Consider the following 57,671-nt stretch of genomic DNA (forward strand, 5'->3'; position numbering starts at 1 on the left):
TAAAGAAGCTTCTTTTTCTTTGGAGGAATGGGAAAAACAAAAAAAAATTCAGGTTAACAAATATCAGACGGATCTATTAGAATTAGGGTTTTCTACTTTTTATTTGAATAGAACAAATCATTCTGGGATTATCAACGCCGGACCAATTGGAGGTAAGCAACAAACAGGAACATACAAGATTGATTGTCGATTTAATAAAGAAACTTTAATAAATAAAATAAACTTAATTGCTTCTTTTAAAACGAAAATAAAATTATATAACCTGGATGCAATAGACTTCATTAAAAATAATATTGTGAAAACGAGAAATTCACTAACTTTTTTTGATCCACCATATTTCGTTAAAGGCAAAGATTTATATACTAATTTTTACGAATTTCCTGATCATTTAGAGCTGAATGATGCAATAGTGAGGTATATGAATAAACAAAAGTGGATTTTAACATATGATGTTCATGATGATATTCATAACATTTACTCTTGCTTTGAGCATTTTACTTATCAATTAAATTATAGTGCAGGTAATTCAAAAAAAGGTTCGGAATATATTTTCCTTTCAAATAAACTTTCTTCTAAAAAAATAAACCAGTATTTACACCTGGTATAAAAATAAGACAGTTTAGATCAAACAAAATATTTTACTACCTGCTAAATCATACATCCCGTTAGTTTGCTTTTTTTACCTCAACTAACGGGATGTAATTAATATTTATTGATTTCTAGAGTGGGGAAATTGAATCTGGATCACTTTCAATTCACCTTAAAAGTTAAATCCATACTCTAGCATGCAATGTTCTATAATATAACTTTGTTTGAAATCCCATTCCCAAGGCTTTATTTCAAGTTCTTCACACTTTTCAAACCAGCCTTTTATCCATGTGTTATTCTTCATTTCTTTCCTCCTATTCTCCTTATCTATCGGACACTTTTTTTTATCCATAATTTTCTCCACAACACCACTGCAAGAACAAGCAAGATGACACATTGAATTGATAGCAAAAGCATTTGCATTGCCATAGGTGTATGCCCACCTGTCATTTGATCCACGATATTATGCACTGCGTGCCATATGATGACCCATTGCAGGCTGTTAGTGAGTGCCACAATTTCAGCTGCAACGAACCCAAATAAAAAGGCGAATAAGATTTGTGCCACTGTTAATGTGATGCTTTTTCCGCTTAGTAGATTCGCAGCATGCCCAAGACTGAATAGTACGGCGGAGCCCCATATGGCAGTGCTTAGATTGATTCGTTTTAAATATTGAAAGAGAATGCCGCGAAAAATACCTTCTTCAAAAATACCGACACAGACCATGAAGAAGCAAAGTGCCGTAAAGGAAGAGAGGGAAAAATCTGTGTTTAATCCAGCAATAAACGGGATGGCCTCAATGAAAAGGATGGGAATGATCCACATACCAAGAGACCCTTTTCGAAAACCTATTTCTTTCAATTGAAAACGGCTTTTCTGAATAATGAATAGAAGTAAAAGACACCCAGCTAGCATGGCACTGCCATTGATGATATAGATGGTCATTGGATCGGTCACTTCTTTGATGGATATATAGACACCTGCACTTGTTGGAATGATTAAAGAAAACAGCAGTAGAAGCACAGCTTTTCGAATGATTGTCATTGGTTTCATTGTTGATTCCTCCTCTAATGTCAGAGTAGTGGAATCGAGCAGGACCCTCAATCAAATCTTCCTAACATGTCAATTTATCGCACTAAGATGCATATTAAGATGTTGTTCGTTTTTTTCGCTGCTGTAAAAGGTCATTGATTTCCGCAGCGGTTGCCTGATCTTTTTTATACAATAGGTACTTAATTAAAAAGAATAATGCCATGACTACAAGGAAATTCACGATGAACGAATGGAGACTGATCTCACCGCTGACTACGATGATGGTTGTCATAATCATACCCATTACAAGAATGATATATAGTATTTGTTGAAAAAGAATCCGTTGATGGCTATATGTTTGTTTTGGGTATAGCAAGAAAGTCAGGGCGCTTGAAAAAAAGGAATTGGAAATGATCGCTTCTAAAATGTAAATCGGCATCGATCCAAATGTGAAACAGTAAATCAACACTAAGGCTGTAAAGATCATACAAAATGTGATCAAAAGATTGATGATGTAACGTTTCATTCTATTCACTTCCTCCGTAATCCAAGCTTCTCTTTTAATGCTTGGATATAAAAACGTGAAATCATTACTTTTTCTTTATTTGTAAGGCTTGCTTCAAAACGGCCACTCGTTTTAGGAGAAATGGCGGCGATAGAATCAATATTCAGAATCATCGATTTCGAAATTCTGATATAATCATGCGCTTCAAGGTGTTCTTCAAGTTCAAATAACTTTTCCTTTATGAGAAACACCCCGTCTGTCGTATACAAGAACGATTTTTTATCGACACTTTCAATATATAAAATGTCGTGATAATAGATTTTTTTCATGCTGTCTTTCTCAGGGTCTTTCGCTAGGAAAAATGGGGCTGATTGCTCCACTTGCTGGACAAGCTTTTCAATCGCCGGATTGAGCTCATAAATGTGAAAAGAAACATATTCTGATTGCGGCTTTTGAATGAAATGAATATCTGTTTTCATCTGTTTTATTTGTAATCCCTCTTTAAAATCGAATACATATACACATCATCAAACCCATTCTGACCAAGGTCATACTCCCTCAATAAACCCTCTCGTACAAAATTAATTTTCTCCAATAATTGAACAGAGGCCGTATTTGCTGGATCAATAATCGCTTCAATCCGATTCAAATTCATCTCCTGAAATCCATATCGCAATACCGCAGCAATCGCTTCGCTCATGATGCCTTTTCTCCAATGATCTAGGTGTAATTCATAGCCAATTTCGGTGCGGAGGTGCTGTTTTTCTAGATTGAGAAAGCCGCAGCTGCCGATGATGGCTGGATTGTCTTTTAGAGAAATGCCCCAGCGGATGCCTGTTTGTTTTTTGAAGATATCGTCATACCACTTGATTTCTCCTTTTGTGTCTTCAATCGTTTCATGAGCATCAATGCCCATGTAGCGGCACACGGTTTCATTGGATAAGTAGATGTGCATATCTTCAGCGTCTTCGATTGTTGCTTGTTTTAAGAGTAGTCTTTCGGTATGTATTGTTGGAAATGATTGCGGGAATATCAGTTCACGTCTAGTCATATTTTTCTCCTTGTGCAATTTTATTTAAATTATACCTGTACTGGTCGATTTTGTGTAATGCTTTGGTGTAATATGAGAATATGATTGTGGGAATATTCACAAACGAATTCGATAAAAGAGGATAATTGAAATGGGCATTTTTCTAATTATGATCGTCATCGTGATGATCGCCGTATCTTTAGTGATCTATTTATTTATAAAGGGAATCATTCAATCTAAAGTGCTAGTGATTGTAGGTTCTGTTTTAGGAGGAACCGCACTATTTGTTTGGGTGGCTATGTTTTTTAATTTTCACTCTGTATCTTTAATAAATGAATCGTTAGGTCATTTTAAGATCGGTGAAAAATTTGAGGGAGATCATACTTTTGCGGAGAATACTCAATTCTCTCATCCTAAACAGAGGGTCTATATGGAAAAAGAAAATCAAGATTTTGTAGTATCAGTTGATCAACATCATCGAGTTACATCTATTTACAATCAGTCAAAACAGAAAAATCTTCAAACATCTAAGGGAGTTAAAATAGGAGAAGATTATTCATCTGTGATACAAACATATGGAGAGCAATTCAAGAAGCTCTGGTTTGTCGAAGGGTATAGCAAAGGTATACAATATCAAGATCAATCAAACGGTATCATTCTAGAGTTCTTTTTCAATGACAATAAACTAGTACTCATTGAACTTCGTAGTAAGCGGAAATAAAAAAGTAGAAAGTAAAAACAAGCATTTTAATTGAAATGCTTGTTTTTATGTTGCTTTTCCATAACATTCCTTACAATAAAAAACCCCTTCATTCCTCAGCCAAGCCTTTACCTCTGTCATTCCGCGTCTCTTTGGATAGACGAGCTTGACGTACACTTCTTCGTTACCTTCTATCTTTTTCTGACAGCTAGCACATACGGGTTCTTCAAATAGAAACAATCGGCATACTCCTTTTTGTAGATATTTCTTCCATTATATCAAATATGCAACATAATCTTTGCGGCCTGTTCTTCACTTTTTCTATTTTTGTCCGACATATGGTAAGGAAAAGAAATTTTTGATTGTTGAAACCGTTTGTGAGAAACCTTGCTCTAACAGGTGTAGGAGGTGTAAGAGAGATGAAGCAAGTGCGTCTAATTAAAAAAGCACAAAAAGGGAATGTACCGGCATTTGAGAATTTAATGCTGATGTATCAGGAGCGTTTATATAAAACGGCTTTTCTCTATACAAGAAATAAAGAGGATTCGTTAGATGCTGTTCAAGAGACGGTCATTAAAGCGTTTAAACATCTATCTGGCTTAAAAGAACCAGCTTATTTTTCTACCTGGCTGACGCGGATTTTGATTCATACAATTTTTGCGATGAAGAAAAAGCAGCAAGATGTTGTTCCGTTTGAACAGCATCATGAGAGCGTGGAGCGTCATGATTTTTTGGAAGACAAGCTCGATTTAAAAAATGCACTTGATGTGTTAGATGAGCAATATCAGCTCGTGATTCAGCTATTTTATTTTCAAGATTATTCGATTTCGATGATTTCTGAACAGATGGGTGTGCCTGAAGGAACGGTCAAAACTCATTTGTATCGAGCAAGAAAGTTATTAAAGCAAACATTGGAGAAGGAGGAGAGTGTCGATGGAACAAAGAGAAATGAAAAAGCTCTATGATGAGATTGATGTACCAAAGATTGAAGTAACCTCTGCGATTCGCCAAGCAATAGGAGATGTAAAAGCGGAACAGAAAAGACATTGGTTCAAATGGAACTGGAGAACGCCAATATACTCAGTCATCGCCCTTGTTGTTCTTTATTTTTCATCTGGTTTCCTTTTCCCGTCTCTTAATACAGCGATGGCACGTGTGCCGATTATTGGACAGTTTTATATGATGTTTCACGATAAAGTAGGAATGTCTCTTTTTCAGAGTGATTTGGTAAAGCATGTCAATGAGGGGGCTGAATCAAGAGGGGTTACTGTGAAAGTAAACAGTGTGTATTATGATGCTGGGCGGCTTGTTTATACGTTTACTGTGGAGAATTTCCATACAAAAGAAGATTTTATACCGATCAACATTGATTCAGATCAGATCAATGAAAATTTTCAACCCAATATAGATAGTCCGGAGTTGAAAAAATTAAAAGATGGTCGATATGCTGGACGAATGGAATTCTATACAAATGGACAGATGATTAAGCAAGGCCAAAAAGCACAACTCGTGATTTCGAAAATTGGAGATATTGTAGGGAATTGGCGCTTTGAGTTGCCTGTAGTTAAGCAAAAAACCACTTTATTTGCAGGTCAAAAAGAAGTATCTATTTTAAATGGACGTTATCAGTTGAAAGATATAAAGGTTGAAAATGGAGTGAATTCCTCTGTAATTCAATATGCGATTGATTACAATGGTGTCGCAAAAGATGATGATATCACTATAGATATAATGAAAGATAATTTGGGAAGTAAGTACAGGCTTAAGAATGCAGCAACATTAAAGGGAAAAAAACTTTCAACTGAAAAAACTAGACAAAATGCTTTGACCATTTTGAATAAGCCAATTTCTCCAAACACTACTGAACTGACATTTTACCTAAATTGGATATATGAACATGAAGAAAGCAAAATCATTTCACTCCAGAATCAGCTGCCTGTTCAGTTCAGAACAAAGCACCATGGAATTGGGATTAAGATCAATAAAATAAAGCAAAAAGGGCGTTCTGTAACAGTTGATTATCAATTTACTGGAGTAGATAAGGAAAAATTAGATGAGGCTGATATGAAGAATGTCGGTGAATCAATTGGATTAGGCGATGTTAAAAAAATGAAATCATGGTCCGATCCTGCAGCAAATTACGAAAACGGATATTACTTGAAGGGAAACAATGCGAAGGTGACCAATTTAAAGACAGCTTCTATGCAATCCACCTTTGACTTTGATGTGAAGGAGTTAGACAAATTATCATTAAACCATTTTTCATTTAAGGATTATGGGCTTTATCTTGATTTGTCAGTTCTGAATCTGTTGGCACCGCAAAAAGAAATAAAGGTAACCATTCCAGTCAAAAAAGAAACATCAAAAGCTAGTCAATAAATAAGAGAGCGAACATGATTATACATGTTCGCTTTTTGTCTGTTGTTCGACCAGTCGATTCCGATTGAACGAATACCTAATCAACATCAACGCCACAAAACTAGCTAACCCGCCAATCCAACTTAAATTTGTTACGTTTGTATATTGTATAATCACGCCGCCCATTGACGATCCAAGCATCATGCCGATGTTCATCAACGCTGTATGAAAGCTCAGCACGGTTTCTGATGCTTGGGGTTTAAGAGAGATCAGATAAAATTGCTTCGATGGTGTTGTTGTCCATGTAGCGATGCCCCATATGGCGAGCGTGATCAAGACTCCGAAAGCAGAGAATTGCGTAAAGAAGAGCGCAAATAAAGATAACATCTGGATCATAATACTGATCGAAATGGATCGGTTTGGTCCCCATTGATCAACGGCGAAACCCCCAAAGCGTGAGCCAATAAAAGCAGAGATGCCTAAAATGAGTAAAGCGATGCTTGTCATTTCAAGTGAAAAGCCGGCAGTCTGTCGTAATAAAGGAGAGATATAAGCAAAGACCATCGTGTAGCCTAAAATCCAAAAGACGGTTGTGGCTAAGGCGCTGATCACTCTGCGGTCTTGAAGGATGTGTAATTGCTGCTTCAATGGCAGGTGAGAATGTCCCTCCATGTGTGGCAGTAATTGATAAAGCAGTAGCAAGAGACAAGCGGTACCTAGTGCAATGATGAGGAAAATATAGTGCCAATCCACATACCCTGATAAAAATGTTCCAATCGGCACACCAAGTACGAGTGAAACGGTAAATCCAGTAATGACCGCTGCCATCGCACTTCCCTTTTTTTCTGGTGGAGCGATCTGCGCTGCATAATTCGTGGCGACGACAATATATAAGCCACCGCTCATGGCCATGATGACCCGAGATAGCAGAAGCAGTACAAAATGATGGCTAAAAAAGGCGAGCATATTGCCTAAAATAAACACAAAAATAGCCAATAACAAAACCTTTTTTCGGTTTAATTTCGAGGTTGCCATGACTAAAAAGAGCGCGCCTATTGCATAAAAGAGAGAGTAGACCGTGATGAGCTGCCCGGCAGCAGGAATGGAAATGTGTAAATCAACCGAAATCATGTCTAGAATCCCTGATACGACGAATTCTGAAGTGCCTGTGACAAATGATCCGGCAGCTAAAAGAAATATCAATAGCTGATGAGATGTGTTTTTCATTTTGAACCCTTCCTTCATGTTGATACGTTGTCTTTAGTTTAAATTCCGTGCTAACATAAGTAAAATTGATGTTTTTCATGAAGGAGATGAGTAAATACTCATGAGCTTTGTTCGCTTTGATATTGTTGCAAAAGTGGTGGAGCTGGGCAGTTTTACTGCAGCAGCTGAAGCATTAAATATGACGCAGTCAGCAGTCAGTCATGCGGTGGCAGGTTTAGAAGCGGAGTGGGGCGTGTCTTTATTCATACGTGATCGAAAAAAGGGGATTATGCTGACGGATATTGGTCAAACCCTTCTCCCGCATATTAGAGAAGTGTTAAATAGAGTGGAGAAGATCCAGCAAGAAATTGCATTAACGAAAAATATTGAAACAGGCTTGATTCGTATTGGCACATTTGCTAGTGCATCAGCTTGTTTATTGCCGAAATTGCTTGTGAGCTATCAAAAAAAGCATCCAAAAATTGAATTTAAGTTCTATGAGGGGACGTATGAAGAAATATTGGAGTGGCTGGATTCTAGCATCATTGATGTTGGATTTGTTGTGAAAGGGCATAAGGATGAAGCCTTTGATTTGCTGCCGCTCATCAAAGATGAGATGGTGGTCGCCTATCATCCAAATCATCGTTTTGAGCAGCAGCCCTTTGTAGACATATCAGATTTGAAGGATGAACCATTTATTATGCCAACTGGTATGTATCAATCACATGTAGAGGATATTTTTTCAGAGGCACAAATGGAGCCGGCTGTTTTATTTGAAGTACATGATTGTACGACCATAGCTCGAATGGTCGGGGAAGGACTTGGCGTCACGATAGGACCCGAGTTATTTTTAAAAACACAACAGCTTGTGCAGATCAGTCATCTGAACGTGTCTCATCACCGTGAGGTTGCGCTTGCCTGTCCTTCACTCCAGCATGCTTCTCCGGCAGTGAAAGAGTTTTTCCATGTAGCCGGCACAGTTTTTGGAAAGTAGAGAGTTTTGGAGAAGGGTGTATAAAGAACTAGATGTGAATTTCCAAATTCGTGTAATAAGACGAATGAAGCGGACATTTATTTGAAAAATGTTCGCTTTTCGTATTGTTTTTTAAAAATGAAGTTGGTACAATAGACACAGAAATCAAATAGATAGAAGTCGTATAATCGCGGGGATATGGCCCGCAAGTTTCTACCAAGCTACCGTAAATGGCTTGACTACGTCAATTCACACTCGTTTGATATAAATCATGCATTGTTCTTGTTTTATGTCACAGTCTGAATTCACACTTGTAGTCAAGCGTCCCAAAATTGTTGGGGCGTTTTTTATTTGACTTGTGAATGGGACAGACTAAAGCAAAAGAACATGAAGGGAGTCAGTTGGCTTTGAAACAGTTTTTTCAGTTTGATGAGTTAGGTACGAATTACCGCAGAGAGATCATCGGTGGTTTAACCACATTTTTGTCGATGGCTTACATTCTGTTTGTTAATCCGATCACACTTGCATTAGTATCTGTGCCGGATTTTCCAGATAAATTACGAATTGATCAGGGCGCTGTCTTTACAGCAACGGCGTTAGCTTCTGCTGCAGGGTGTTTCCTGATGGGATTGATTGCCAGGTATCCGATAGCAATAGCCCCAGGAATGGGTCTGAATGCGTTCTTCGCCTTTTCGGTTGTTCTTGGCATGGGCATTAAATGGGAAGCAGCGCTTTCAGGTGTGTTTGTTTCAGGATTGATTTTCGTTGCCCTTTCTTTAACAGGTTTCCGTGAAAAAATCATCAATGCCATTCCGGCTGAGCTGAAGCTGGCTGTTGGTGCAGGTATTGGTTTGTTCATTACGTTTGTTGGACTTCAAGGCTCTGGCATTATTGCCAATAATGATAATACACTCGTTACGATTGGAAATATTCATAGTGGTCCTGTTCTGTTAACGGTGTTTGGTATCGTAGTGACCGTCATTTTAATGGTTCTTCGTGTGAATGCAGGTGTCTTCATTGGGATGCTTGTGACTGCTATTGCTGGGATGATTTTTGGTCTTGTACCAGTACCGTCTCAAATTGTGGGAAGTATTCCAAGCTTGTCTCCAACCTTTGGTCAAGCCTTGATTCACTTACCAGAAATATTCTCGATTCAAATGCTTGTTGTGATCTTAACGTTCCTATTCGTTGGATTCTTTGATACAGCTGGTACGCTTGTAGCTGTGGCAACACAGGCTGGTTTAATGAAAAATAATGAGCTGCCACGTGCAGGAAGAGCTCTACTGGCTGATTCTTCTTCAATCGTTGTAGGTTCTGTTCTTGGTACTTCAACGACAACGTCTTATGTTGAATCTAGTTCAGGTGTAGCGGCTGGTGCGCGTTCTGGTTTTGCAGCTGTCGTCACAGGTATTTTCTTCTTGCTGGCGATGTTCTTCTCACCGCTTTTATCCATTGTTACAAAAAATGTGACAGCACCTGCTTTAATTATTGTTGGTGCACTGATGGTCGCTCCGCTTGCAAAGATTGCATGGGATCGCTTTGAAATTGCTGTACCAGCGTTCTTAACAATGATTATGATGCCACTGACATACAGTATTGCAACAGGGATTGCGGTTGGCTTTATTTTCTACCCGATTACGATGATCTTTAAAGGCAAAGCCAAAGAAGTGCATCCAATTATGTACGGATTGTTTGTCATCTTTATTCTATATTTCGCTTTCTTAAATCATTAATGCTTCATTCAAAACAGCAGCTCATGGAAGCTGCTGTTTTTTTGATAAAAAAATCAAAACATAGTTGACTTATAGGAATTATGTGTTTATGATAAAAAGACATAATTCGCTGATTGGATCACCAAAGGCGCTTTGATTTCCTTTTTTAAATAGAAGGTTTCAGGGTGCCTTTTTTTCTTGGATACATTCATAAAAAGGGGAGGAGATGTCTTTTGTCACGCTGGCTTAGACAGGTCATTGAACGAAAAAAGCAGGCGCTGATTCAAAAGCTCCTTTTATGGGGGCATGAAGAAAAACAGGAAGCGCTCATGCATTATACGATTCATGAGCTGGAAAATGAGGTTCTCTATTTAAAAGAGCGAAAACAAAAATAGGGGGATGAGCGATGGATGAACAAAAGCTGAATTATATTTTATCTGCCTTAAAAGGGATCGACTATGGATCAGTGGTCATCACCATTCATAACGGACATATTACACAGGTTGATACGACTAAAAAGACTCGGTTCCCCGCTCATCAGGAGAATCTCCGGGTTCAGCAAGCAAAGCGGAGTCACTATCGTTGATGACGGATTGTAAGATGATAAAAAGCTGATTGAGGTCATCAGCTTTTTTGTTTTGTCTCATTTTTTCACCGTTTTAAAACCTCTGCTGCCTTTCTTTCGTCTATTCGTATGAACGTCAAGCAATCTTGACTGAATAGAGAGACTCCGCTACTTTAAGAGGAGTCATCCGAACAGGTCATTTACTTGAGCCTGTAAGGATTGGATAGGAGTTGATATGAGATGTTAGAGAAAGACCAAGAGCAGGGAACATCTGAAATGAAAAATGAAGAGCCGACAATAGATCAAGAAACAAGACAATCCCGCCTCAGCCGAAGTACTGTAAAACGCGGAAGAACCTCAAAATCAGTGGATGATGAGCGTTCGGCCATTCAGCGTATACTGCAAGGTGTAGGAGGCGCGTTTAAGCGTTACGGCTCATATGGACTGGCGATGTTAAAATCACCAAGCCAGGCCATCAATCAAACGAAAACATTGCGTATGAAGTACGCTTGGATTTCAATTGTGTTATTCAGCGTGTTTTTTGCTTTAGGCAACTTTGTTCAATTAAAGGCGTCAAAGACCCGTTTATTAGGCTTTGGCATTCATTATTCTTTTGGTGACGCCTTTTTGAGAGTGGCAGTCTTTACATTTATTCTGCTGACATTGATGATGCTCACCGTCTGGTTACTCGGAAAGTATATGCTAAAAGGAAACATATCACTCAAAGAAGTGATCATGAAATTTGGTGCTGCGCTTGTGCCGGTTTTGGTTTTATCCATCCTTTGGCTTGTATTTGCCATGCTGAATATTCCTTATGTGACCGTTATATTATCTGTGATGATGTTTTTCGGTCTCCAGTTGATTGCGGTCGTGCTCTTTCGCTCGATTCAATCGGAGCATGATGCTGTACGTGGAGATTTGATGTATGCAGGCTGGGTCTTCTTATTGATTGAACTTGTCATCATTGCGCTGCTTTGGGGCATAGTCGGGGAGTATTTGATCCCATCACTTGTTCCTGTTCGATTCGGATAAAACACACTGAAAACCTCCTTTTTTGAAAAAGGGGGTTTTCATGTTGAGAAGAGAAAAAAACGGGTAAACTCTTGGTAACAAAGACCACCCTCATTGTCGAAAGATATATGTGTTTTTATCGCGTAAATTTGATTGTATCAAGGTATGTTCTCTAGTAGAATATGGGGTGCTTTATTTGATTTTTTAGTGCAGGGGGTTCGAATCGTGCTTCAACAACTTTTATCCAACGCGTTCACCATGGTTTTAATCATTTTAGTGATTAATATTGTCTACGTCTCTTTTTCCACCATGCGTTTGATTTTAACAATGAAAGGCAGACGGTACGCAGCTGCTTTTGCGGGTACAATCGAAATGCTCATTTATGTCATTGGGTTAAGTATCGTTCTAGATAACTTAGATCAAATACAAAATGTCATTGCGTATGCGCTAGGTTATGGAATGGGGATCATTGTCGGGATGAAAATTGAAGAGAAGCTGGCACTTGGCTACACAACTGTTAACGTGATCACAAAAGAATTGGATGTCGATCTCCCAAGACAATTGAGAGAAAAAGGATATGGTGTCACTAGCTGGGTAGCAGGCGGTCTTGAAGGAGACCGGACAGCATTGCAAATTTTAACACCGAGAAAATATGAACTGCAATTATATGAAACGATAAAAACGCTGGATTCAAAGGCATTTATCATTTCATATGAGCCCAAATCGATTCACGGCGGCTTCTGGGTGAAGGCTGTGAAGAAAAGGAGAATTAAAGAATGACCGCAAAACCAAAGAAGAAAAAATTCTATGTGGAAGACAACATGACGATCGATCAGGTGTTGTCCCAGATGGCAGCGGAAGGCTACTCGCCTGTCCGGCGAATGGAGGAACCGATTTTTCAAGAAAAGAAGGAAAATGGGTCGATTCAGATCATTCCGATTGGGAAAAAAATCGTATTTGAAGGAAAAACAGTCTAAATCCGAACATTAAAACGACGACTTCATAGATTGTTCGATAAATCCGTTGACATCATGAAGATCCGTTGTTAAGATAAACATGAAATCAAAACACGAGCCTCATATAATCTTGGGAATATGGCCCATAAGTTTCTACCCGGTTACCGTAAATGACTGGACTATGCAGGATAGTGAACAAAACTGACATGGCGTTACAAAAGCGAACAGCGCTTACCATGGCCCGGTTTGTGTTGCTTCCTAACAATGCAATACAGACCGGGCCTTTTTGTTCGGCGTTTGACAAGCTGCTTAGGTTTGGGAAGCGTGTCAAACGATACAAAAATCGAATAACAGCTTAAAGGTGGGGACAAAATGAAGCCGCTTGTAGGTGTCATCATGGGAAGTACATCTGATTGGGAAACAATGAAAAATGCGTGCGATATCTTAGAGGAATTAGACATTCCGTATGAAAAACAGGTGGTATCCGCACATCGGACACCTGACTTGATGTTTGAATATGCGACTGAAGCAAGGGGCAAAGGACTAAAGGTCATCATTGCCGGTGCTGGAGGCGCAGCACATTTACCGGGGATGGTCGCAGCAAAAACGACACTGCCGGTCATTGGCGTGCCCGTACAATCAAAAGCACTAAATGGACTGGATTCCTTATTATCTATCGTTCAAATGCCAGGCGGTGTACCAGTTGCCACAGTGGCGATTGGCAAAGCCGGTGCAACAAATGCAGGCCTTCTGGCTGCACAAATGATTTCAGCATTTGATGAAGCAATCGCAGCCCGCCTCGAAGAAAGAAGAGAGCAGACAAAACAGACTGTACTAGAAAGCAGTGATCAGCTTGGCTAAGCAAACCATTTTTCCAAACGCAACCATCGGCATCATCGGCGGCGGACAGCTTGGCAGATATATGGCCGTCAGTGCTAAGCAAATGGGGTACCGGGCAGCTGTCTTAGACCCAGTCGCACAATCTCCTTGTGGACAGGTTGCGGATACAGAAATTACAGCCGCGTATAGTGACCTTAAAGCGATTCGAAAGCTGGCTGCAATCAGCGATGTTGTGACATATGAATTTGAAAACATTGATTATGATGCACTTAATCAGTTGAAGGAAGAGGCGTATTTACCGCAAGGAAGTGAACTTCTTCTTTTAACTCAAAACCGTGAAACCGAGAAAAAAGGCATTGTAGACGCAGGCTGTGAAGTAGCGCCTTACCGCATCATTCATGATGAGAAGGAACTGGAAGACGCAGTGGACGTGCTTGGTTTGCCAGCTGTGCTGAAAACATGCAGAGGCGGTTATGACGGGAAAGGACAGTACGTCATCAAAGAGAAGGATCAGCTTCATGAAGCAGCAGTGCTCCTTACTCACGGAACGTGCATTTTAGAAAGCTGGGTTCCATTTCAAATGGAGCTTTCGGTGATCGTCACTCGTTCTGTTCATGGAGAGATTGCGGTATTCCCAGTCGCTGAGAACATTCATAAGCATAATGTTTTATTCCAAAGCATCGTGCCTGCAAGAGTAGATACCAGCATTCAGGAGAAAGCAAAAGAGCTGGCAACGACACTGGCTGAAAAGCTGGGTTTGGTTGGTACGCTTGCTGTAGAACTGTTCCTAACAACTGAAGGAAAGCTGCTTGTCAACGAACTGGCACCTCGCCCGCATAATTCTGGTCATTATACGCTTGATTTATGTGAGACGAGTCAGTTTGAACAGCACGTTCGCGCCATTTGTGGTCTGCCGCTTGGCGGTACAGCCCTTTTATCAGAGGGAATGATGGTGAACTTATTAGGCGATGAAGTGGACATCCCAAAAGAGCATCCCGAGCTTCTCAAAGAAGCGAAGCTTTATCTATATGGAAAGCATGAAGTAAAAGCCGGCCGCAAAATGGGGCATATGACGTTTATGAAACAGCTTGATGATGAATGGATGACAAACATCACAAAGATATGGACTGAAAGAGATGGAGGAAACGGGAAATGATCGAACGTTACGCACGACCAGAAATGTCAGCAATCTGGACAGAGGAAAACAAATTTAATGCATGGCTTGAAGTAGAAATTCTCGCTTGTGAAGCTTGGGCAGAACTTGGCGTGATTCCGAAAGAAGACGTTGTGACAATGCGCAAGAATGCAAGCTTTGATATTGGACGTATTCTAGAGATTGAACAAGACACGCGCCACGACGTGGTTGCCTTTACGCGTGCTGTATCTGAATCTCTAGGAGAAGAAAGAAAGTGGGTTCATTACGGGTTAACTTCTACAGACGTAGTGGATACGGCGCTTTCATATTTATTAAAACAGGCGAACGATATCCTGCTCAAGGACATTGAGAGATTTGTTGACATACTAAAAGAAAAAGCAAAAGAGCACAAATATACCGTCATGATGGGCCGTACACACGGTGTACACGCTGAACCGACAACATTTGGCCTGAAGCTTGGTCTTTGGTACGAAGAAATGAAGCGTAACCTAGAACGTTTTAAACAAGCAAAAGCCGGCATTGAATACGGTAAAATCTCTGGAGCTGTTGGCACATATGCGAACATCGACCCGTTTGTTGAGCAATATGTATGTGAGAAACTTGGCATCAAAGCTGCACCAATTTCAACCCAAACCTTGCAGCGTGACCGCCACGCAGATTACATGGCAACTCTTGCTTTAGTCGCAACAAGCATTGAAAAATTTGCTGTTGAGATCCGTGGTCTTCAAAAGAGTGAAACACGTGAAGTAGAAGAGTTCTTTGCAAAAGGTCAAAAAGGATCATCAGCAATGCCGCATAAGCGTAACCCAATCGGCTCTGAAAATATGACGGGAATTGCCCGCGTCATCCGTGGATATATGCTGACAGCTTATGAAAATGTGCCGCTTTGGCATGAGCGTGATATTTCTCATTCATCTGCTGAGCGCATCATTTTACCAGATGCAACGATTGCACTGAACTATATGCTGAACCGTTTCTCAAACATCGTGAAAAACTTGACTGTCTTCCCTGAGAATATGAAACGCAACATGGACCGCACACTTGGCTTAATTTACTCACAGCGTGTTCTTCTTGCATTAATTGATACAGGCATGGCACGTGAAGAGGCATATGACACGGTTCAACCAAAGGCGATGGAAGCGTGGGAGAAGCAAGTACCATTCCGTTCATTAGTAGAAGCGGAAGAAAAAATCACATCACGCTTAACACCTGAACAAATCGCTGACTGCTTCGATTACAACTATCATTTGAAAAATGTCGATATGATTTTCGAACGTCTAGGTCTTGCGTAAGAAATGGGCCGCCTGCTAGCCAGGCGCCTAATCCTGAAAATTGCCAACATTCAAATTAGGAGGCCAACCTGAATGACTGCGAAACAAGAACTTCTCTACGAAGGCAAAGCGAAAAGAATCTATCAGACCGATGACGAGCATATTTTATATGTCGAATATAAAGACTCAGCTACAGCATTTAACGGCGAAAAGAAAGCTGAAATTGAAGGAAAAGGCAGACTGAACAACGAGATTTCAAGCTTAATCTTTCAAATGCTACATGAAAAAGGGATCAACAATCACTTTGTGAAACGCCTCTCTGAAACAGAACAGCTCATTCAAAAGGTACAGATTGTTCCGCTTGAAGTGGTTGTACGAAATGTGGTGGCAGGCAGCATGTCAAAACGCCTCGGCATTCCAGAGGGAACGAAACTGGACACACCTTTGATTGAGTTTTACTACAAAGATGATGCACTCGGCGATCCGCTCATTACAGAAGATCATATTCGCATTTTACATGCAGCCACACCTGAACAGGTAGAGGAAATGAAACAGATCACAAGACAAGTGAATGAAGAATTAAAGCAAATCTTCTCAGACTGTCATGTGAATTTAATTGATTTCAAGCTTGAATTCGGAATAGATCACGAGAATCGTATTTTGCTAGCTGATGAGATTTCACCTGATACGTGCAGGCTTTGGGACAAAGATACAAACGAAAAGCTTGATAAAGACGTGTTCAGACGAAACCTGGGCGGCTTAACGAATGCATACGAAGAAATTTTCAAAAGACTTGGAGGCCATAAACATGTATAAAGTGAAAATTTTTGTCAGCTTAAAAGAGAGCGTTCTTGATCCACAAGGAAGTGCCGTGCAGCACGCTTTGCACAGCATGTCTTATCAGGAAGTAAAGGATGTCCGTATCGGGAAATACATGGAGCTTGTCATTGAAAAATCAGATCGTGATTTAGACACAGTCGTCAAAGAAATGTGTGAAAAATTACTTGCCAACACGGTGATTGAAGATTACCGCTATGAGGTGGAGGAGGTTGTCGCACAGTGAAGTTTGCAGTGATCGTCTTGCCTGGCTCTAACTGTGATATCGATATGTACCATGCGATTCAAGATGAGCTGGGTGAACAAGTTGAATATGTATGGCACGACGAAACGAGTCTTGACGGATTTGACGGTGTACTCGTACCAGGCGGTTTCTCTTATGGGGATTACCTAAGATGCGGGGCGATTGCCCGCTTCTCGAACATCATGCCGGCGGTGAAAAAAGCGGCAGAGGAAGGAAAGCCTGTTCTTGGTGTTTGTAACGGGTTCCAAATTCTTCAGGAGCTTGGCATTCTTCCGGGTGCGATGAGACGAAATAAAGACTTGAAGTTTATCTGTCGACCAGTTGAACTCATTGTAGAAAACAACGAAACGCAATTTACAAGCGGTTATCAAAAAGGCGAATCCATTACGATTCCTGTAGCGCACGGTGAAGGCAACTTCTACTGTGATGAAGACACTTTAGCGAAGCTCATTGAACGCGGCCAAATCGCTTTCACTTACGGAGACGATATTAACGGCAGTGTGAATCGAATTGCAGGTGTAACGAATGAAGAGGGCAATGTACTCGGCATGATGCCGCACCCTGAGCGCGCGGTTGATTCATTACTAGGCAGCGCAGACGGACTTAAATTGTTTCAATCTATCGTGAAAAATTGGAGGGACACTCATGTCACTACTGCTTGAACCAAGTCACAAGCAAATTAAAGAAGAGAAATTGTATCAGCAAATGGGATTGAGTGATGAAGAATTCGCTTTAATCGAATCCATTATTGGCAGGCTGCCAAACTACACAGAAACGGGTATTTTTTCTGTCATGTGGTCAGAGCATTGCAGTTATAAAAACTCAAAGCCTGTTTTAAGCAAATTCCCGACAAAAGGAGATCATGTCCTTCAAGGTCCTGGGGAAGGCGCTGGAATCGTTGATATTGGAGACAACCAAGCGGTTGTATTTAAAATCGAATCACATAACCATCCATCTGCGATTGAACCGTATCAAGGAGCGGCGACAGGTGTCGGCGGAATTATCCGTGATGTATTCTCCATGGGTGCGCGTCCAATTGCTGTATTAAACTCTCTTCGTTTTGGTGAACTGACTTCACCGCGTGTGAAGTACTTGTTTGAAGAAGTAGTGGCAGGGATCGCAGGCTATGGAAACTGTATCGGAATTCCAACAGTCGGCGGAGAGGTTCATTTTGATCAAAGCTATGAAGGCAATCCGCTCGTGAATGCGATGTGTGTTGGATTAATCAACCATGAAGACATCAAAAAAGGGCAGGCAAAAGGTGTTGGCAACACGGTTATGTACGTTGGTGCCAAAACGGGTCGTGACGGAATTCACGGTGCAACATTTGCTTCTGAAGAATTTTCTGATGAATCAGAAGAAAAACGCTCAGCTGTTCAAGTCGGCGATCCATTCATGGAAAAGCTGCTGCTTGAAGCGTGCCTTGAAGTTATTAAAAACGATGCGCTCGTTGGGATTCAGGATATGGGAGCGGCTGGCTTAACAAGCTCAAGTGCGGAAATGGCGAGTAAAGCAGGGTCTGGTATTGAGATGAATCTAGATCTGATTCCGCAGCGTGAAACAGGCATGTCAGCATACGAAATGATGCTGTCTGAATCTCAAGAGAGAATGCTTTTGGTCATTGAAAAAGGCCGTGAACAAGAAATCATTGATATTTTTGAAAAATACGATCTTGAAGCGGTATCAGTTGGTCATGTGACAGACGATAAAATGCTTCGTTTACTTCATCAAGGTGAAGTGGTTTGTGAGCTTCCTGTCGACGCTCTTGCAGAAGAAGCGCCGGTTTATCACAAGCCGTCAAGTGAGCCTGCATACTATCGTGAGTTTTTAGAAACAAAAGTTGAAGCACCTGCTATCACAGATGCAGCCGAAACGTTAAAGCAGCTCCTTCAGCAGCCAACGATCGCAAGTAAAGAATGGGTTTATGATCAATATGACTACATGGTTCGGACAAATACAGTCGTTGCACCGGGCTCTGATGCGGGCGTTTTAAGAATCCGTGGAACGAAAAAAGCCCTTGCGATGACAACAGATTGTAACGCACGTTATCTCTATCTTGATCCAGAGGTCGGCGGGAAAATCGCAGTCGCAGAAGCAGCACGTAACATTGTGTGCTCAGGGGCTCGACCGCTTGCAGTGACAGATAACCTAAACTTCGGTAACCCAGAGAAACCAGAAATTTTCTGGCAAATTGAAAAATCTGCTGACGGAATTAGCGAAGCATGCCGCACGCTAAGCACACCGGTTATCGGTGGGAACGTCTCTTTATATAACGAATCAAATGGAACAGCGATTTACCCAACACCTGTCATTGGGATGGTTGGTTTGGTTGAAGATACAGCTCATATTACGACGCAGTCGTTCCAGCAGGCTGGCGATGTGATTTTCGTCATTGGTGAAACGAAGGAAGAATTCGCAGGCAGTGAGCTTCAAAAGATGACAGAAGGCCGTATTTACGGAAAAGCACCAGAAATTGATTTGGATGTAGAGCTCACACGTCAGGAAGCACTTCTTGCTGCCATTCAAAACGGACTTGTTCAATCCGCACATGATGTGTCTGAAGGTGGTCTTGGTGTAGCACTTGCTGAGAGTACATTTGGAACAGACGGTCTTGGCGCTCATATCCAAATTGATTTAAACAGCGAAGCTTCATTATTCAGTGAAACACAGTCACGCTTTGTTGTCACAGTGAAACCAGAGCACCGCGAAGCGTTTGCTGCGGCTGTCAAAGATGCAAAAGAAGTTGGAACGGTGACAAATGATGGTGTATTCACCGTCAAAAATCAAGAAGGACAACAATGGATTCATGCAGCGGTTAATGAACTTGAACGCGCATGGAAAGGAGCGATCCCATGCTTGCTGAAATCAGAGGCTTAAACGAAGAGTGTGGCGTCTTTGGGGTTTGGGGACACGAAGAAGCCCCGCAAATCACATATTACGGGTTGCATAGCCTTCAGCACCGAGGACAAGAGGGTGCGGGAATCATTGCAACAGATGGTGAAAACCTGACGGCACATAAAGGCCTTGGACTGATTACGGAAGTCTTTCAAAACGGTGAGCTAAAGGATTTGAAAGGAAAAGGGGCGATCGGTCACGTTCGGTATGCGACAGCAGGCGGAGGCGGCTTTGAAAATGTGCAGCCCCTCTTCTTCCGCTCGCAAAACAACGGCAGTCTTGCCCTTGCTCATAATGGGAATTTAGTGAATGCAACGCAATTAAAGCAGCAGCTAGAGAACCAAGGGAGTATTTTCCAGACGTCTTCTGACACTGAAGTACTGGCTCATTTGATTAAGCGCAGCGGGTATGTTGAATTGAAAGAGCAGATCAAAAATGCTCTGTCTATGCTTAAAGGAGCATATGCTTTCTTAATTATGACGGAAACAGAAATGATTGTGGCTCTTGATCCGAACGGCTTACGTCCACTTTCACTTGGTATGCTTGGGGACGCTTATGTCGTTGCTTCTGAAACATGTGCATTTGATGTTGTCGGCGCCACGTATTTACGAGATGTGGAGCCTGGCGAAATGCTGATCATTAATGATGAAGGCCTCAAATCAGAGCGCTTCTCCATGAGCATTAACCGTAGCATGTGCAGCATGGAATACATTTATTTCTCAAGACCTGACAGCAATATCAACGGCATCAATGTGCATAGTGCGAGAAAGAATCTTGGCAAAAAGCTTGCCGAAGAAGCGCATGTTGAAGCAGATGTTGTGACAGGTGTACCAGATTCAAGTATTTCTGCAGCGATTGGATATGCGGAAGCAACAGGTATTCCGTATGAGCTTGGTTTAATTAAAAACCGTTATGTCGGCCGGACCTTTATCCAGCCGTCACAAGCATTGCGTGAGCAGGGCGTACGTATGAAGCTGTCTGCTGTGCGCGGTGTCGTCGAAGGAAAGCGTGTTGTCATGGTGGATGATTCCATCGTACGGGGAACAACGAGCCGCCGTATTGTGACGATGCTAAGAGAAGCGGGTGCGACGGAAGTTCATGTACGCATTAGTTCACCGCCAATTGCACATCCGTGTTTTTATGGAATTGATACGTCCACACATGAAGAGCTGATTGCTTCTTCTCATTCAGTGGAAGAAATTAGACAGGAAATCGGTGCAGACTCTATTGCCTTTTTATCTGTAGACGGTTTAATGGACGGGATTGGCAGGAAGTATGATGATCCGCAGCGCGGTCAATGCTTAGCGTGCTTTACTGGAAAATACCCGACTGAAATTTATGAAGATACTGTTCTTCCTCATGTGAAGGAAACAGTTCTGACGAAATAATCGAATAAAGGAGCAGCAGTCAAGGTGATTTGATATGCTGCTCTTTCATTCTGCCGAAAATAAATGGAAGAGAAGCAGCCAAAAGGAGTGAATGGGATGTCAGAAGCATATAAAAACGCCGGTGTCGACATCGAAGCAGGATACGAAGCCGTCAAACGAATGAAAACACACGTAGAACGTACAAAACGAGCAGGTGTCATGGGCGCTCTAGGTGGATTTGGCGGGATGTTTGATTTATCAGAGCTGCCATATAAAAAGCCCGTTCTTGTTTCAGGAACAGATGGTGTCGGAACGAAATTGAAGCTTGCCTTTTTAATGGATCAACACGATACGATCGGCGTAGATGCCGTGGCGATGTGTGTGAACGATGTGCTGGCACAAGGGGCAGAGCCGCTCTTTTTCTTAGATTACTTAGCAGTCGGCAAAGCAGATCCTGTGAAAATTGAATCAATCGTTAAAGGTGTGGCTGATGGCTGTGAGCAGTCTGGTTCAGCGCTTGTCGGCGGAGAGACAGCAGAAATGCCGGGTCTTTACACAGAAGATGAATATGATATTGCTGGTTTTTCTGTAGGTGTCGTTGAAAAGGATGAAATCGTGACAGGAGACAGCATCAAAGAAGGACACTTGCTTATTGGACTCAGCTCAAGTGGAATTCATAGCAATGGATACTCTCTCGTTCGTAAAGTATTGCTGGAAGACGCTGGTCTGGACCTGCATCAAACGTACGAGCCTTTTACAAGACCGCTTGGAGAAGAGCTTCTTGAACCGACGAAAATTTATGTAAAGCCCGTCCTTAAACAAGTGAAAGCCGGCAAGATTGATGGCATGGCACATGTAACAGGCGGCGGCTTTATTGAAAATTTACCACGTATGCTGCCTGAAGGGCTTGGTGTTGAGATTGATAACGGCTCATGGCCAGTACCGCCAATTTTCTCTTTTATTCAAGAAAAAGGTCTGCTGAAGGCAGAAGAGATGTTCAATGTGTTTAATATGGGCATTGGTTTTGTTTTAGCGGTAAAAGAGGATGATCTTGTCGAAGTGATCAGAGGACTTGAACAAGATGGCGAGAAAGCCTTTCTCATCGGTCGTGTTCAAAAAGGCGAAGGTGTCACATTCGGCGGTGGAAGCCTCTCATGAAGAAGTTTGCGATCTTCGCCTCTGGAAGCGGGACGAATTTTCAAGCCATTATTGATACATTAAAAGAAGAACAGTGGCAGGCAGAGGCCGCCATTGTGATTTGTGATAAACCGGGTGCAAAGGTGCTGGAGCGTGCTGAGAAAGAGGGCATTCCCTCCTTTGCATTTACCCCGAAGGCTTTTCCGAATAAAGCCGCTTTCGAACAAACGATCATTGAACAGCTTAGACTTCATGAAGTGGAATGGGTTTTCCTTGCTGGGTATATGAGGTTGATCGGTCCGACATTACTTGAAGCATTCAGAGGGAAAATTGTGAATATCCATCCGTCTTTGCTGCCAGCCTTCCCAGGGCTTGATGCCATTGGACAAGCCTATCAAGCTGGCGTCAGAGTGGCAGGTATCACCGTCCATTTTGTCGACGAAGGCATGGATACAGGTCCGATTATTGACCAAGCGTCCATTTACATCGAACAAGGGGAAGAGCTTGAATCGATTGAAAAAAGAATGCATGAACTAGAACACACACTATATCCAAAAGTGATCAAATCACTTTTAGAATTATCTTAATGAGGTGACGAAGGCATGACAATCAAACGCGCATTAATCAGTGTTTCCGATAAAACAAATCTAGTACCTTTTGTGAAAGAACTAACAGAACTTGGTGTTGAAGTCATTTCAACTGGAGGTACACACAAACTTCTTCAAGAGAACGGCATTGATGTCATTGGGATTTCTGAAGTGACTGGATTCCCTGAAATCATGGACGGACGTCTCAAAACACTTCACCCAAACATTCATGGTGGACTATTGGCAGTGAGAGAAAACGAAGATCATATGGCACAGATTGAAAAGCATGGTATTCAGCCAATTGACCTTGTTGTCGTGAATCTCTATCCATTCAAAGAAACAATTTCAAAAGACGATGTGACGTATGAAGAAGCGATTGAAAACATTGATATTGGCGGACCAGGAATGCTTCGTGCAGCATCTAAAAACCATCAAGACGTAACAGTAATTGTCGATCCTCGTGATTATGATACAGTCGTTCAGCAAATCAAAGAAGGCGGCGTGTCATTAGAGAAAAAACGAGAGCTTGCAGCAAAGGTATTCCGTCATACGGCGGCTTACGATGCGTTGATTGCGGATTACTTAACGAACTTTGTTGGTGAAACAGAGCCAGAACAATTCACTGTCACGTTTGAGAAAAAACAATCCCTTCGTTATGGAGAAAACCCGCACCAAGCGGCGACTTTCTATGAAAATGCTCTTCCAAGCAAAGGTTCGTTGGCTACTGCAAAGCAATTACATGGAAAAGAGCTTTCCTACAACAATATCAAAGATGCAGATGCCGCTCTTCAAATTGTGCGTGAATTCTCCGAGCCAGCAGCTGTTGCTGTAAAGCATATGAACCCATGCGGCGTTGGTACAGGAGAAACGATTGCAGAAGCATTTGACCGTGCATTCAAAGCAGATGAAACCTCTATTTTTGGCGGCATTGTGGCACTTAACCGTGAAGTAGACAAGCAAACGGCTGAAGCTCTGCATACGATTTTCTTAGAAATTGTCATTGCCCCATCCTTTAGCCAAGAAGCACTTGATGTGTTAACAGCGAAAAAGAATCTTCGTTTATTAACACTAGATGTAGAAGCGGATCTCGGGAAAAAAGAAAAGCAACTGACAAGTGTCCATGGCGGATTGCTCGTTCAGGATATCGACACGTACGGCTTAGAGGAAGCAACGATTTCGATCCCGACGAAGAGAGAACCGACTGAAGACGAATGGAAAGACTTAAAGCTCGCTTGGAAAGTCGTCAAGCATGTGAAATCAAATGCGATCGTTTTAGCAAAGGATCAAATGACAGCAGGTATTGGTGCAGGTCAAATGAACCGTGTCGGCTCAGCGAACATTGCGATTGAGCAAGCAGGTGAAAAAGCAAAAGGAAGTGCACTAGGCTCTGATGCATTTTTCCCAATGGGCGATACGGTGGAAGCTGCTGCGAAGGCAGGCGTCACAGCAATCATTCAGCCAGGCGGTTCCATTCGTGATGAAGAATCGATTCAAAAGGCAGATGAATACGGCATTGCCATGGTCTTCACTGGCGTTAGACATTTCAAACATTAAGGGGATGACAGTGTGAACGTATTAATTATCGGCAGAGGCGGAAGAGAGCATACCATCGCATGGAAAGTGAATCAAAGTGAACTTGTCAGCCAAGTATTTGTCGCACCCGGCAATGATGGAATGACAGATGCTGCGAAGCTTGTATCAATCGACGAAGGCGATCATGAGGCATTAATTCGTTTTGCAAAAGAAAACGAGATCGGCTTAACCATTGTCGGCCCAGAGGTTCCTTTAATTGCTGGTGTGGTGGATGCATTTCAAGAGGCAGGACTAAAGGTATTTGGACCGAATGCAAAAGCTGCGGTCATCGAAGGTTCAAAGGAATTTGCAAAAGACTTAATGAAAAATTATGATATCCCAACAGCCGCTTATGCTACCTTCACATCGTTCAAAGAAGCGAAGGCATATGTGGAAGAAAAGGGTGCGCCGATTGTGATTAAAGCAGACGGTCTCGCCGCAGGAAAAGGCGTGACAGTTGCGATGACACTTGAAGAGGCGATCGACTGTCTGCATGATTTCTTAGAGGATGAAAAGTTTGGCGATGCCAGTGCATCTGTTGTTATCGAAGAATTTTTAACAGGCGAGGAATTTTCACTAATGGCCTTTGTCAATGGAGAAAAGGTGTACCCGATGGTGATTGCGCAGGATCACAAGCGGGCCTTTGAAGATGACAAAGGGCCGAACACTGGCGGGATGGGGGCTTATTCACCAGTTCCGCAAATTTCAGATGAAGTCGTCCAAAAAGCGGTGGAGAACGTCGTCATACCGGCGGCTCGTGCGATGGTGCAGGAAGAGCGTCCGTTTACAGGCATTTTATATGCAGGCTTAATGCTGACACCAGAAGGCTCAAAGGTCATTGAATTCAATGCACGCTTTGGCGACCCTGAAACGCAGGTGGTGCTCCCTCGTCTAGAATCAGATCTAGTCCAAGTATTCCTAGATATTCTAGATGGAAAAGATGTAGACTTGCAGTGGAAAGACACTGCGGCTGTCAGTGTGGTTCTTGCTTCAGAAGGATACCCGGAGGACTACGCAAAAGGTACGCCGATCGGTGCTTTGCAAACAACAGTGTCTGACGTTGTGACCTTCCACGCAGGAACAAAAAAGGAAAACGATCAATTCGTCACAAATGGAGGTCGTGTAGCGAATGTAACCGCATTTGACGAAACATTCGAAGCGGCAAGAACAAGAGTGTATGAAGCGGTTGAAGAAATCATTCAGCCCGGTCTATTTTACCGTCGTGACATTGGCGCCCGTGCGCTGAAAGCTGCGGGGAAAACCGTATAATTAAAACACCTTTCTATCTGACGAGATGGAAAGGTGTTTTTTGTTCGTGAGAAGGGATGATGCGCGAATAAGAAGAAGTAGTATGGGATTGCAGATGAATTGGGAGGAAACATGGAAATCAAAGCATTTATGATCTTTACAATCGTCATACTCACTTGATTTTTAATTTCTATAAATCACATTATGTATGTGGCAATCAAGCAAAAGAGAATCAGAAAGGGTTCAGCCATTAGTTATATGATACTTTCAATTTTTTCTGGCATCGCTATTTCTTCATTTCTAATTTGGAAGTTCTTTATTAGCTGATTCATAAGAGAGGATGAGTGTATGGTGCAATTGAAGAAACTTGCAAACGAGCGTTTTTCTGCTTTGATCTGTATGGATTCATTTAATGAGCGAATTCGTTTAGATGATTACAGCGGCAGGGTGCAGGATGTGATTCAGTCTGTTCTTCAGGAAGCGGCGGACTGCAAGGCTTCTAAGGTTATTGTAAAAGTCAGGCGTGAGCATATGCCTCTTTTTTTAGAAAAAGGCTTTCGGCTTGAAGGCGTGTTTTCTCATTATTTTCTTGGAAGTGATGCGTATGGCATGTCACTCTTTCTGACGGAGGATCGAATGAACAGCCCGTATTGGCTGAAGGAAGATGAGATCGTCTCAACCATTCAAGCGAAGCAGATTAAAAAAGACCAAGGCACTTGGCAGGATGAGTATGTGATGAGGAAAGCGGATACGCAGGATATTCACAAGCTGGCAAAGCTCTATGATACCGTCTTTGAAACGTATCCTACGCCAATGAATGAGCCAGATTACATCCAAAAGGTGATGGAGGAAGGGACGGTTTTTTATGCCGTTGAACATGACGGGCATATTGTGAGTGCAGCATCCGCTGAAATCAATGCGCCGTATGGTCATGCGGAATTAACAGATTGTGCAACCCTTCCATCATATAGAAAACTAGGATTCATGCATCATTTGATTCTAGCACTCGAAAAGGAACTTCAATCCATGCACATTTATGTCTTTTATTCTCTCGCACGTGCACTGTCCTATGGAATGAATCAAGTGTTTTATCAGCTCGGCTATACGTATACCGGGCGCTTCCAAAATAATTGCTATATTTTTGACAAAATTGAAGATATGAATCTATGGGTGAAAACGCCGAATGAATCATGAAATGGTTCTCATCTGATCAAGCAGACCAGAAAGGCGGTACGCCATAATACTAAGCTGCAGCTTCATCCGGTCATCAGTGGATTTGAGGCTGCAGCCTGTTCTCGTTTCAATTTGTTTCAACCGGTAGCTTAATGTATGTCGATGAATAAATAATTCCCCCGCAGATTTTTGAATATTTTCATTGTGTGCCAAATACACTTCGAGTGTATGGATCAGGTCAGCCCCTTGTTTCTTCGTATAAAGCAAAGGGCTTAACAGCTCTACATAAAAGTCATGCAAATTCATACCCGCTTCATTCATTTCAAGAAGCATGCCGTATAAGCCGAGCTTCTGATAATGAATGATGCTTTCGTCTGTTTTTAAAAGCGGCAGAAGTCTTGCTGCATACTGCGCTTCCTTTGCGCTTTTTGCAAAAAGACTGATCTGGTCATAGGCTCTACCGATGCCAATGACAATCGGATGGACGGGGAAAAAATAAGACCAAGTGCTCCGGCACTCCTCTGATGCACGATACCACTCCGTTTCTTGAAACGCTTTTTTTCCTGCTGGTGTCAGGACAAAAATGGAATCGAGCCTTGCCTTTAATAAATAAGGAATATGTCTGCGTTCAAATATCGACGTAAGTAATTGAGAAAGGCGCTGCATCATTTGGTGATCGAGCTGTGTGTGCTGATGCTGAAATTGAAAGTAGATGACCACCTGTTCATCGCTCATATCATATTGCAGCTTTCTTGCTTGCTCGATGACATAGCTTTCTTCTGTATATTGCTGCTGCAACATATCATCTAATAAGTGTCCCTGCATTTGGTTTTCTGTATCTTGAATGGCTTTTTGCTTCAGCCATTCAATCGCATACACCGCCCCGGCATGCTCGATGGCGATTGCGTCGAGATGGTGCCACGTTTCTTTTTTCTTTAAAGCCACAATAAACCCAAAAATATCGCCCATTGCAATGACGGGGCACGCAGCCAGAACAAACGCACCGCACGTGTCATAGACGAGCCGCCCTTTCTCCTCAGCCTGCTTGAGAAGAGGTGTCGTTTCAATTGGTTCGTGATCTGTTTGAAAGCCAAATGCAGGAGAATACGTTACTTCGTCTGTTTCGAGGTGAGCCGCTGTTTGATGTAAAAATACATCTAGCACGACAATATTTGCCGCAGTGAGATGTGCTAGTTCATCTGTAATTTGCGTGACGTTTTTATTGCTGACATTTAAATGGGTCAACCTTTGATGAATGGCTGAAGAATATTTCAGTTGATGGAGCTGGCTGCTGACGATTTGCTCTAGGACGGCTTTTGTAATGTCTGAGAAATTGACATGTGAAGGAATCTCGATGAGTGGAATGCCGCTGTTTTTTGCCGCTTGAATGAGTGATGCAGGGATTTCTGTTAAGTACACACCTTTATAAATGGCAATGGCGGATAGACGATCAGATTGAATCAGCTCTTCAAGCCGGGCGCATCTTTCTTTATTTTCTGCAAGTCCAAAACCAGTTGTGACAAGTAATTCCCCTTCGGAAAGTCTGGAAGTGTCCTCGATAATTTCCACAATGGTCACCCACTGAATGAGGCGGTCCAATCCATTTTCCCCAGCAAGCAGCTTTGTTTCCTTCATGATATCAAGCGAGAGTGCATCTTTGACGAGAATCGCCATAGACTCATGACCTCCTTTTGAACACTCTTATACACGATGTATAAAAAATGCGTCTGAAATTCGGGCATGTGGCGAATGGAGGATGACTGCCCTCTTGATTAAGCTAATCTTATAACAAGTATACAAAATTTTCTTGCGATTCATGAAAAAAAGAAAGATGCAGCTGCTGACGAGAGAGGGAGGAATGGCAAAGTGGAGACCCGGGATTACTTAATCAAACCGATATTGAATCAGCATTATCCTGTGGCTGTAAAAGGAGAGGGAATTTATTTATATGATCGGGACGGAAAAAAATATTTAGACGGCTCATCTGGTGCTGTCACCGCTAGTATTGGACATGGCATACGAGACATTATTGATGCCATGACAGAGCAAGCGGAAAAAGTGAGCTTTACGTACAGGTCACAATTCACAAATGAACCAGCAGAAGAACTTGCCTATGAATTGAGTACGCTTTGTCCAGGTAACCTGAACTGGTCTTTTTTTGTCGGAAGCGGGTCAGAGGCAACGGAAACTGCGATGAAAATTGCGATTCAGCATTGGCAGGAGCGGGGAAAGGCTGAAAAGAATCACATTATCTCAAGATGGATGAGTTATCACGGCATCACACTCGGTGCGCTGTCGATGTCAGGACATATTGCAAGGAGAGAGCGCTTTGAACCACTGCTTGAAAAGCATCCGGTGCTGTCACCGCCATATAGCTACCGTTCATGGCTGCCAAAGGAAGAAAGTAAGCAGGTCGAATGGTATGTCCAGGAATTTAAAACGGTCATTCAGCGTATAGGAAAAGAGAGGATTGCGGCTTTTATTGCAGAACCAATTGTTGGAGCAGCAGGAGCGGCACTTGTACCGCCAGATGGATATTTTGAGGCAATGAAGCGTGTCTGTGAGGAAAACGATATTTTAATGATTGCAGATGAAGTCATGACAGGCTTTGGACGAACTGGGAAAATGTTTGCCATGGAACATTGGGGCGTCGTCCCAGACATTATGGTGCTTGGAAAAGGCATGAGTGCCGGCTATTCACCGATTGCGGCAGCTGTCTCAGCGGATCATGTGATCGAACCGATTCTTAGCGGCTCAGGTGCTGTGATGGCAGGTCACACATATAGTGGCAATCCGCTTTCAGCAGCCGTCTCACTGGCTGTCATTCGATATATGAAAAAACACCAGCTTCCAGAACGAGCTGATCTGTCTGGCCGATATTTAATGAATGCTTTAAAGGATTTGCAAACAAACCATTCCATCATAGGAGATGTGAGAGGAAAGGGGCTGCTCATTGGCATTGAGTTTGTCGCAGACCGATTATCGAAAACACCATTTCCTGCCCATGCTCAAATGACGCATTTAGTCGTTGAGACGGCCAAGCAACATGGTTTGCTTGTTTATCCAGCAAGCGCTGGAGAGGATGGGGTGGGAGGTGCAGCGGTTATGATCGCACCGCCGCTTTCCATCACGCAGCAGGAGATGGATGAACTTATTCATTTATTCGGGCAGACAATGACGCAGGTCGAACAGGAAGTCATCAACCGAGGGTTTTTCCCATCTGCGATGTAGGGAGGAAAGAGGATGAACAAAACAGCGAGTCTTGATGAAGTGATCACGCGTTTTAAGGACGGGATGACCATTATGTTTGGCGGATTTGGCGGTGTGGGGTCCCCGCCATCATTGATCGATGCCATCCTAGAAGCCAATATAAAAGACCTGACACTGATCGGAAACGATGCAGGCTTCCCGCAAATCGGTGTTGGCCGGCTGATCACAGAAGGAAGAGTCAAGAAAATCATTGCTTCTCATATTGGCTCAAATCCAGTTGCCGGGCAGAAAATGCAGGCGGGTACACTAGACGTTCTTTTTTACCCGCAGGGCATCCTAGCGGAAAAGATCAGGGCAGGCGGCATGGGTTTAGCAGGCATTGTGACAGATGTCGGCATGGATAGCCTCAATCTCGATGAGAAACAGCTCGTGCCACTAAACGGAAAGAAATATATCCTTGAACCTGCATTGACAGCGGATATCGCCATTGTAAATGCCCTCAAAGCTGATGAAGCAGGCAACCTGATTTTTGATAAAAGTGCACGGAATACAAATCCGATCGTGGCGATGGCAGGAGATTGGACCATTGCGGAAGTAGAAGAGATAGTGCCTGTGGGCAGGCTTCATCCAGAAGAAATCGTGACACCAGGCGTATTTGTGAACCAGATCGTGCAATCAAAAGGAGTGAACTGGACATGGGCATGGGAGACATCGATTTAAGACACCGCATAGCCAAACGCGCGGCACAGGAAATTGAAGACGGCATGATTGTGAATCTTGGGATCGGCATCCCGACCCTTGCGGCTGAATACATCCCGCCGCATTACCGGGTGTGGCTGCATGCTGAAAACGGCATTATGGGGGCGGGAGCTTCACCAGTACGAGGAGAAGAAGATCCGAATTTGTGCAATGCAGGCGGTTTTCCAATTACGTTAACAAAAGGCGGCTCATATATGGACAGTACAACCGCTTTTGGCATCATTCGAAAAGGAATGCTGGATATGACGATTTTAGGTGCACTTGAAGTCAGCAGTCAGGGGGATCTTGCGAATTGGATTGTACCAGGTAAACGGGTACCGGGTATGGGTGGAGCAATAGAGCTCGCGCAAAAGGCAAAAAAGGTTGTAGTGGTGATGAGCCACCTTGATAAACACGGACAATCAAAGGTGAAATCAACCTGTACGCTACCCTTAACCGCTAAATCTTGTGTGGACCTGATTATTACGGATATGGCGGTCATTGAGGTCAAATCACAGCTGCTCATTTTACGTGAAGTCATGCCGCCGTTTCAGCCGGAAGATGTCATGAGGGCGACGGAGGCACCGTTAATTTTAGCGCCTGATGTTAAATCTGTTGTGTAGAAAGGATGACCAACTTGCAGCCAATTACACGTATCAGAAGCTGGATGGAAGAGCATAAGGAGGAGGCGATTACGCTTCTTCAGCAAATGGTGCAATGTGAAAGCACACAAGGAAATGAGGAAGAAGTACAGCAAATTGTAGCAAATAAGCTTTCCGCCATTGGCTTCGATGTGGACGTATGGGACATCGGCGGCGATGAGTTGCTGGAACATCCATATTTTTATTCCCCGAGGCAGTCTTTTAAAGGAAGCCCCAATGTCGCCGGACGTTTGAAAGGAAAAGGGGGCGGCAAATCGATTTTATTAAATGGCCACGTAGATGTTGTTCCTGCAGGAGATACGAAGCAATGGACATATCCGCCCTACAGCGGGCATATCATAAACGGGAGACTTTATGGACGCGGGGCAACAGATATGAAAGGTGGAAACGTTTCTTTACTTTTTGCACTAGAGGCACTGCATGCGCTTCAGATTCCGCTGAAGGGAGATGTCGTGTTTCATAGTGTCGTCGAAGAAGAGAGCGGCGGGGCAGGCACACTTGCAGCCATACTGAGAGGGTATACAGCAGATGCTGCCATCATTCCAGAACCAAGTCATATGAAAATCTTTCCGATTCAGCAGGGATCTAAATGGTTTAGACTGCATATTAAAGGAAGGGCGGCTCATGGCGGAACAAGATATCACGGCGTTTCCGCTATTGAAAAGAGTACGATTGTTCTTTCACATGTAGCGGCACTTGAAGAAAAAAGAAATCAGCGAATCACCGAGCCGCTGTTTCAGCATATCCCGATTCCGATCCCCATCAATATCGGGAAAATTCAAGGCGGTGATTGGCCATCCTCTGTAGCAGATCTTGTCACAATGGAAGGCAGACTCGGCGTGATGCCGGGTGAGACGGTAGATCAGGCAGAGAAGGAATTAGAACATTGGATGGCTGGACTTGGAGAAAAAGATGAATGGTTCAAAGAACATCCTGTGGAGGTCGAATGGTTTGGGGCAAGATGGCTGCCAGGTTCAATCGACTCTGATCATCCACTTCTAGGTTTATTGAAGGAACAATATGAAGCGGTCATGAAGCAGCCGCCAAAGGTCGAAGCCGCCCCTTGGGGAACCGACGGCGGATTATTGTCACAGGCAGCAGGTATCCCGATCATCGTGTTTGGCCCTGGAACAACGGAGCTTGCCCATTTTCCGAATGAATCTATCGACATTGATCATGTGATAGAAGCAGCAGAAATTATTGCAGGGACAATGGTCGAATGGTGTGAAGCAGCGGAATGATGAAAGCAGCGGAAAATAAGCACAAAAAAAAGAAGGCTGCCCTACTCAGCCTTCTCTTTATGTGTGTCCTGCTGCTCGCACATATACGTCACTGGACAAAAACGAAGAATACCAGATCCCAGTTTCATACCGCCAAACATAATGCTGAAAAGGAGCATTTTACTCCATGGTTTTCTAGCATATAAAGCTCCAGCCACAGTACATATTGTCATTCCGCAGGCAATTCTAATGAGCGCTTCCATTAAGCCGAGATTAGGTTTCATTGAAGGTAAATCTCCTTTTTAAAATATTTTAAGTGTGATTTCAAGAAATTGTAACGTTTCATTAATGCGTAACGTGGTTCGTTATGTTACGATAGGGCTAATACAAATGAAGGAGAGTATGTGAATGTCCGAACGTACTTTTAATTGGAGAAACAATGACATCCGCACACAAATCGATGTAGTCGACTCAAAAATAGTTCCAACACTCCTTTTAACGAATGGACTCGTGCTTAACCCGTTTTTAAAGCAATGGGTGAAGGCAAATATTTGGATACATGATGATCGAATTGTTTATGTCGGAGCAGAGCTTCCTCAAAATAAATCAGCTAAACGTGTAATTGATTGTGAAGGGAAATATATTGTGCCTGGGTATATAGAGCCTCACGCGCATCCGTTCCATATTTATAATCCCCAATCACTTGCAGAATATGTGTCTCAATTTGGCACAACAACCATGGTTAGCGATAACCTATTTCTTCTTTTGCAAAGCAATGAAAAGAAAGCGCTTTCCACTCTGTGTGAATTAAAACAGCAGCCATTTCAATATTTCTGGTGGTCCAGATATGATCTTCAAACAGAGGTCAGATACGAAGATGAGATGCTGCCAATCAACTACCGTAAGGAATGGATTGACCATCCTGACGTTCTTCAAGGCGGCGAATTAACAAGCTGGCCAAGGCTGATGGACGGTGATGATCTCATTTTATATTGCATGCAAGAAACGAAAAAGCAGAGAAAACGAATTGAAGGGCATTTCCCTGGGGCTTCTGAGAAAACGCTAACAAAAATGAAGCTGTTTGGCGCGGACAGTGATCATGAAGCGATGAATGCGGACGATGTGCTAAAACGTTTATCCCTTGGCTATCATGTCTCATTAAGGCATTCTTCCATCCGCCCAGATTTAGTAAACATTTTAAGAGAACTGCATGATCGTGATTTTAGGCACTATGATCACTTTTTCTATACAACAGATGGTGCTGCGCCTCATTTTTATGAGGAAGGAATGATTAATCGCTTAATTTCCATTGCCCTTGAAGAAGGCGTGCCGATTATCGATGCGTATAATATGGCGACATTTAACATTGCGAAATATTATCAGATTGATGATTTACTAGGTGTTGTCGGTCCAGGCCGGCTGGCTTCTGTGAATATTTTAGATGATCCAATGAACCCAAATCCTGAAACGGTCATATCTAAAGGGGTTATCCTCAAATTAGATGGCGAGAACCAGCATCAATTCCAAGAAACAAAATGGGAAAATGGCGGGCTTGTTCCATTAGATTTAGGCTATGACCTGACGATGAGTGACTTGCAATTCTCTATGCCGCTAGGTGTCAAAATGAGAAATGCTGTCATCATGGAGCCTTACACAGTGGAAATTGATAACTCGGTTAACCAGCTTTCATGTGACCATGATCAAAGCTTCTTTAGCCTGATAGATCGAAAAGGCGAATGGCGTGTAAATACGATGCTAAAAGGTTTCGCAAATAAAGTGCAAGGCTTTGTCAGCTCGTTTTCGCTCACGGGTGACATTTTAGTCATCGGGAAAAATAAAGCAGATATGATGCTGGCACATAAGCGAATGAAAGAAATTGGCGGGGGAATCGTACTCACAGAGAACGGGAAAATTTTGCACGAAATCCCGCTGCAATTATCAGGCTGTGCATCGGCTGAACAGTTTGAGACGGTTCTTCAGCAGGAACAAACATTGCGTGAGCTGCTTATTGAGCGCGGATACCCATTTGACTGCCCTATTGATACACTTGTCTTTTTCCAAAGTACACATTTGCCGTACATTCGAGTGACACCAAGAGGAATATTTGATGTCATGAAAAAAACTGTACTCTTTCCGTCTATAATGCGTTAAAATATAACAGAGTGGAGCTGTATCATATTTGCCGTATTTCTGACAGCTGTTATAGGGCAGAAGTGAGCAAAGGTTCTCTTCACTGCCATGTAAGTGAAATGGATCTTATGTGGAGCTGTTGACAAAGCAGAGGGCTTTGACATGACGAATGAAGTACCCTAATTGTAAAATGAATCTGTCGGTTACGCTGACCGGCCAACATATTTTGAATGATAGAGTAAGGCGGGGCGCGTTTGTCGTCTCGCCAAGCTTTCGAAGTGATCTTTATACCGGAAGCAAACAAGTTTGTCAGATTGTCGAACAAGGAAAATGACAGAACTTGTCGAATTTGTTTACGATAAAGAAGCTTCGGCTTACGAAAGAACCTGACGGCATTTTCAGCGCAGAACCAAACCTGTCATGATCTGTTCAAAGCTCATTGCTGAGGTTTTAAAAAAATTAGTCAGGAAAGATACCGCTTTCCCGGAAGAAGATCGTGCGAAGCGGTGTGGCAATAGTAAAGGAGAAGATGTATTAAGATGCAAATTGATAAATTAAGGGGCAAAAGTTTAGATCAGTTATTCAACTCCATCTTATCCCTTAAAGACCTGGAAGAATGCTATCGATTCTTTGATGATTTGTGTACCATCAATGAAATCCAATCTTTATCACAGCGTCTTGAAGTAGCACGTATGCTTCGCGAGGGAAACACGTATCATAAAATTGAGACGGAAACAGGTGCGAGCACCGCAACTATCTCACGTGTCAAACGCTGTTTGAACTACGGCAATGATGCCTATACGATGGCACTTGACCGCGTAGCAGAACAGCAGGAAAATAACGAAACAAAATAAAGCAGCCTTCACTGTAAACAATCCCATTCACGAAAATGGATTTGTTTACAGTTTTTTTATGGAGAGTACGATGAGATAAGCAGGATTAACAAAGGCTCGCCCATAGCTAAAAAGTTAATGAAAAAAGGTGCGTTTTCGCACCTTTTCAAGCTAGACAGATGATTGTGTGCCTGAGAACATTGGCACTTCACTTGTTTGGCCATTCTCTTGTCTAAAGATAATATGTTTTTCATTAAAATGAATAGGCGACTCTATTCCCGCAGCTGCGGATAAGTTAAACAAACCTTCTCTAAGAGACAGGATATAATTGCATACTCGGTATTTCTTTTCTTCAATCGATAAACCTCTTTGCAGCTTTGAATCTGTTGTAGCGACACCGACTGGGCATTTATTCGTGTGGCATACTTGTGCGCGAATGCATCCGACTGAAAACATAAGTCCTCTGGCAATATTCACAAAGTCAGCACCCATCGAAAGGGCAATCGCAATTTTATCAGGCGAGAGAAGCTTACCAGAAGCAAAGAGCTTCACCCGATCTCTGACACCGTATTCCTTCAATATTTGATGAACCATAGGGAGTGCCGTGAAAATTGGAAGCCCAGCGGAATCTGCCAATTCATGAAAGGACGCTCCTGTGCCGCCTTCCCCGCCATCAACTGTAATGAAATCAGGGTGTTTTCCGCTCTTTTTCATATAGCTGGCAAGCTCTTCAATGTTTTCTTTATGTCCGACTACAAGCTTAATTCCAACAGGTTTGCCACCTATACTTCGCAGCTCCTCGATGAAATCAAACATGTCAGGGATGGAGTGGAACATCTCAAAGCGGTTTGGGCTGTCAATGGATTGATGAGGCGGCAATTTGCGGATGTTCGCAATTTCTTCGGTCACCTTTTCGCCATCAATATGACCGCCGCGCGTTTTTGCCCCTTGTGCCAGCTTGAGTTCAAACGCTTTGACTTCCTCGTGCTCGCTTTTTTTCTTGAATTCTTCAAAGGAAAATGCGCCATCCTCTGTTCTAACGCCAAATAAACCGGGCCCAATCTGACAAATGATATCGGCGCCGCCTTTGAGATGATAAGGAGAAAGCCCGCCTTCACCTGTGTTCATCCATGTACCGCCGGCCATTTTTAATCCTGAGGATAAAGCTGTAATCGCCCTGTCACCTAAGGAGCCGTAGCTCATGGCGGATTGACCGATCAGGCCTTTCACATGAAAAGGCTTTTGACATGTGTGTTCGCCAATGACTTGTACATCCTCTTGATGGAGAAAGTAAGGCTTTGCTTCGACTTCTTTAAAATGCTCACTTCTTCGCAGTAAATTGTCTTGATCAATTTGATATACTTTCGTTTGAATTTTTTCAGATTGATCGATGCGTAATTCATCCCGCTGCTTTGGAAACAGGACGTTTCGAATGTAATAGCCTGGCTTGTCAAAATCACGTTTTGATCCAAAGCCCATCGTCCGGCTTTTGTACTTCCCAGACATGACGGCTTGCTCGTATTCTCTTCTCGAGAAAGGCAATTCCTCTCGATCATTCAGAAACAAATATTGGCGAAGCTCAGGACCTATTTTTTCAAAGATAAACCGAAGCTTTCCAATGACCGGATAATTTCGCAGGACTGAATGCTCTTCCTGTTTTTCATCCCTTATCCAAATCCAGAAAAATAAAATGATGGGTATGATCAAACAAATGACTAGTAGTGCACCGATGACAAGTAAAGTTGTTGTCACGAAGATCCCTTCTTTCCTCTTTCATTGTAGTTGTTATTCCACTTTTCATGAAAAGAGAAACCACATCAGCATATTGTGACGTTTAGAAATGAAAAGGCGGGGTAACTTACAAATAAGATGATAAGGGGAGGGAACATACATGAATAAGCGTCCAAATGCGTATGTACTTGCAGGATTAGGGGTCGGAGGAGCTGTGTTATTGGCGGTAAAAAATAAACAGCATCTGAAAAAATGGGCAAACATGTTCCGGTCAGTTGAAAAGGTGCCTGAAAAAGCCGGCCACCCCGATCCGTTAGATATTCAAGACAACAAGATGGTCGATGAAGGGGCTATGACATCCGTCCATTATTTTAATGAAGTGAGACAATAGCTTGAAAAAGCCGTTTTGAATGATCAAAACGGTTTTTTTCTTGCCTATAAAAGATCGTTATATAGAAGAGGATCAACAATGCTAAAACCGATCAGCCCTTTATGGTCAGGCGTCGAGAAATGAAATTCAATGCCTAACCATTGATAGGTTGAAAGAGCTTCCTGATCTGTCAAACGTAAAGAAAGCTTATCCTCATATACCGGCGTATTCCGGAGAACTTCTGATTCTTCTGCAAATAACTCCAAACCAGCCACTCGAAATATCAACCTCTTTCAGTAGATTTTTTCATCCATCCTCCAGCAATATTACATAAAGTCACGATCACCCATTTTCAAAAGAATGAAACTTTTAGCTGAAGGAGGTTACCCATTTTTTGCGGTCACTGATTTTGTTATAATATTTAAATGGAATGAAACGAATGGAGGAACGTTTTTCATGTATGATGTTACCGAGTGGAAGCATGTCTTTAAACTCGATCCAAATAAAGAAATCTCCGATGAACAGCTAGAGGCGATTTGCGAATCTGGGACGGATGCCATATTGATTGGCGGCAGTGACAATGTAACAGAGGACAATGTGCTTCAATTGATGTCAAAGGTCCGCCGGTTTCTAGTGCCTTGTGTGCTCGAAATCTCAACACATGAGATGATTGTGCCGGGCTTCGATCTGTATTTCATCCCGACCGTTTTAAACAGCTCTCATCCTGACTGGATTGTTGGGCTTCATAAGGACGCGATGAAGGAATTCGGTGATTTGATGTCAATGGAAGAGATTGTGCCGGAAGGCTATGTGATCTTAAATGAAGATTGTAAGGCGGCCAAGCTCACAGAGGCAAATACAGGGCTGGATATTGATGACGTAAGGGCATATGCAAGAGTGGCAGAGCATTTGATGAAGCTGCCCATTTTTTATCTAGAATACAGCGGAATGCTTGGGGATATAGAGCTTGTGAAAGAAACGAAGGCAGTGCTTCATGAAACAATTCTTTTTTATGGCGGCGGCATTGAGAACGCAAAACAGGCAAAAGACTTCTCGCAGCATGCAGACGTTGTAGTTGTAGGGAACGTCATTTATGACAATTTCAAAGAAGCATTAAAGACAGTCGACGCAGTCAAAAAGTCATCATAGTCAAACAAGACGAAACAGGTTAAAATAGAACATAAGTTCGAATTGGCGGTGAATGGAATGAATGAAATATCGAATCATCTATTAGAAGGGCTGAATGACGCGCAGAGGGAAGCGGTCAAAGCAACAGACGGGCCTTTGCTGTTGATGGCAGGTGCAGGAAGCGGAAAGACACGGGTGCTCACACATCGAATTGCCTACTTGATGGCAGAAAAGCATGTAGCTCCGTGGAACATATTAGCGATTACGTTTACAAATAAAGCAGCACGTGAAATGCGCGAACGTGTCCAGGCTATTTTAGGACCTGGGGCAGATGACATTTGGATCTCTACGTTCCACAGCATGTGTGTCCGCATTTTAAGACGTGATATTGACCGCATCGGTGTGAATCGCAACTTCTCTATTTTAGACACATCTGACCAGCTTTCAGTCATTAAAAACATTTTAAAAGAACGGAATATCGATCCTAAAAAGTTTGATCCACGCAGCATTTTAGGATCGATCAGCAGTGCAAAAAACGAACTTATTGATGCAGAGGAATACGCCAAAACAGCCGGTGATTTCTATGATCAAGTGGTCAGCGACGTCTATACTGATTATCAAAAGCGGTTACTCAAAAACCAATCACTCGATTTTGATGATTTAATTATGATGACGATTCGTCTGTTTGAGCGCATCCCGGAAGTATTAGAGCACTATCAGCGGAAATTCCAATACATTCATGTGGATGAGTATCAGGATACGAACAGAGCGCAGTACATGCTTGTGAAACTGCTTGCTCAGCGTTTTCAAAATATATGTGTTGTCGGCGACTCGGATCAGTCTATTTATCGCTGGCGCGGAGCGGATATTACAAACATTCTCTCCTTTGAAAAAGATTATCCGTCCAGTGAAGTAATTCTGCTTGAGCAAAATTACAGATCGACAAAACGCATTTTGCATGCCGCAAATACGGTCATCCAAAACAATGCAAACCGAAAGCCGAAAAACCTTTGGACAGAAAATGATGAAGGAGCGAAGATTGCCTATTACCGCGCAGATAATGAATTCGGTGAAGGGCAATTTGTCGCAGGAAAGATTCATCAGCTTTATCAGAGCGGTAAGCGCAAATTATCCGATTTTGCGATCCTTTACCGGACGAATGCCCAATCTCGTGTCATAGAGGAAACTTTAATGAAAGCCAACATTCAATACAACATTGTCGGCGGCACGAAGTTCTATGACAGAAAAGAGATCAAGGACATTTTGGCGTACTTACGCCTAGTGGCAAACCCAGATGACGATATTAGTTTTGCGCGAATTGTAAACGTGCCAAAGCGAGGAATCGGTGCGACATCTGTTGATAAAATCGCAGCATATGCGGAGATGAATGATCTGTCTATGTTTGAAGCACTTGGTCAGGTGGATTTCATTGGACTGAGTGCAAGGGCAGCCAATGCGCTTGATGAGTTCAAACAGCTCATTGATCAAATGACAAACATGCAGGATTATTTATCTGTCACTGAATTAACTGAAGAAATTCTAGAGAAAACAGGCTATCGAGAAGCTCTGAAGCTTGAAAAAACGATTGAAGCACAAAGCCGCTTAGAAAATATTGACGAGTTTCTATCTGTCACTAAGAACTTTGAAGAACAAAATGAAGACAAGTCACTTGTGACCTTCCTGACAGATCTTGCCCTCGTTGCAGACATTGATAAGCTGGATGAGAATGAGGAAGAAAATCAGGATGCCGTCATCTTAATGACTCTTCACGCCGCAAAAGGTTTAGAATTCCCTGTTGTTTTCTTAATGGGGATGGAGGAAGGTGTCTTCCCGCACAGCCGTTCACTAATGGAAGATGCAGAAATGGAAGAAGAGCGCCGCCTCGCATACGTAGGCATCACAAGGGCTGAAGAAGAGCTTTATTTATCAAGTGCGAAAATGAGAACACTATTCGGCCGGACGAACATGAATCTTGAATCAAGATTTATTCGAGAAATACCAGCCGATTTATTGGACAACCTAAATGAGAAAAAAGAAACGAAAACACCGTTTGGCCAAACAAGAGAAAGATCGCAAAGACGAGGCCCTGTCTCACGTCCGCAAACACAAACGATTCAAAACACAGGCGGCGGCAATATTGGCTGGGCTGTGGGCGATAAAGCGGCTCATAAAAAATGGGGCGTTGGTACGGTTGTAAGTGTGAAAGGTAGCGGAGACAGCACAGAACTCGATATTGCCTTCCCAAGCCCTACAGGTATTAAGCGTCTTCTCGCAGCATTTGCGCCAATCGAGAAGCAGTAAACGAATAGGACTGACAAAACGGATGAATTGAAAGGAAGAAGCAGATGGACAAAGAAGCAGCGAAACGCCGGATCGAGGAACTGCACCAGATTTTGAATCAATACAACTACGAATATCATACACTTGATCGTCCAAGTGTTCCTGACGCTGAATATGATGCGCGGATGCGTGAGCTGATCTCTCTAGAGGAGGAGCACCCTGATTTAAAAGCAGCGGATTCTCCTTCTCAAAGAGTAGGAGGCGCTGTTTTAGACGCCTTCCAAAAAGTGCGTCACGGCACACCGATGCTCAGCTTAGGGAATGCGTTTAATGAACAGGACCTTCTTGATTTTGACCGCCGGGTTCGTCAAGCAGTCGGTGACGATATCGCATACAATGTCGAGCTGAAAATTGATGGACTCGCTGTTTCTCTCCGTTATGAAAACGGCGTGTTTGTTCGAGGTGCTACGCGCGGCGATGGAACAACGGGTGAGGATATTACTGAAAACCTGAAAACCATTCGTTCTATCCCGCTTAAAATCAAACGCCCTCTGTCGATTGAAGTGAGAGGCGAGGCGTTTATGCCAAAACCTTCCTTTGAAGCGTTAAATGAAAAAAGAATTCAAAACGAAGAAGAACCGTTTGCAAACCCGCGTAATGCGGCTGCCGGCTCACTTCGTCAGCTCGATACGAAAATTGCAGCGAAACGAAACCTTGATATATTCGTCTACAGTATAGCGGAGCTTGATGAAATCGGTGTTGAAACGCAAAGTGCAGGACTTGATCTTCTCGACGAACTTGGCTTTAAAACGAACAAAGAAAGACGGATGTGCCAAACGATTGAAGAAGTGATTGACCTCATTGAAACTCTGAAAACAAAACGTGCCGATTTTTCATATGAAATTGATGGAATTGTCATCAAAGTCGATTCATTGGCTCAGCAGGAAGAACTCGGCTTTACAGCAAAAAGTCCGCGCTGGGCGGTTGCGTACAAGTTTCCGGCTGAAGAGGTCGTGACGAAGCTGCTTGATATTGAACTAAGTGTCGGACGTACAGGCGTGATCACACCAACAGCAATTCTTGAGCCTGTCAAAGTAGCAGGAACGACAGTGCAGCGTGCTTCTCTTCATAATGAAGATTTGATCAAAGAAAAGGATATTCGCTTTTTTGATCAAGTGATTGTGAAAAAAGCGGGTGATATTATTCCCGAAGTTGCAGGTGTACTTGTCGATCAGCGTACCGGTGAAGAAAAGCCGTTTCACATGCCAACTGAATGTCCAGAGTGTCATAGTGAGCTGGTGCGAATCGAAGGCGAAGTGGCTTTACGATGCATCAATCCAGAATGTCCTGCCCAAATACGTGAGGGACTCATTCACTTCGTTTCACGTAATGCGATGAATATTGATGGGCTTGGCGAGCGAGTCATTACACAGCTTTTCCAAGAACAGCTTGTCTCTCGTGTGTCCGATCTTTACCGATTAACGAAAGAAGAGCTCATTCAGCTTGAACGAATGGGTGAAAAATCTGTGGACAATTTACTGCGTTCGATTGAACAATCGAAAGAAAACTCTCTTGAGCGTTTACTATTTGGACTCGGGATTCGATTTATTGGCTCTAAAGCGGCAAAGACCTTGGCGATGAATTTCGAAAACATTGATCAATTAAAGCAAGCGACGAAAGAACAATTACTTGAAGTCGACGAAATTGGTGAAAAAATGGCTGATGCTGTCGTCACGTACTTTGAGAAAGAAGAAATTCTTGATCTGCTGAACGAGCTAAAAGAGCTTGGAGTCAATATGACCTACACAGGGCCAAAGCCAGTGAAAGCAGAAGAAAGTGATTCCTACTTTGCAGGTAAAACGATCGTGCTGACTGGAAAATTAGAAGAAATGGCTCGAAACGATGCAAAAGCAGCGATTGAAGCATTAGGCGGCAAGCTGGCAGGTAGTGTGAGTAAAAAAACAGACTTGGTCATTGCCGGAGAAGCAGCGGGAAGTAAGCTGATAAAGGCAGAAGAACTCAACATTGAAATTTGGGACGAAGCTAAAATGCTCGAGGAGCTAAAGAAATAAGAGGAGTGTTTTCTATTGAAAAAGTTGTTATTGCTGCTGACAATGCTCACACTGGTATTGTCAGCGTGTGCACCTTTTGGGGGAAAGGATGAGGAAGAGGTCACACAAAAAACGGATGAAACGAAGGAAACCAAGGAAACAGCCATCATCCCGATGTACAATATCTCTGACTCCTATTACAAAATGGTGCTGCCGTTTAAACAAGGAGCTGCGAGAGGTTTAACAGCAGAGCGCCTCAACACACGTTTGGACATTGATGAATTTGAAACAGGACTCATGCGCCTGGCAACAGAGTCATTTAATACAAACGACTACCTATTCCAAGAAGGACAGCATTTAGATGAGGACACGGTTCTCAGCTGGCTGGCGCGCAAAAAAACAGGCAGTGATCTGAAAAAAGCAGAAAAAGAAGATAAAGACTTTAAGAATCTAGGCTTAAATCCTGCTCTTCCAAACTCAGGTTCAGCAAAGTCTAAAAATGAAAATAGTCCAATTTACTTAGCTTCTATGCTAGAGCATAATTACTTAATTCGAAAAGACAAAAACAGCTTACAGCTTGGCGGAGTTGTCATTGGTCTTGCGCTGAATTCTGTGTATTACTACCGTGAAAATATCGGTGATCCGCAGCAAGAGGTGACCATCGATTCATCGAAAAGTTCAAAGAAACTGTTAGCAGAGGGTGAAAAAATCGCTGAACAAGTGATTAAACGAATTCGTCAAATGGACGGACTGCAAAAAGTGCCTGTCATGATTGCCCTATATAAGCAAGCACCAAAATCATCTATTGTTCCAGGAAACTTCATTGCCAAAACGGATGTGAAAGCAGGCTCGGCTGATATCGGCAATTGGGATACGATCAAAGAGGAGAATGTATTCTTCCCTTCAGATCAAGCGAAAAGCAGCTACAAAGATGATTCTGAGCGATTTGACCGTTTCAAGACAAAAGTCGAAGACTACTTCCCGAATTACACTGGTGTTGTAGGAAAAGGCTTTTACAAAAACGGAAACCTGCAAAAAATGAAAATCGAAATTCCAATGCAATTCTACGGAAAAACGGAAGTTGTAGCCTTCACACAATATTTAACAGGTGAAGTCATGGATTACTATAAGAGTACCAATATCGAAATCAACATCACATCTTCTGATCAACAGGAAGCCTTGATCACGAAAAGTGCTGAAGACAAAGAGCCCGTTGTTCATATATATGACTAAATAAGAGGTTTTTCCAAACGTTTGTCAAAGTATTAGTTGAAACCAATAGGAAAGGCTGGTATGTTGATGCTCGTATAATGCTGATTACCGTCGTGAACATTTAAAAAGACGATAAAAGGAGAATCAGCATGCATAAAGAAGTAAAAGCACGATACGATGAACAGAAAGTCTTAAAGAAAGCGGCTCACTTGTATGACTTTCAGCTAGACCAAGTGACATTTCTAGCAGATGCAGAAAATGTTGTGTATGAATATAAGGCAATGAATGGGGAGAATTATATATTAAAAATCACCCATACCATTCGTCGTTCATCCACATATATTTTAGGAGAAATGGACTGGATTCGGTTTCTATCTCATCATGGTATATCCGTAGCAAAGCCGATTTTATCAGTAAGAGGAAAAGACGTTGAAACCATTCCTGATCAAGCCGGGGGCGCTTTTTTACTCCGTGTGTATGAAAAGGCACCGGGAAGAAAAGTAACTGAAGGTGATTGGAATGGGAAGCTGTTTGAAGCGTTAGGCGCCTATACAGGTCGAATGCATCAAACAACAAAACGATATCAAGTAAAAGACCCTCGCTGTAAGCGTCAAGAGTGGTATGAAGAGGAGCAGTTAAAGCTTGATAAATATATTCCATCTGATCAAACGGTTGTTTTGCAAAGAAAAGATGAACTGATGCAAAAGCTTCACCAGCTCCGAATTTCGAAGGATGTGTATGGGCTGGTGCATGCCGATTTGCATCACGGGAACTTCCATTATCATCAAGGAGAGATTATCGCATTTGATTTTGATGATATTGGATATCACTGGTTTATCAATGATATTAGTATTTTGCTATACAATGTTCTTTGGTATCCAGTGATTCCATATGAGGATAAAGCTGAATTTACTGCTGAATTTATGAGTCATTTTTTAAAAGGCTATCGACAGGAGAATGAGCTTGATGACGCGTGGCTGGCAACAATACCTGATTTTCTCATGCTGCGTCATATGCTGATTTATGGGCTTTTACATCAAGCATGTGATCTCCAAACAATGACTTCTGACGAAAAAGCCATGCTGACACGTTTGCGAAAGGAAATTGAGCAAAAAACGCCAATTACTCCTTTTGATTTTCATCAGCTGGCCCGATAAAAAAAACCCTTGCTGTGCCAAACAGCAGGGGTTTTTTTGTTATACCGTATCACACTTCACGCCAACGACGCCTTCTAGATCTTTAATATCAAAGTACACATCCGTTGTATAGCGGTCTTTATGCACGCGTACGCGTACTTCCATGATCGGATAGTCCTTTTCCTTTAAATCATCAATTCGTACAGAATGAATGCGAATATTGAGGGCTTTCATTTCTTTTAAAATCTCTGTCATGCGGTTTCGATCAGAAAGAGACATCCTGATACGGATTTCTTTTTCCTGCAGGCGAATCGGTCCGATCCGCTGGAAGAGCCATGGCAGGAATTCGACACTAACCAGAATAAAGAAAAGACTGAGGAAGGCTTCTTTATAAAATCCTGCACCTGTTGCAACCCCAAGTCCTGCTGCTCCCCAGATCATCGCAGAAGTCGTGAGACCTGAGATAACATCATTGCTTTTGCGAAGAATCACACCTGCTCCAATAAAACCAACACCAGATATAATTTGCGCCGGTAACCTGAGTGGGTCCATTTGAAGCTTAGAGACTCGAGGGAAATTGTAGGCTGCATCAATGCTGATGATGGTTAATACACAGGAGCTGACAGCAATGACAATACACGTTTTTAAGCCGAGCGGCTTTTTCTTCAGCTCTCGTTCAAGCCCAATAATCAAACCGATTAAAGTGGCTACGGCTAATTTTAAGACTGTATCCCATTCAATTGTCCAAAACATGCGTATCGCTCCTTTCACTTCATGTACGTTTCACAACATGTATATGATCTTCTCACACCCCATATGGCTGCACAACTCTTATTTTATTCAGAATCGGAAGAAAGAAAAGCTTTTTATTTTATTTAAAAAGAAGGTCATCCGCATAAGACAGATGACCCTTCATGTTCTTTATTTTGTTTCTTCTTCAAGATGATCTTCCATTTTGTGAAATAACTGTTTTGATGCTTGTGACGGCTTACTAGTCATTAAGCTCACAATGATTGCAGCTAAACCACTTAACGTAAAGCCTGGAATCATTTCATAAATACCTGTGGCATGGTTAAGACCTGTCGTGATCCATGTCAGAACGACAACGGCACCAACGATCATCCCAACGAGGGCACCATGATGATTCATCCGTTTCCAGTATAGGCAAAGTAAGATGACTGGACCGAAGGAAGAACCAAAGCCTGCCCATGCATAACCAACAAGGTCAAGAATGGTGTCACTTGGATTAAGTGAAAGACAAAGGGCAATGACAGCGACAACGAGTACAGACATACGGCCAATCATCACGAGTTCTTTGTCTGATGCTTTTTTTCTAAAGAACGTTCTATATAAATCCTCTGTCATTGCACTTGCTGTGACAAGCAGCTGAGACGAAATTGAACTCATAATCGCAGCTAAAATGGCAGAAAGTAAAAATCCAGTGATATATGGATGGAACAATACTTTAGAAAAGACGATAAAAATGGTTTCAGGATCAGCAAGGTTCATACCCGTTTCATGGACATATGCAACACCAACTAAACCGACAGATAGTGAACCAATCACAGAAATAATCATCCAGCTCATTCCGATTCGGCGTGCTGGTTTTAAGTCTTTGACGGACGTAATGGCCATAAAGCGCACGATAATATGCGGCTGCCCAAAGTAACCTAGTCCCCAAGCGAGGAAGGAAATAATGCCAATGACGCTCGTTCCTCTAAAAATATCAAGCAATTTAGGGTCAATCTGTTGTATATCTTGGAATGTAGCAACAGGTCCGCCTAATTGTGTAAAGGCAACGATCGGCACGAGCACTAATGCTAAAAACATGATAGCTCCTTGGACAAAGTCCGTTAAGCTCACTGCAAGGAATCCTCCAAACAATGTATACAAAACCACAATACTTGACGTCAAAATCAGACCAAACATGTAGTGAGCGCCGAAAGCTGACTCAAATAAACGTCCGCCTGATACCATCCCAGACGATGTATACAGCGTAAAGAAGATTAAAATGATGACGGCTGAAACAGCTTTTAATAAAGCAGATGATCCTTTGAACCGCTTATCAAAGAAATCAGGGATCGTAATGGCATCATCAGCAATTTCTGTATAAGAACGTAAGCGAGGTGCAAGAATGAGGTAGTTCAAGTAAGCACCGACGATGAGACCAATCGCAAGCCAAGTTGTCGATAAACCTGTTTTATACATTTCACCTGGAACACCCATCAGCATCCAGCCGCTCATATCAGCAGCACCTGCAGAAAGGGCTGTAACGAATGGGCCAAGTCCGCGTCCACCAAGCATATAATCATTTAAATCATGTGTTTTCCTGAATGCATACCAACCGATGGCAAGCATTCCGATAAAATAAATAGATAAGGAAATTGTAACTTCAATATTCATCTTTTGTTCTCACCTTTTTCGTATTAATTTGACATCACCTCGATCAAAATATACAGGAGTGCCAAGGCAGCATTTTTGAATAACTGTCCTGCTCACTGCTATGGTTACTTAACCTAACAGAGTATTCCCAAGTGATCAACCTGCTTAAACCTCTTTATTTTGAAGGAAAAATGCACGAATCGGTGATAAGCATCAATATGTATGCGTTTACAAAAACAAAATAAAGTAAAAATTTTCTGAAAAATAAAAAGTGACCTTACGAATATTTGACGATTCAAGGGAAATGACCTTTCACCGCGCCTGCGTAAAGTTGCTTTAGAACAGTAAAATTTGATATGATAAAGTGTATATGACTTATGATCATGACCACGAGCACGCATCATTTTTGGAGGTGAACCTGCATGTCAAGAATTTCTATAGAAGAAGTCAAGCACGTTGCGCATTTAGCAAGGCTTGCGATTACAGAAGAAGAAGCTGAGATGTTTACAGAACAGCTTGATAGCATCATTTCATTTGCAGAGCAGTTAAACGAGGTAGATACGGAAAACGTTGAACCAACGACACACGTATTAAAAATGAAAAACGTCATGAGAGAAGATGTTCCGAATAAAGGTCTTTCCATTGAGGCAGTCGTCAAAAACGCGCCTGATCATAAAGACGGCTATATTCGTGTGCCATCAATTTTGGACTAAAGGAGGCCCGAGACATGTCACTGTTTGATCACAAAATTTCTGAATTAAAAGAGCTTTTACATAAAAAGGAACTGTCTGTTTCTGATTTAGTGGACGAGTCTTATAAACGAATCAATGAAGTAGACGGAAAAGTACAAGCATTCCTTGCACTGGACGAAGAGAAAGCTCGTGCATATGCAAAGGAATTGGACGAGGCAGTTGGTGAAAAAGACGAACTTGGCCTATTGTTCGGTATGCCAATCGGTGTGAAGGATAACATTGTCACAAAGGATTTGCGTACAACAGCATCAAGTAAAATTCTGCAAAACTTTGATCCTATCTATGATGCAACCGTTGTGAACCGTCTAAGAGAAGCGGAAGCTGTCACAATCGGTAAATTAAACATGGATGAATTTGCAATGGGATCTTCTACAGAGAACTCTGGCTTCAAAGCAACGAAAAACCCATGGAATTTAAACACGGTTCCAGGTGGGTCAAGTGGTGGCTCAGCAGCATCTGTTGCAGCTGGAGAAGTTCCGTTCTCTCTAGGATCAGATACAGGTGGCTCCATTCGTCAGCCAGCATCATTCTGTGGTGTTGTTGGTCTTAAACCAACGTATGGCCGTGTATCCAGATACGGATTAATTGCATTTGCTTCTTCATTAGATCAAATTGGGCCGATTACGCGTAATGTTGAGGACAATGCATATGTTCTTCAAGCGATATCTGGTGTTGATCAAATGGACGCAACAAGTGCTAATGTCGATGTACCAGATTTTCTTTCTTCATTAACTGGCGACATCAAAGGCTTGAAAATTGCTGTGCCGAAAGAATACCTTGGCGAAGGTGTTGGCGAGGAAGCAAAAGAGTCTGTTCTCAAAGCGTTAAAAGTATTAGAAGGACTTGGTGCTACGTGGGAAGAAGTATCTCTTCCGCACTCTAAATATGCGCTTGCGACTTACTACTTACTGTCTTCTTCAGAAGCATCTGCGAACCTTGCCCGTTTTGACGGCATCCGCTATGGCTACCGTACAGACAATGCAGACAACCTGATTGATTTATACAAAAATACTCGTTCTGAAGGCTTCGGAGACGAAGTGAAGCGCCGTATCATGCTTGGTACATTCGCGCTAAGCTCAGGATATTACGATGCGTACTATAAAAAAGCGCAAAAAGTCCGTACATTGATCAAAAAAGACTTTGAAGATGTTTTTGAAAAGTATGATGTCATTGTAGGACCGACAACGCCAACTCCTGCGTTTAACATTGGTGAAAAGACAAGCGATCCATTGACTATGTACGCAAACGATATTTTAACGATCCCTGTTAACCTTGCAGGAGTTCCAGGAATCAGTGTGCCTTGTGGATTTGCAAATGGTCTTCCGTTAGGACTGCAAATCATCGGCAAGCACTTCGACGAAGGAACAGTGTACCGCGTGGCTCACGCTTTCGAACAAGCAACAGATCATCATAAAGCAAAACCTGAACTGTAAGGGGTGAATCAGAATGAACTTTGAAACGGTAATTGGACTTGAAGTCCACGTAGAGTTAAAAACACAATCGAAAATTTTCTCAAGCTCGCCGACACCTTTTGGTGCAGCTGCCAACACGCAAACAAGTGTCATTGACCTTGGGTATCCCGGCGTACTGCCTGTGCTCAACAAGGAAGCGGTGAACTTTGCGATGAAAGCGGCAATGGCGCTGAACTGTGAGATCGCAACAGATACTAAATTTGACCGTAAAAACTACTTCTATCCTGACAACCCAAAGGCGTATCAAATTTCTCAATTTGATAAACCAATCGGTGAGAACGGCTGGATTGAAATTGAAGTAGACGGAAAAACAAAACGAATCGGTATTACACGTCTTCATTTGGAAGAGGATGCAGGGAAACTGACGCATACAGGCGATGGTTACTCACTTGTCGATTTCAACCGTCAAGGCACACCGCTTGTTGAAATCGTATCTGAGCCAGACATTCGTACACCTGAAGAAGCGTATGCTTACTTAGAAAAACTAAAATCCATTATTCAATATACAGGCGTTTCTGACTGTAAAATGGAAGAAGGCTCACTTCGCTGTGATGCCAACATTTCTCTTCGACCAATTGGCCGTGAAGAGTTTGGTACAAAGACAGAACTGAAGAACTTAAACTCGTTTGCTTTCGTACAAAAAGGCTTAGAGTTCGAAGAAAAACGTCAAGAGCAAGTATTGCTTTCTGGCGGTCTGATCGAGCAGGAAACACGCCGTTATGACGAAGCGTCTAAAAAGACCATCCTCATGCGCGTGAAAGAAGGCTCTGATGATTACCGCTACTTCCCAGAACCGGATTTGGTAGAGCTATACATTGATGACGAGTGGAAAGAACGCGTAAGAGCATCCATTCCAGAGCTTCCAGATGAGCGCCGCAAACGCTACATCGATGAACTTGGACTGCCTGCATATGACGCAATGGTATTGACGCTCACAAAAGAAATGTCTGATTTCTTTGAAGCAACCATTTCAGAGGGTGCAGAAGCGAAGCAAGCATCGAACTGGCTGATGGGTGAAGTATCTGCTTACTTAAACTCTGCTCAAAAAGAGCTGGAAGATACGAAACTAACGCCGCAAGGGCTGGCTGGCATGATCCAGCTTATTGAAAAAGGAACGATTTCCTCTAAGATTGCCAAAAAGGTATTCAAAGAGCTGATTGAAAATGGGGGAGATGCAGAAACAATCGTCAAAGAAAAAGGACTTGTCCAAATTTCTGACGAAGGTGCGCTGCTCAAACTTGTCACAGAAGCACTTGATAACAACCCGCAATCCATAGAAGACTTTAAAAATGGAAAAGACCGTGCGATTGGTTTCTTAGTCGGACAAATCATGAAAGCATCGAAGGGCCAAGCAAACCCGCCGATGGTGAACAAGATTCTCCTCGAAGAAATCAAAAAACGCTAAATCAAAAAACCGCCTCATGGAAGGCGGTTTTTTTGTTTGAATGACAGGGTCTTATGATAGATTCAGACCACCGCCGTATATCAATTCAGAGATTCTTTTCTTATAATGAAGCATAAGCGAAAGTGCACATTCGAAGGGGGAAAGGTGAACTATATCGAAAAACCGTACATCATGTTACTGAAGAAACAGCTTCAATTGTTCCACTGCTCTGAGAACAGCAGGGTCCTCACACTTTTCTAAATTCGTCAGCATCCCTTGAATGACAGGCTTACGAGGTTTAGTTTTTCCCAGCTCTTCTTCAATCACTTCAATGGATACAAGTGTATCATCTGAAAGTAGATGCTCAAGCTTTAACAAGCGGAGCTCCTCTTGAAGGGAAGCAGCACTCGGCGCTTCATCGTCCCAAATGGTTTGTTTTAGAATTGGCTTCGTCTGAGACCGGAGCATGCCTTGAACCAAATCATCAAATCGTTCGAGTATAAAGGAAGAGAGCTCATCAAATGATAATTGCATCTGATCTTGTAAAAGCAGAACCTGCACATATGATTGAATAATTCCTTGAATCATGACTGACAGGTCAGTTATATATGGTTCGATCTCCTGTCCATAAGTGGTCAAGATGGAAATTCGTATTTCATCATTCATTTGCTTTTTCACAGTTTTTGAATACTTTTTGATTTGCTGATTTTCCGGAATAATGTTCTCGCTGAGGATCAAAATGATAAAATCTTTGTTCTCGGCAAAATGCTGAAATTGTTCAGCGATTTGTTTCTGAAAGATCTCTCTAGGCGCGAGATGCTGATTCTCTTTTCGAATCGTTTCAATACTTTTCATAGAAGTGTCGATATAATATTCAAACGCTCGGTTGAAAAGTTGTTCTTTTGATTTGAAATGCAAATAAAAAGCGCCTTTTGATATTCCGCACTCATCTGCAATTTCCTGAATGGTCGTAGAAGAAAAACCCTTTTTCGCAAACAATTGGATGCTTGCTTTAATGATTTTTTCTTTTTTTTCGTTCATGAAATAAGGCCCCTTCAGCTTTAGAATGTTACGCCAAACGCAAGTGAAATGGTTGACGGCATTGTATATCACCGTTTATTATGATATAGAATGACCAGTCAGTCAATACATAAAGGAAAATGGAGGACATAATGAATTCGATCATCAATTTTGTATTAAAGAATAAGTTCGCTGTATGGCTCATGACGATTATCGTAACAGTTGCTGGTCTATATGCCGGATTGAATATGAAACAAGAATCAATCCCGAATATCAACACTCCAGTCATTACGGTTTCTACAACGTATCCTGGCGCAACGCCGGACGAAGTATCTGATAAGGTGACCGATCCAATTGAAAAATCGATTCAAAACCTAAATGGGGTCAACGTGGTCACTTCCAATTCATTTGAAAATGCCTCATCCATTCAAATCGAATACGATTACAGCAAAGACATGGATGAAGCAAAAAAGGAAATTGAAGATGCGATTAGCAATATCGATTTTCCTGAAAATGCAGAAAAACCTAAAATCGCACGCTTTAGTATTAACGCGATTCCAATTTTAGCTCTTAGTGTCTCTGGAGATAAAGAATCATTACAAGATCTTACACAAAAAGTAGAAAATGATCTCGTTCCTTCACTTCAAGGATTAGACGGCGTCTCTTCTGTTGAAGCTTCAGGACAGCAAATCAAAGAAGTAGAATTTTCGTTTAAAGAAAAGAAATTGAAAGAATACGGTTTAGATGAAGAAACCGTCCAAAACATGATCAAAGGCTCTGATGTGAATGTGCCATTAGGTTTATATACATTTGGCAATAAGCAAAAATCAGTTGTCGTGGACGGCAATATTTTAAGTGTCAAAGATCTGAAAAACATGCGAATCCCTGTCACACCAAGTGCAAGCGGCGGTGCGGGAAGCGCTGGAGCTGGAGCACCTTCTAGCGGCTCAGGTGCGCAAGGTGCCGAGCAGCAGGCTGGAAATGCAAGTCAGCAGCAAGCAGCAGCACAGCAACAAGCAGGTGCAGCAAGCAGTCAATCTGTAGAGCTGCCAACGATCAAACTGTCTGAGATTGCAGATATTAAAGTCGTGAAAGAAGCAGAATCGATCTCTAGAACGAATGGAAAAGACAGTATCGGTCTGCAAATTGTCAAAGGCTCTGATGCCAACACAGTGAGTGTTGCAGAAGAAGTAACAAAAGAGCTTGAGAAATTTAAGAAAGACAACAAAGGAATCAAAGTAAGCACCACATATGATCAAGCAGAGCCGATTAAAGAGTCTGTCAGCACAATGCTGAACAAGGCAATCATCGGAGCGATCTTTGCGATCATTATCATTCTATTGTTCCTGCGAGATATCAAATCAACATTAATCTCGGTCATCTCCATTCCGTTATCTTTGTTGATTGCTGTTTTACTATTAAATCAGCTGGATATCACGTTAAATATCATGACACTTGGTGCCATGACCGTCGCCATTGGGCGTGTAGTCGATGACTCAATCGTGGTCATAGAAAATATCTATCGACGAATGGCATTAAAGGATGAACCATTAAAAGGCAAGGCACTCGTCAGAGAAGCCACAAAAGAAATGTTTATCCCGATCATGTCTTCGACGATTGTGACAATTGCGGTATTCTTACCGTTAGCGTTAGTAGGTGGAATGATTGGTGAATTATTCATCCCATTTGCCTTAACGATTGTGTTTGCGTTACTTGCTTCACTCCTTGTCGCCATTACAATTGTTCCAATGATGGCACACACTTTATTTAAAAAGAACCTGTATGGCACAACGAAAAAGGTCAAAGAACATAAACCAAGCAAGCTTGCCGGCGGTTATAGACGTGTACTCAACTGGACACTCAACCATAAATGGATCACATCAGGAATCGCCATTCTTATGCTTGTCGGAAGCTTATTCTTAGCACCACTTGTCGGTGTTAGCTTCTTACCACAAGAAGCAGAGAAAACGGCGATGGTGACATACACACCAGAGCCAGGTCAAACGAGAGAACAAGCAATTGATGAAACGAAAAAGGCAGAAGAATACTTGATGAAACGTGACCATGTCAATACGGTTCAATATTCATTAGGCTCTTCAAATGCCATGACAGCAAGTGTTGGCGGTAACTCTAACGGTGCATTATTCTTCGTACAATATGACGAGGACACACCGAATTTTGATAAAGAAAAAGATCGTGTAGTCAAAGCCCTGCAAGACAAAGCGTCTAAAGGGGAATGGAAATCACAAGACTTCTCATCTGCTGGTGCAAGCAATACTGTGACGTACTATGTGTATGGTGACAAAGCAAGCGATATTGAAGGCACAGTAAAAGATGTCGAAAACATCCTAAAAGATGAGAAAAACCTGAAAAATGTCACCACAAGCTTAGCTGAGAAATACGACGAATATACGTTTAATGCAGATCAAGAAAAACTGGCAAAACTAGGTCTAACTGCTTCACAAATCGCTCAAGCGATTGCACCTCAAAATAGTGAAACGACACTAACGAAAGTCACAGAGGACGGCAAAGAACTTGATGTGAAGCTTCAAACGGAAAAAGATGAATATAAGAGCAAGAAAGATTTAGAAAATAAAAAGATCACCACACCGACAGGGCAGGAAGTCCGAATTGGTGATGTTGTCAAAGTAAAAGATGGTACGACAGCAAATACGGTGACAAAACGTGATGGGAAAATCTATGCAGAAGTGTCTGGTGACATGACAACAGACGACGTCTCAAGTGTGACACAAGATGTTCAGAAGAAAGTCGATAAGCTTGATCTGAAATCTGGCGTAACAATTGACTCAGGCGGCGTAAGTGCGGATATCCAGGAGTCCTTTACACAGCTAGGACTCGCAATGCTTGCAGCGATTGCCATTGTATATCTCGTTCTCGTCATCACATTTGGCGGAGGTCTTGCACCATTTGCAATCCTCTTCTCACTTCCATTTACGGTTATTGGCGCTCTCGCTGGATTGTTTATAGCAAAAGAAACCATCAGCTTAAATGCCATGATTGGATTGCTCATGCTGATCGGTATCGTTGTGACAAACGCAATTGTCTTAATTGACCGCGTTATTCATAAAGAACAAGAAGGTCTCTCAACAAGAGAAGCATTACTTGAAGCAGGTGCAACAAGATTACGTCCAATCTTAATGACAGCACTTGCGACGATCGGTGCACTCCTGCCACTCGCATTAGGCTTTGAAGGCGGAAGCCAGATCGTATCAAAAGGACTTGGTGTCACTGTAATTGGTGGTTTAACAAGTTCTACACTTCTCACATTGGTCATGGTACCAATCGTGTATGAAATTTTAAGCAAGTTTAGACGTAAGAAAAAGTACGCAGAAGAAGAATAAGAGGAAGCCCCGCACATTAGCGGGGCTTTTTTATTTTGAAATCTGACAAACCGCTTTTCTCATAAGCTCTTCAAATGCATGGAAAAAGGCATCTCGATCAACATGGTCAATCACTTGAATGGATTTTCCGTCTGGATGCTCTTCAGTTCGTCCTTGCTTTGGCGTTTCGGTGTAAACAATCGCATTCATTTCCTTTGAGCGGGTAAATGAAGACGAAGCAAGTGTGATCGTTGTCAGCACATCCCATAAGTAGTAAGTCGAGTTCGTTTCGTGATGAACGAGCGGCGGACAAAAGGCGTAGCACTGCCCAATAAAATCAATTCCGATATGAGAGCGAAGGGATGCCCAGCGCTGACGTACATCAAGTGTAAGCGGGACTTGATTTGTACTTTCAAGTGCGACCATTTCAATAGGAAACGGTTCCTGAAAGACCGTGCTGACAGCATAAGGGTCCCAAAATGCATTCCATTCTGCTGTCCCATCATGCTCGGGTTCTTCTACATTGCCTTTTTCAAGGAACGTACCGCCCATCCACACCAATTTCTCAATCTTATTAGAAATTGAAGGATCTTCTTCTAAGGCGCGTGCAAGGTCTGTGAGCGGGCCAGTAAAGAGCAGGGTGACAGGCTCTTTTTCCTTTTTAACCGTTTCAATCAGATGAAGGTGTGCTGGCAGCTTGGACACTTTTGTATCAACAGTGCCTTTTTCGTTTAAAATTGGCAGGGCATCTACGTAAAAAGCATGCATGCGCCACTCCTTCGGAAATGGATTGACGCCTCTAGAATTTGAAGCAGCGACTTCAATTTCATAAGGGCTGAATCGATCAATGATTTTTTGAGATGCACTGAGAGCAGGCTCTAAATAACAATCAGCAGGAATCACAGACATCCCGATAACTTTCAGATGTTCCATTTGAAGGAGAAGAAATAAAGAGACGAGGTCATCAACACCGCCGTCATGATTAAAATAGACAGGCTTTTTCATCGCAAACCATCCTTTACAGCGTTTTCTTTTATTTTATCAGAATGCTTTCTTGCTGAGGGAGATGTGCTTGGAGATTTCACATAATAGGTGGTTGTTTTGTTGCCATTTTCAAATCTCATAGTATAATTAAAGGTTGTTAGTGGTGAAAATAGATTGCATAATGAATATAGGATGATGATGAATGAAACGTGCTCGAATTATATATAATCCGACATCTGGGCGTGAACTCTTCAAGAAGAATTTACCGCAGGTTTTGCAAAAATTTGAACAAGCTGGTTATGAAACATCTTGTCATGCGACGACATGTGCAGGAGATGCGACGCAAGCAGCGGAAAAAGCCGCACAGAGAGATTTTGATTTAATTGTAGCAGCAGGTGGAGACGGCACGATTAATGAAGTCGTCAACGGACTAGCACCGCTTGAAAAAAGACCAAAACTAGGAATCATTCCAGTTGGAACAACAAATGACTTCGCAAGAGCACTTGGAATTCCACGAGAAGGTGTTTTGAAAGCGACAGATGCCATAATTGAGGGTGTAGCGAAGCCGCTTGATATCGGTAAAGTCAATGGCCATTATTTTATTAATATTGCTGGCGGCGGCCGGTTAACAGAGCTCACTTATGAGGTGCCTAGTAAGCTAAAGACCATGCT

General features: G+C 42.4%; 56 protein-coding genes and 2 riboswitches (1 of these 58 running past the window's edge). Of the genes, 41 read left to right on the top strand and 15 right to left on the bottom strand.

Annotated features, from left to right (window positions below):
• The coding region (locus AKG37_RS17825) for a DNA adenine methylase (RefSeq protein ID WP_060700051.1) at positions 1–607 on the top strand (607 nt) is incomplete at its 5' end.
• A gap of 153 nt (positions 608–760) precedes the next feature.
• Here the strand turns inward: AKG37_RS17825 and AKG37_RS19335 are convergent.
• The 5 genes from AKG37_RS19335 to AKG37_RS17845 all read right to left on the bottom strand — a co-directional run bounded on the left by AKG37_RS19335 (position 761) and on the right by AKG37_RS17845 (position 3,176).
• A complete protein-coding gene (locus AKG37_RS19335; protein WP_273700906.1) occupies positions 761–892 on the bottom strand; it encodes a hypothetical protein in 132 nt (43 codons plus the stop codon).
• Positions 893–915: 23 nt separating this feature from the next.
• Complete coding sequence (locus AKG37_RS17830; protein WP_060700052.1) at positions 916–1,641, bottom strand: CPBP family intramembrane glutamic endopeptidase; 726 nt, start codon at positions 1,639–1,641, stop codon at positions 916–918.
• Between the two features lie 94 nt (positions 1,642–1,735).
• Positions 1,736–2,146, bottom strand: a complete 411-nt coding sequence (locus tag AKG37_RS17835; RefSeq protein ID WP_060700053.1) for a hypothetical protein — start codon at positions 2,144–2,146, stop codon at positions 1,736–1,738.
• 5 nt (positions 2,147–2,151) lie between these two features.
• Positions 2,152–2,604 carry a LytTR family DNA-binding domain-containing protein gene (locus tag AKG37_RS17840; protein ID WP_060700054.1) on the bottom strand — a complete coding sequence of 151 codons (453 nt, stop codon included), beginning with the start codon at positions 2,602–2,604 and terminating at the stop codon, positions 2,152–2,154.
• A 5-nt stretch (positions 2,605–2,609) separates the two neighbouring features.
• Positions 2,610–3,176: a GNAT family N-acetyltransferase gene (locus AKG37_RS17845; protein ID WP_060700055.1), complete on the bottom strand. Its 567-nt coding sequence runs from the start codon at positions 3,174–3,176 to the stop codon at positions 2,610–2,612.
• Positions 3,177–3,306: 130 nt separating this feature from the next.
• Here AKG37_RS17845 and AKG37_RS17850 point away from each other — a divergent pair, with 130 nt between their 5' ends.
• Positions 3,307–3,876: a hypothetical protein gene (locus AKG37_RS17850; RefSeq protein ID WP_060700056.1), complete on the top strand. Its 570-nt coding sequence runs from the start codon at positions 3,307–3,309 to the stop codon at positions 3,874–3,876.
• A 45-nt stretch (positions 3,877–3,921) separates the two neighbouring features.
• On the opposite strand, the gene AKG37_RS17855 is transcribed toward AKG37_RS17850, so the two are convergent.
• Positions 3,922–4,095, bottom strand: a complete 174-nt coding sequence (locus AKG37_RS17855; RefSeq protein WP_060700057.1) for a hypothetical protein — start codon at positions 4,093–4,095, stop codon at positions 3,922–3,924.
• Positions 4,096–4,274: 179 nt separating this feature from the next.
• Here AKG37_RS17855 and AKG37_RS17860 point away from each other — a divergent pair, with 179 nt between their 5' ends.
• Together AKG37_RS17860 and AKG37_RS17865 are read left to right on the top strand one after the other, a co-directional pair.
• A complete protein-coding gene (locus tag AKG37_RS17860; protein WP_060700058.1) occupies positions 4,275–4,820 on the top strand; it encodes a sigma-70 family RNA polymerase sigma factor in 546 nt (181 codons plus the stop codon).
• Positions 4,789–6,234 (top strand): DUF4179 domain-containing protein, encoded by a 1,446-nt coding sequence (locus AKG37_RS17865; protein WP_060700059.1) that lies wholly within the window; start codon positions 4,789–4,791, stop codon positions 6,232–6,234. The genes AKG37_RS17860 and AKG37_RS17865 overlap by 32 nt, the downstream gene beginning before the upstream one ends.
• Positions 6,235–6,252: 18 nt before the next feature.
• Here the strand turns inward: AKG37_RS17865 and AKG37_RS17870 are convergent, their stop codons facing one another.
• Positions 6,253–7,440, bottom strand: coding sequence for an MFS transporter (locus tag AKG37_RS17870; RefSeq protein ID WP_060700060.1), 1,188 nt, complete (start codon positions 7,438–7,440; stop codon positions 6,253–6,255).
• Positions 7,441–7,540: 100 nt separating this feature from the next.
• Here AKG37_RS17870 and AKG37_RS17875 point away from each other — a divergent pair, with 100 nt between their 5' ends.
• The 20 genes from AKG37_RS17875 to ablB all read left to right on the top strand — a co-directional run bounded on the left by AKG37_RS17875 (position 7,541) and on the right by ablB (position 26,984).
• Positions 7,541–8,413, top strand: a complete 873-nt coding sequence (locus tag AKG37_RS17875; protein ID WP_060700061.1) for a LysR family transcriptional regulator — start codon at positions 7,541–7,543, stop codon at positions 8,411–8,413.
• A 139-nt stretch (positions 8,414–8,552) separates the two neighbouring features.
• Positions 8,553–8,654: riboswitch (purine riboswitch) on the top strand.
• 145 nt (positions 8,655–8,799) lie between these two features.
• Positions 8,800–10,125 (top strand): NCS2 family permease, encoded by a 1,326-nt coding sequence (locus AKG37_RS17880; protein ID WP_060700128.1) that lies wholly within the window; start codon positions 8,800–8,802, stop codon positions 10,123–10,125.
• A gap of 212 nt (positions 10,126–10,337) precedes the next feature.
• Positions 10,338–10,499, top strand: coding sequence for a hypothetical protein (locus AKG37_RS19070; RefSeq protein ID WP_162838490.1), 162 nt, complete (start codon positions 10,338–10,340; stop codon positions 10,497–10,499).
• A gap of 11 nt (positions 10,500–10,510) precedes the next feature.
• Positions 10,511–10,690, top strand: coding sequence for a YezD family protein (locus tag AKG37_RS17885; RefSeq protein WP_060700062.1), 180 nt, complete (start codon positions 10,511–10,513; stop codon positions 10,688–10,690).
• Between the two features lie 219 nt (positions 10,691–10,909).
• Positions 10,910–11,701 carry a hypothetical protein gene (locus AKG37_RS17890; protein WP_060700063.1) on the top strand — a complete coding sequence of 264 codons (792 nt, stop codon included), beginning with the start codon at positions 10,910–10,912 and terminating at the stop codon, positions 11,699–11,701.
• Positions 11,702–11,905: 204 nt separating this feature from the next.
• The gene (locus AKG37_RS17895) at positions 11,906–12,460 is read left to right on the top strand and encodes a DUF2179 domain-containing protein (RefSeq protein ID WP_024424505.1); all 555 of its coding nucleotides are present in this window, start codon (positions 11,906–11,908) and stop codon (positions 12,458–12,460) included.
• Positions 12,457–12,657, top strand: a complete 201-nt coding sequence (locus AKG37_RS17900; RefSeq protein WP_060700064.1) for an NETI motif-containing protein — start codon at positions 12,457–12,459, stop codon at positions 12,655–12,657. Before AKG37_RS17895 ends, AKG37_RS17900 begins: the two co-directional genes overlap by 4 nt.
• Positions 12,658–12,736: 79 nt before the next feature.
• Positions 12,737–12,838: riboswitch (purine riboswitch) on the top strand.
• 170 nt (positions 12,839–13,008) lie between these two features.
• Positions 13,009–13,497, top strand: coding sequence for a 5-(carboxyamino)imidazole ribonucleotide mutase (purE, locus tag AKG37_RS17905; RefSeq protein WP_060700065.1), 489 nt, complete (start codon positions 13,009–13,011; stop codon positions 13,495–13,497).
• On the top strand, positions 13,490–14,632 hold the full coding sequence (gene purK, locus AKG37_RS17910) for a 5-(carboxyamino)imidazole ribonucleotide synthase (RefSeq protein ID WP_060700066.1): 1,143 nt from the start codon (positions 13,490–13,492) through the stop codon (positions 14,630–14,632). Before purE ends, purK begins: the two co-directional genes overlap by 8 nt.
• Positions 14,629–15,924 (top strand): adenylosuccinate lyase, encoded by a 1,296-nt coding sequence (purB, locus tag AKG37_RS17915; protein ID WP_024426701.1) that lies wholly within the window; start codon positions 14,629–14,631, stop codon positions 15,922–15,924. Before purK ends, purB begins: the two co-directional genes overlap by 4 nt.
• Positions 15,925–15,996: 72 nt before the next feature.
• The gene (gene purC, locus AKG37_RS17920) at positions 15,997–16,719 is read left to right on the top strand and encodes a phosphoribosylaminoimidazolesuccinocarboxamide synthase (protein ID WP_060700067.1); all 723 of its coding nucleotides are present in this window, start codon (positions 15,997–15,999) and stop codon (positions 16,717–16,719) included.
• A complete protein-coding gene (gene purS, locus AKG37_RS17925) occupies positions 16,712–16,966 on the top strand; it encodes a phosphoribosylformylglycinamidine synthase subunit PurS (protein WP_003214349.1) in 255 nt (84 codons plus the stop codon). Before purC ends, purS begins: the two co-directional genes overlap by 8 nt.
• The gene (purQ, locus tag AKG37_RS17930; protein ID WP_024424510.1) at positions 16,963–17,646 is read left to right on the top strand and encodes a phosphoribosylformylglycinamidine synthase subunit PurQ; all 684 of its coding nucleotides are present in this window, start codon (positions 16,963–16,965) and stop codon (positions 17,644–17,646) included. Before purS ends, purQ begins: the two co-directional genes overlap by 4 nt.
• On the top strand, positions 17,630–19,861 hold the full coding sequence (purL, locus tag AKG37_RS17935) for a phosphoribosylformylglycinamidine synthase subunit PurL (RefSeq protein WP_060700068.1): 2,232 nt from the start codon (positions 17,630–17,632) through the stop codon (positions 19,859–19,861). Before purQ ends, purL begins: the two co-directional genes overlap by 17 nt.
• Positions 19,837–21,267, top strand: a complete 1,431-nt coding sequence (gene purF, locus AKG37_RS17940; RefSeq protein ID WP_060700129.1) for an amidophosphoribosyltransferase — start codon at positions 19,837–19,839, stop codon at positions 21,265–21,267. The genes purL and purF overlap by 25 nt, the downstream gene beginning before the upstream one ends.
• Before the next feature lie 96 nt (positions 21,268–21,363).
• Positions 21,364–22,404, top strand: coding sequence for a phosphoribosylformylglycinamidine cyclo-ligase (gene purM, locus AKG37_RS17945; RefSeq protein ID WP_060700069.1), 1,041 nt, complete (start codon positions 21,364–21,366; stop codon positions 22,402–22,404).
• Entirely contained in the window at positions 22,401–22,970 is a 570-nt protein-coding gene (gene purN, locus AKG37_RS17950; RefSeq protein ID WP_060700070.1) for a phosphoribosylglycinamide formyltransferase, read from the top strand. Before purM ends, purN begins: the two co-directional genes overlap by 4 nt.
• Positions 22,971–22,985: 15 nt before the next feature.
• On the top strand, positions 22,986–24,524 hold the full coding sequence (purH, locus tag AKG37_RS17955) for a bifunctional phosphoribosylaminoimidazolecarboxamide formyltransferase/IMP cyclohydrolase (RefSeq protein WP_060700071.1): 1,539 nt from the start codon (positions 22,986–22,988) through the stop codon (positions 24,522–24,524).
• A 12-nt stretch (positions 24,525–24,536) separates the two neighbouring features.
• Complete coding sequence (gene purD / locus AKG37_RS17960) at positions 24,537–25,811, top strand: phosphoribosylamine--glycine ligase (RefSeq protein ID WP_060700072.1); 1,275 nt, start codon at positions 24,537–24,539, stop codon at positions 25,809–25,811.
• A 327-nt stretch (positions 25,812–26,138) separates the two neighbouring features.
• A complete protein-coding gene (gene ablB, locus AKG37_RS17965) occupies positions 26,139–26,984 on the top strand; it encodes a putative beta-lysine N-acetyltransferase (RefSeq protein WP_060700073.1) in 846 nt (281 codons plus the stop codon).
• Here the strand turns inward: ablB and AKG37_RS17970 are convergent.
• Entirely contained in the window at positions 26,979–28,637 is a 1,659-nt protein-coding gene (locus AKG37_RS17970) for a PucR family transcriptional regulator (RefSeq protein WP_060700074.1), read from the bottom strand. The genes ablB and AKG37_RS17970 overlap by 6 nt on opposite strands.
• A 192-nt stretch (positions 28,638–28,829) precedes the next feature.
• Here AKG37_RS17970 and AKG37_RS17975 point away from each other — a divergent pair, with 192 nt between their 5' ends.
• Genes AKG37_RS17975 through AKG37_RS17990 form a run of 4 tightly spaced genes read left to right on the top strand, consistent with a single transcriptional unit; the run spans position 28,830 to position 32,814 of the window.
• Positions 28,830–30,194: an aspartate aminotransferase family protein gene (locus AKG37_RS17975; RefSeq protein WP_060700075.1), complete on the top strand. Its 1,365-nt coding sequence runs from the start codon at positions 28,830–28,832 to the stop codon at positions 30,192–30,194.
• Positions 30,195–30,206: 12 nt separating this feature from the next.
• Positions 30,207–30,893: a CoA transferase subunit A gene (locus tag AKG37_RS17980; RefSeq protein WP_060700076.1), complete on the top strand. Its 687-nt coding sequence runs from the start codon at positions 30,207–30,209 to the stop codon at positions 30,891–30,893.
• The gene (locus AKG37_RS17985; protein WP_060700077.1) at positions 30,869–31,534 is read left to right on the top strand and encodes a 3-oxoacid CoA-transferase subunit B; all 666 of its coding nucleotides are present in this window, start codon (positions 30,869–30,871) and stop codon (positions 31,532–31,534) included. Before AKG37_RS17980 ends, AKG37_RS17985 begins: the two co-directional genes overlap by 25 nt.
• A gap of 14 nt (positions 31,535–31,548) precedes the next feature.
• Positions 31,549–32,814, top strand: a complete 1,266-nt coding sequence (locus AKG37_RS17990) for a peptidase (RefSeq protein ID WP_060700078.1) — start codon at positions 31,549–31,551, stop codon at positions 32,812–32,814.
• 41 nt (positions 32,815–32,855) lie between these two features.
• On the opposite strand, the gene AKG37_RS17995 is transcribed toward AKG37_RS17990, so the two are convergent.
• The gene (locus AKG37_RS17995; RefSeq protein ID WP_060700079.1) at positions 32,856–33,077 is read right to left on the bottom strand and encodes a YgaP family membrane protein; all 222 of its coding nucleotides are present in this window, start codon (positions 33,075–33,077) and stop codon (positions 32,856–32,858) included.
• 124 nt (positions 33,078–33,201) lie between these two features.
• Here AKG37_RS17995 and AKG37_RS18000 point away from each other — a divergent pair, with 124 nt between their 5' ends.
• Positions 33,202–34,944 (top strand): adenine deaminase C-terminal domain-containing protein, encoded by a 1,743-nt coding sequence (locus AKG37_RS18000; protein ID WP_060700080.1) that lies wholly within the window; start codon positions 33,202–33,204, stop codon positions 34,942–34,944.
• A 518-nt stretch (positions 34,945–35,462) separates the two neighbouring features.
• Positions 35,463–35,777 (top strand): YerC/YecD family TrpR-related protein, encoded by a 315-nt coding sequence (locus AKG37_RS18005; RefSeq protein WP_024424524.1) that lies wholly within the window; start codon positions 35,463–35,465, stop codon positions 35,775–35,777.
• Positions 35,778–35,927: 150 nt separating this feature from the next.
• Here the strand turns inward: AKG37_RS18005 and AKG37_RS18010 are convergent, their stop codons facing one another.
• Positions 35,928–37,508 carry an FMN-binding glutamate synthase family protein gene (locus AKG37_RS18010; protein ID WP_060700081.1) on the bottom strand — a complete coding sequence of 527 codons (1,581 nt, stop codon included), beginning with the start codon at positions 37,506–37,508 and terminating at the stop codon, positions 35,928–35,930.
• A 139-nt stretch (positions 37,509–37,647) separates the two neighbouring features.
• Here AKG37_RS18010 and AKG37_RS18015 point away from each other — a divergent pair, with 139 nt between their 5' ends.
• Positions 37,648–37,878 carry a hypothetical protein gene (locus AKG37_RS18015; RefSeq protein ID WP_060700082.1) on the top strand — a complete coding sequence of 77 codons (231 nt, stop codon included), beginning with the start codon at positions 37,648–37,650 and terminating at the stop codon, positions 37,876–37,878.
• A gap of 44 nt (positions 37,879–37,922) precedes the next feature.
• Here the strand turns inward: AKG37_RS18015 and AKG37_RS18020 are convergent, their stop codons facing one another.
• Positions 37,923–38,132: a hypothetical protein gene (locus tag AKG37_RS18020; protein ID WP_237697850.1), complete on the bottom strand. Its 210-nt coding sequence runs from the start codon at positions 38,130–38,132 to the stop codon at positions 37,923–37,925.
• Positions 38,133–38,313: 181 nt separating this feature from the next.
• Here AKG37_RS18020 and pcrB point away from each other — a divergent pair, with 181 nt between their 5' ends.
• The 5 genes from pcrB to AKG37_RS18045 all read left to right on the top strand — a co-directional run bounded on the left by pcrB (position 38,314) and on the right by AKG37_RS18045 (position 45,685).
• Positions 38,314–39,006, top strand: coding sequence for a heptaprenylglyceryl phosphate synthase (gene pcrB, locus AKG37_RS18025; protein WP_060700083.1), 693 nt, complete (start codon positions 38,314–38,316; stop codon positions 39,004–39,006).
• Positions 39,007–39,063: 57 nt separating this feature from the next.
• A complete protein-coding gene (pcrA, locus tag AKG37_RS18030) occupies positions 39,064–41,286 on the top strand; it encodes a DNA helicase PcrA (RefSeq protein ID WP_060700084.1) in 2,223 nt (740 codons plus the stop codon).
• 44 nt (positions 41,287–41,330) lie between these two features.
• The gene (ligA, locus tag AKG37_RS18035; RefSeq protein WP_060700085.1) at positions 41,331–43,337 is read left to right on the top strand and encodes an NAD-dependent DNA ligase LigA; all 2,007 of its coding nucleotides are present in this window, start codon (positions 41,331–41,333) and stop codon (positions 43,335–43,337) included.
• 15 nt (positions 43,338–43,352) lie between these two features.
• Positions 43,353–44,549 (top strand): CamS family sex pheromone protein, encoded by a 1,197-nt coding sequence (locus tag AKG37_RS18040; RefSeq protein WP_060700086.1) that lies wholly within the window; start codon positions 43,353–43,355, stop codon positions 44,547–44,549.
• A gap of 128 nt (positions 44,550–44,677) precedes the next feature.
• The gene (locus AKG37_RS18045; RefSeq protein ID WP_060700087.1) at positions 44,678–45,685 is read left to right on the top strand and encodes a phosphotransferase enzyme family protein; all 1,008 of its coding nucleotides are present in this window, start codon (positions 44,678–44,680) and stop codon (positions 45,683–45,685) included.
• A gap of 39 nt (positions 45,686–45,724) precedes the next feature.
• Here AKG37_RS18045 and AKG37_RS18050 read toward each other — a convergent pair whose 3' ends face one another.
• Both AKG37_RS18050 and putP read right to left on the bottom strand, forming a co-directional pair.
• Positions 45,725–46,417 (bottom strand): MgtC/SapB family protein, encoded by a 693-nt coding sequence (locus AKG37_RS18050; RefSeq protein ID WP_008344247.1) that lies wholly within the window; start codon positions 46,415–46,417, stop codon positions 45,725–45,727.
• A gap of 168 nt (positions 46,418–46,585) precedes the next feature.
• Positions 46,586–48,067 carry a sodium/proline symporter PutP gene (gene putP / locus AKG37_RS18055; protein WP_060700088.1) on the bottom strand — a complete coding sequence of 494 codons (1,482 nt, stop codon included), beginning with the start codon at positions 48,065–48,067 and terminating at the stop codon, positions 46,586–46,588.
• Between the two features lie 401 nt (positions 48,068–48,468).
• Between putP and gatC the strand changes: the two genes are divergently transcribed.
• From gatC to gatB, 3 genes are read left to right on the top strand one after another with little or no spacing between them, the layout of a single operon-like run.
• Positions 48,469–48,759 (top strand): Asp-tRNA(Asn)/Glu-tRNA(Gln) amidotransferase subunit GatC, encoded by a 291-nt coding sequence (gatC, locus tag AKG37_RS18060; RefSeq protein ID WP_024424549.1) that lies wholly within the window; start codon positions 48,469–48,471, stop codon positions 48,757–48,759.
• Positions 48,760–48,773: 14 nt separating this feature from the next.
• Positions 48,774–50,231 carry an Asp-tRNA(Asn)/Glu-tRNA(Gln) amidotransferase subunit GatA gene (gene gatA / locus AKG37_RS18065; protein WP_060700089.1) on the top strand — a complete coding sequence of 486 codons (1,458 nt, stop codon included), beginning with the start codon at positions 48,774–48,776 and terminating at the stop codon, positions 50,229–50,231.
• Positions 50,232–50,244: 13 nt separating this feature from the next.
• The gene (gene gatB / locus AKG37_RS18070) at positions 50,245–51,675 is read left to right on the top strand and encodes an Asp-tRNA(Asn)/Glu-tRNA(Gln) amidotransferase subunit GatB (RefSeq protein ID WP_060700090.1); all 1,431 of its coding nucleotides are present in this window, start codon (positions 50,245–50,247) and stop codon (positions 51,673–51,675) included.
• A 174-nt stretch (positions 51,676–51,849) separates the two neighbouring features.
• On the opposite strand, the gene AKG37_RS18075 is transcribed toward gatB, so the two are convergent.
• The gene (locus AKG37_RS18075) at positions 51,850–52,695 is read right to left on the bottom strand and encodes a TetR/AcrR family transcriptional regulator (RefSeq protein WP_060700091.1); all 846 of its coding nucleotides are present in this window, start codon (positions 52,693–52,695) and stop codon (positions 51,850–51,852) included.
• A 131-nt stretch (positions 52,696–52,826) separates the two neighbouring features.
• On the opposite strand from AKG37_RS18075, the gene AKG37_RS18080 reads away from it, so the two are divergent.
• Positions 52,827–56,036 carry an efflux RND transporter permease subunit gene (locus AKG37_RS18080; protein WP_060700092.1) on the top strand — a complete coding sequence of 1,070 codons (3,210 nt, stop codon included), beginning with the start codon at positions 52,827–52,829 and terminating at the stop codon, positions 56,034–56,036.
• 30 nt (positions 56,037–56,066) lie between these two features.
• Here AKG37_RS18080 and AKG37_RS18085 read toward each other — a convergent pair whose 3' ends face one another.
• Positions 56,067–57,020: a nucleoside hydrolase gene (locus AKG37_RS18085; RefSeq protein ID WP_060700093.1), complete on the bottom strand. Its 954-nt coding sequence runs from the start codon at positions 57,018–57,020 to the stop codon at positions 56,067–56,069.
• A gap of 181 nt (positions 57,021–57,201) precedes the next feature.
• Between AKG37_RS18085 and AKG37_RS18090 the strand changes: the two genes are divergently transcribed.
• Positions 57,202–57,671: the 5' portion of a diacylglycerol kinase gene (locus AKG37_RS18090; protein WP_060700094.1), read on the top strand. The gene runs 439 nt beyond the window's last position; the window shows 470 of its 909 coding nt (coding positions 1–470); the start codon lies at positions 57,202–57,204; the stop codon falls past the right edge of the window.

The sequence above is a fragment of the Bacillus australimaris genome, assembly GCF_001307105.1.
GTDB lineage: Bacteria > Bacillota > Bacilli > Bacillales > Bacillaceae > Bacillus > Bacillus australimaris.

Excerpts from the sequence above, each read along its gene's own strand:
- AKG37_RS18050 (WP_008344247.1), bottom strand. The coding sequence starts at position 46,417 with ATGTTTTGGACAATTGAATGGGATACAGTCTTAAAATTAGCCGTAGCC.
- purS (WP_003214349.1), top strand. The coding sequence starts at position 16,712 with ATGTATAAAGTGAAAATTTTTGTCAGCTTAAAAGAGAGCGTTCTTGAT.
- purH (WP_060700071.1), top strand. The coding sequence starts at position 22,986 with ATGACAATCAAACGCGCATTAATCAGTGTTTCCGATAAAACAAATCTA.
- AKG37_RS18015 (WP_060700082.1), top strand. The coding sequence starts at position 37,648 with ATGAATAAGCGTCCAAATGCGTATGTACTTGCAGGATTAGGGGTCGGA.
- AKG37_RS18000 (WP_060700080.1), top strand. The coding sequence starts at position 33,202 with ATGTCCGAACGTACTTTTAATTGGAGAAACAATGACATCCGCACACAA.
- AKG37_RS17850 (WP_060700056.1), top strand. The coding sequence starts at position 3,307 with ATGGGCATTTTTCTAATTATGATCGTCATCGTGATGATCGCCGTATCT.
- purB (WP_024426701.1), top strand. The coding sequence starts at position 14,629 with ATGATCGAACGTTACGCACGACCAGAAATGTCAGCAATCTGGACAGAG.
- AKG37_RS17900 (WP_060700064.1), top strand. The coding sequence starts at position 12,457 with ATGACCGCAAAACCAAAGAAGAAAAAATTCTATGTGGAAGACAACATG.
- ligA (WP_060700085.1), top strand. The coding sequence starts at position 41,331 with ATGGACAAAGAAGCAGCGAAACGCCGGATCGAGGAACTGCACCAGATT.
- AKG37_RS17845 (WP_060700055.1), bottom strand. The coding sequence starts at position 3,176 with ATGACTAGACGTGAACTGATATTCCCGCAATCATTTCCAACAATACAT.
- AKG37_RS17970 (WP_060700074.1), bottom strand. The coding sequence starts at position 28,637 with ATGGCGATTCTCGTCAAAGATGCACTCTCGCTTGATATCATGAAGGAA.
- AKG37_RS18045 (WP_060700087.1), top strand. The coding sequence starts at position 44,678 with ATGCATAAAGAAGTAAAAGCACGATACGATGAACAGAAAGTCTTAAAG.
- AKG37_RS17995 (WP_060700079.1), bottom strand. The coding sequence starts at position 33,077 with ATGAAACCTAATCTCGGCTTAATGGAAGCGCTCATTAGAATTGCCTGC.
- ablB (WP_060700073.1), top strand. The coding sequence starts at position 26,139 with ATGGTGCAATTGAAGAAACTTGCAAACGAGCGTTTTTCTGCTTTGATC.
- purC (WP_060700067.1), top strand. The coding sequence starts at position 15,997 with ATGACTGCGAAACAAGAACTTCTCTACGAAGGCAAAGCGAAAAGAATC.
- AKG37_RS17840 (WP_060700054.1), bottom strand. The coding sequence starts at position 2,604 with ATGAAAACAGATATTCATTTCATTCAAAAGCCGCAATCAGAATATGTT.
- purF (WP_060700129.1), top strand. The coding sequence starts at position 19,837 with ATGCTTGCTGAAATCAGAGGCTTAAACGAAGAGTGTGGCGTCTTTGGG.
- AKG37_RS17865 (WP_060700059.1), top strand. The coding sequence starts at position 4,789 with ATGGAACAAAGAGAAATGAAAAAGCTCTATGATGAGATTGATGTACCA.
- AKG37_RS17830 (WP_060700052.1), bottom strand. The coding sequence starts at position 1,641 with ATGAAACCAATGACAATCATTCGAAAAGCTGTGCTTCTACTGCTGTTT.
- AKG37_RS19335 (WP_273700906.1), bottom strand. The coding sequence starts at position 892 with ATGAAGAATAACACATGGATAAAAGGCTGGTTTGAAAAGTGTGAAGAA.
- AKG37_RS17835 (WP_060700053.1), bottom strand. The coding sequence starts at position 2,146 with ATGAAACGTTACATCATCAATCTTTTGATCACATTTTGTATGATCTTT.
- purL (WP_060700068.1), top strand. The coding sequence starts at position 17,630 with ATGTCACTACTGCTTGAACCAAGTCACAAGCAAATTAAAGAAGAGAAA.
- purE (WP_060700065.1), top strand. The coding sequence starts at position 13,009 with ATGAAGCCGCTTGTAGGTGTCATCATGGGAAGTACATCTGATTGGGAA.
- pcrA (WP_060700084.1), top strand. The coding sequence starts at position 39,064 with ATGAATGAAATATCGAATCATCTATTAGAAGGGCTGAATGACGCGCAG.
- AKG37_RS17875 (WP_060700061.1), top strand. The coding sequence starts at position 7,541 with ATGAGCTTTGTTCGCTTTGATATTGTTGCAAAAGTGGTGGAGCTGGGC.
- AKG37_RS17980 (WP_060700076.1), top strand. The coding sequence starts at position 30,207 with ATGAACAAAACAGCGAGTCTTGATGAAGTGATCACGCGTTTTAAGGAC.
- AKG37_RS17860 (WP_060700058.1), top strand. The coding sequence starts at position 4,275 with ATGAAGCAAGTGCGTCTAATTAAAAAAGCACAAAAAGGGAATGTACCG.
- AKG37_RS17885 (WP_060700062.1), top strand. The coding sequence starts at position 10,511 with ATGGATGAACAAAAGCTGAATTATATTTTATCTGCCTTAAAAGGGATC.
- AKG37_RS17890 (WP_060700063.1), top strand. The coding sequence starts at position 10,910 with ATGTTAGAGAAAGACCAAGAGCAGGGAACATCTGAAATGAAAAATGAA.
- pcrB (WP_060700083.1), top strand. The coding sequence starts at position 38,314 with ATGTATGATGTTACCGAGTGGAAGCATGTCTTTAAACTCGATCCAAAT.
- gatB (WP_060700090.1), top strand. The coding sequence starts at position 50,245 with ATGAACTTTGAAACGGTAATTGGACTTGAAGTCCACGTAGAGTTAAAA.
- purN (WP_060700070.1), top strand. The coding sequence starts at position 22,401 with ATGAAGAAGTTTGCGATCTTCGCCTCTGGAAGCGGGACGAATTTTCAA.
- AKG37_RS18085 (WP_060700093.1), bottom strand. The coding sequence starts at position 57,020 with ATGAAAAAGCCTGTCTATTTTAATCATGACGGCGGTGTTGATGACCTC.
- putP (WP_060700088.1), bottom strand. The coding sequence starts at position 48,067 with ATGAATATTGAAGTTACAATTTCCTTATCTATTTATTTTATCGGAATG.
- AKG37_RS18080 (WP_060700092.1), top strand. The coding sequence starts at position 52,827 with ATGAATTCGATCATCAATTTTGTATTAAAGAATAAGTTCGCTGTATGG.
- gatC (WP_024424549.1), top strand. The coding sequence starts at position 48,469 with ATGTCAAGAATTTCTATAGAAGAAGTCAAGCACGTTGCGCATTTAGCA.
- AKG37_RS18005 (WP_024424524.1), top strand. The coding sequence starts at position 35,463 with ATGCAAATTGATAAATTAAGGGGCAAAAGTTTAGATCAGTTATTCAAC.
- AKG37_RS17985 (WP_060700077.1), top strand. The coding sequence starts at position 30,869 with ATGGGCATGGGAGACATCGATTTAAGACACCGCATAGCCAAACGCGCG.
- AKG37_RS18075 (WP_060700091.1), bottom strand. The coding sequence starts at position 52,695 with ATGAACGAAAAAAAAGAAAAAATCATTAAAGCAAGCATCCAATTGTTT.
- AKG37_RS17870 (WP_060700060.1), bottom strand. The coding sequence starts at position 7,440 with ATGAAAAACACATCTCATCAGCTATTGATATTTCTTTTAGCTGCCGGA.
- gatA (WP_060700089.1), top strand. The coding sequence starts at position 48,774 with ATGTCACTGTTTGATCACAAAATTTCTGAATTAAAAGAGCTTTTACAT.
- purM (WP_060700069.1), top strand. The coding sequence starts at position 21,364 with ATGTCAGAAGCATATAAAAACGCCGGTGTCGACATCGAAGCAGGATAC.